Consider the following 56226-nt stretch of genomic DNA (forward strand, 5'->3'; position numbering starts at 1 on the left):
ACAACGCGTCGACGGACGACACCGGCTCCCGGATGCACGCGCTCGCCGAAGCATATCCCCAAGTGCACTACCATCGTCTCGCTTCCAATACGGGCGGAGCAGGCGGATTCTCCGAAGGCATGCGCCTGGCGACCGAAGCCGGCTATGACTGGGTATGGATCATGGATGACGACGCGGAGCCCCACCCAGGCGCACTCGAGGCACTGGCGCGACACGCCACGGATCCTTCCCAGGTCTATGGATCCGTTGCCGTCCGTGGCCACGAAACATCTTGGATCCTCACGGTCGTCGACGAAGATCCCCCGCGCGATGTCGCCCTGACGGCCGACCTCCGCGACGTGGCCCCGGTTCGGTTCCTGCCGTTCCTTGGACTGATGGTGCATCGCGAGCTGGTCCGCCGGATCGGGCTGCCGGACGCGGGCTACTTCATTGCCGCCGATGACGTCGAGTACTGCATGCGTGCGCAGCGCGCCGGCGCACAGATATTTGCCATCGGCGACAGTCGGATCGAACATCCGCGCGCCGAGGTCTACCACGCCTGGGCACTAGGCAGACGCCTTGCTTGCTTGCGACTGGCACCATGGAAACGTTATTACGACACACGAAACAGGCTACTGATCGCCCGCGAGTACTACGGTGGACGCCTTTATACTGAAACGATCCCGGGTACTGTCATGCGATGGGCGGCCTGCATGATCAATGAGAAGCACCGGGGCCGCCAAACTTGGGCGTTCCTGGCAGGTACGTTGGACGGCCTGCGCGGACGCAAAGGCGCGCGGCACAAACAATGGAACATCAATCCGTGACCCGAGATACAAAGACGATGAAGTTTCTGATCGCTGGAGCGGGTTTCGCCGGGTCTGTCGTCGCGCGCGAACTGGCTGATGCCGGCCATACCGTACATATCGTCGATCGTCGCCCGCATGTGGCTGGCAACGCTTATGACGAATACGACAGTCACGGCATCCTGGTTCATCGTTACGGACCGCACATCTTCCATACCAACGGCGCACGCATTGCGGAGTATCTGTCGCGGTTTACGGAGTGGCGCTCCTATGAGCACCGCGTCCTCGGCGTCGTTGACGGTGTCGCGTACCCATTTCCGATCAATCGCGACACGCTCAACCGGTTGTACGGCCTGGAGCTGGACGAGGCCGGTGCGGCAGCATTCTTCGAACGCGTGCGCGAACCGCGCGACCCGGTCGCCACCAGCGAAGACGTCGTCCTGAACAGCGTCGGTCGTGACCTGTACGAGAAGTTCTTCCTCAACTACACGCGCAAGCAGTGGGGAATGGATCCGTCGGAACTGAAGGCCGGCGTGGCTGCCCGCATCCCGGTCCGTACGAACAGTGACGACCGCTACTTTACCGACACCTTCCAGGCCATGCCAGCAGACGGATATACGCGAATGTTTGAGCGAATGCTCGACCATCCGTCGATCACGATTGAACTCGGCGTCGAGTTCTCGGCGGTCCGCGAGCGAGTGGCTGCCGACCATGTCGTTTACACCGGCCCCGTCGATGCCTACTTCGAGTACCGGCACGGCCGCCTCCCCTATCGCTCGCTGCGGTTCGAACACGAGTTCCTTCCGAACGTTTCACGGTTCCAGGCGGTCGGCACGGTCAACTATCCGAACGACCACGCCTATACGCGCATTACCGAATTCAAGCACCTGACGGGTCAGGAGCATGCGGGCACGTCCATCGTCCGCGAGTATCCAGAGGCGGAAGGCGACCCTTACTATCCCGTACCCAGTAACGAGAACGAAGCGCTCTTCAAGCGTTACGAAGCACTGGCGAAAGAGGAAGCAGGCGTCACCTTCGTGGGTCGCCTGGCCCAATATCGCTACTACAACATGGACCAGGTCGTTGGCGCCGCCCTAACGGCCGCCCGCTCCCTTATCGGCTGACCCGTGCGCATCGCCTTCCTTTGCAAGCGCCGTTACATGGGCAAGGACGTCGTCGACGACCGTTATGCCCGGCTCTATGAATTTCCACGACAGCTCGCGCTGTTGGGTCACGACGTCTTCGTGGAGTGTGTCGGTTACCAGGGCCAGACCGATGGTATCTGGGAACATGCCGCGGGACCGGGTCGCTTGCGTTTCCAGGCGCGCGGATTGCGCTTTCCCTGGATCACCGGGCTACTGGCCTACCCGGCGAGAGTGCTTTCCGATCTTAGGGCGTTCATGCCGGACGTAGTCGTAGGCGCGTCCGATATTCCTAATATCGTCCTTGCCGCTAATCTCGCGAATCGCCTGAAAACACCGCTCGTCGTCGACCTTTACGACAACTTCGAAGCATTCGGGCAAGCTCGGCTGCCCGGCATGGTCGGCGCGCTCCGTCGTGCAACGAAGTCAGCCGATCTGGTGACCACCACGAGCACAGCATTAGCCCGCTACGTTGCTGAGACGTATCGCCCCCACGGACGCGTCGAGCCTGTACCGAGCACTATCGACAAGACCGTCTTCCGACCGCATGACAAAGCGGCGAGCCGTGCCGAGCTGGGCCTCCCGGCCGACGCCATCCTCATTGGGACGGCCGGCGGCCTGCATCGGAGCAAGGGCATCGGCGAACTGTTCGACGCCTGGGCGCTGTTACGTGAGGACCCGCGCTTTCACCTCGTACTTGCGGGCCCCCTGGACGGCAGCATCAACCTCCCCACCGGGCCACGGGTTCACTATCTCGGTCAGCAGCCGCACAATCGCATCGCACTGTTGTTCAGCGCGCTAGATGTCGCCACGATTTGCGTCCTGGACACGCCGTTCGGCCGCTACTGCTTTCCGCAGAAAGCTTACGAGATCCTGGCGACCGGAACGACCGTTGTAGCGTCTGATGTCGGTGCGATGAGCGACCTCCTCGACGACCATCCGAGACTCCTCTACCGTCCCGGAAACCCCGCGTCGTTGGCCGCGTGTATACGGGAGCAGATCGACCGGCCCGATGTCGTGGATATCCCGATCGATGACTGGTCCGCCGTGATGGGGCGCCTGGCGCCGCTCATTTCGCGTTTGGTGAAAACAAAAACCTAGCGACGCCGGGCCCATGCGACGATGCCGTCGCCAAGGTCGAATCGATAGAACAATCGCTGTAGCCACGTAAACGGAATGAAGACGTTTCCGCCGACGACGCGCAGCACGCGATCAATGACACGCGGCTTGGCCTGTGCGCTGCGCACACTCCGTTCTTCTGCGGAAAGGCCGGCAAAATCGTCCTCCCTCCCATCGATCAGCCGATTGGAAACCCGTCGGGTCAGTTCGGTGACGGGCCAGCCGTAGTTGATCAGGTGAATGTCAGCAAAGCCACTGGCTTCTAGCAAAGCCCGCATCTCGCTCCGTTCATATCGGCGAACGTGCCCGACCATCGTATCGGAAGGTCCGAATTTACGTTGATGCGCTGGCACAGACACGAGAATGCGCCCGCCTGGGCGAAGCTTCTTTGCCCAGCCTTGAAGAACCTCGCGATCATTGTCGATGTGCTCTAGCACTTCGAACGCCAATAGGTAATCCATGGAATCGTCTTCGATCTCGTCGATTCGATCCACGATCCGCATGTGCGCGCCGCGATCGGCAAATCGGCGGCGCATTTCAAGGCGGCTGCTGTCCCCGAGGTCATGCGCAACCCCGGTAAACCCCCGCGCAAGGAAGATGGAAGACATATGACCGGTGCCGGCGCCAGCCTCGAAGAATCGGCCGCCCGGCCACGTTTTGGAAACGTCCGCAATGCAGGCTTCTCGCAGGACGAGCTTCGGTTGCTTCTTCGCCATTATCGTCGCTCAGTAAAGTCGATTTCGGTGCCATGCCCAGGCGGAGTCCACAAGATGGTCTACGTCGCTGAGAGCGGGCGACCAACCCAGTTCCTGGTAAGCACGGTCAGCCATCGCGACCAGCCGGGCGGGGTCGCCCTGCCTACGCGGCACAATCTGAAAAGGAACGACGCGCCCGGTAACCCGCTGCACGGCGTCGATGATCTCCATCACCGAGCAACCGCTGCCTGTGCCAAGGTTGAAGCTATGCGCGCCTCCGTTAACACGCAGGTATTCCGCTGCCAACAGGTGTGCACGCGCCAGATCGTTGACGTGGACATAATCGCGAATACACGTTCCGTCCGGCGTATCGTAGTCATTTCCGAACACCTGTAGCGTCGACTGGCCCTCGGCGGAGCGAAGCACGTTCGGTATCAGATGCGTCTCTGGCTCGTGAGACTCGCCAATGCCGCCGTCCGGATCCGCACCCGCGGCGTTGAAGTACCGCAAGGACACCGAGCGCAAGCCGTACGCCGTTGCCGCTTCGCCGAGCAGACGTTCGACGACAAGCTTGCTCGAACCGTAAGGATTTATAGGCGACAGTGCGGCATTCTCGCTGAGGCGCACCGAAGACGGCACTCCGTAAACGGCAGCGGTTGATGAGAAAACGATGCGTCCCACGTCGGCACGACGCATCGCATCGAGAAGCGCGATGGTGCCACCGACGTTATTCCGGTAGTAGCCAATAGGGTCGGCTACCGAATCGCGGACGATCGAGAACGCCGCGAAGTGAAAAACCACATCCGGCCGCCATGTCTGGATGGCCTGTAGCAACGCGGAGGTGTCTAGTAGGCTCGCTTCGATCAGCGGCGTATCGCCTACGGCCTCACGGTGACCCGTCACGAGATTGTCGTAAACAAGGACATCGTGACCACCCTTCCGCAAAGCCCGCACCATGTGCGAACCGATGTAGCCGGCCCCGCCGCAGACGAGCGCCTTCATGGACGGCTTCCCGCAAGGGCATCGGCCAGCAGACTCGCGTAGCGCGCGGCGATCACGTTCCAGTCAACGACAGACGCCGCTCGCACCTTAGCCGCTGCCGCAACCGCAGCGCTTCGCGAAGGATCCGCCAGACAAGCAAGGATAGTGGTTGTAAGCACCCCCGGTGCTGCGGGGTCAACTCGGTAGGGACGTGCCTCTGGGCCAAGCAGGTCATCCAGACCGGCAACCTCACCAACAACGAATGGGCATCCCATGGCCACCGCCTCCATCAAGGCGACCGGCAGCCCCTCCTGATCACCGGACGAGTCGCGCACGAATGGCGCGACAAAGAGGGCGGCGCGACGATACATCGCCGGCAGCGCGGACTGCGACATCGCTCCCGCGAACACCACATGCGATGCCATGCCCAACTGCCGGGAAAGCGCTTCCAGCGATTCCCGTTCAGGACCGAATCCCACCACGCGAAGAATGACGTCCGGCCGTGCGTGGACGATGGCGGGCATGGCTTCGATGAGATATCGCAGGCCTTTCTTAGCGACAAGGCGGCCGACAAACAGGAGCTCCGACGCAGAACGATCCGAGACGGGGCCACTTGCGAATCGCCCTTCGATGTCGACGCCCATGGGTATGACCTCCACCCGAGACACTGGCAGGCGAAGCGATCCGACCTCGTGGCGCATCGCCTCACTGACGACCGACATGGCGACTGCGTTGGCCGCTACCCAACGCTTCAACGCGCGGAACGGCGCCGGCCGGAAGCCAAACAGGTCGCCGCCGTGGGACGTGACAACATACGGCCTGCGGCCAGACGCGGCACGCGCAACCACGCCGGGGGAGATCAGCCAGTGAGCGTGGACGACATCGACAACACGGCGCCGCATGACGCGCCGGGCGGCAACGTACTGCATGAACACGAAAGATGGAACCAGCAGCCACTTCCAGCGCGACCGCCGGAGGTTGGTTGCAATGCCACCATCGTTGACGAGGGTTTGAAGACGGCGCGGCGCATACCGATATCGCATCACGTCGACGCCATCCAAACGTCCTGACGGCTCCGCGCCAGGTGCGTCCGGCACGACGGCGATGACCTGGAACCGATCGGTCAGGCGTCGGCATAGCTCGTGTACGAATGCGGGCTCGTGATCGTTTCCCCAGCGTGGATAGGTGGATGCGAGCACAAGGACCGTCGGCTTACCAGAGGCCGCGCCGTGTTCATTCGCCACTGTCACGGATCAGTCCGTGCGCCGGTACGTCAGCGCCGTAATCTGCTCGGAGATCAGGCCGATAAGAAAAACGATGACCGAAGCGCTCCACATAAGCGCACTGCCGTTGGTAAGACGTCCGTAGCTCAGGTATGTAAACGCGTAATTGGCGCAACCGAGCATAAAAAAGGCGGCGCTTACGGGCACGAAGAGTTTGAGTGGCGAATACAACGTGGCGATCTTGAAGATAATCAGCAGGAAACGCACGCCGTCCTTGATCGGCTTGATGTGGCTCTTGCCGATTCTCTGTGCCGCCTTGATCGGCTCGTAGGCAACGCCGTAGGCACTCCGAAAAAACGCCATCGTGCTCGTCGTGGGATACGAGAAGCCGTTGGGAAGCAGGTGCATGAATTCACGGAACCGGCTCGCCCTTGCGACCCGGAAGCCTGATGTGAGATCGGCCACCGTCTGACCAGTCATCCTGCTTGCGAGCCAGTTGTACACCGTATTGGCTACACCGCGCCCTACGCCCGCCTGACTCTCCCAGTCGCGCGCGCCAACCACCATGTCATACCCCTGCTCAAGGCGCGCAAGCAAGCGCGCCACATCCGCAGGATCATGCTGTCCATCTCCATCCATAAACACGAGGATATCCCCCGACGCCGCCCGTGTGCCCCGCTTGATCGCCGCCCCATTCCCCATCGAATAAGGCGAAGACAGACACACAACCCCCGCCGCCGCACACACCGCACGCGTCTCATCCGTCGACCCGTCGTCCACCACGATGATCTCCGCCCCCGGCTGGGCAGCCGTCAGGCGCGGCAACAGGTCTTTCAGTGCAGCCGCCTCGTTCTTGGCGGGCAGGATGATACTTATACGGCTCAAGAGAACTCCCCTTTGGTCGTTGAATCATAAGGGATATCCCTGCATCGAAACGAGGGCCCGACGCCGGTCGTGCGCTTGCCGGAGGGCACGCGACTTCACATCCGCGGAGGTGACCAAACCCACAATCTAGAGTAGATTCAGGCGCATATCTCGGGGAAGACGGGACCCTACATGGCTTCACAAATGCACTCCCCCATGCTGGCGGGACTTACCGGCATGGCCCGGCGCCTCGTCAACGAGGGTGTCATGGCCGAGGCCGACGTTCGCAAGGCGGTACAGGATGCCGCCGAGAAGCGATCGTCGCTGTCCGCCTGGCTGGTCGACCACCACCTGGTCGAGAGCGCCAAGCTCTCCCAGGTGGCGTCCGCCGAGTTCGGCATGCCCCTCATGGACATCGGCGCCATGGCCACGGCCAACATGCCCCTGGACCTGGTCACCGAGGCGCTGATCACCAAGCACCAGGCGCTGCCGCTGTTCAAGCGCGGCAAGCGCCTGTTCGTGGGCATCGCCGACCCGATGCAGTCCCACGCACTGGACGAGATCAAGTTCCACTCCAACCACATGGTCGAGCCCGTGCTGGTCGAGCGCGGCCAGCTGCGCCGGGTGATCGACACCGCGCTGGCGGCCATGAACAACTCGGTGCCGGCCTTCGAGGACGGCGGCCTGGACGAGCTGGCCCTGGAAGGCAGCGACGAGGAAGGCGACGTCACCACCGGCATCGATGCCAACGCCAACGACGACGCGCCCATCGTCAAGTTCGTCAACAAGGTGCTAGTCGACGCGATCAAGCGCGGCGCCTCGGACATCCATTTCGAGCCCTTCGAAGCCATCTACCGAGTGCGCCTGCGCATGGACGGCATCCTGCGCATCGTCGCCACGGCGCCCAACAAGCTGGGCAACCGCATCGCCTCCCGCCTGAAGGTCATGAGCGGCCTGGACATCGCCGAGCGCCGCGTGCCGCAGGATGGCCGCATCAAGCTCAACCTGACCAAGACCCGAGCCATCGACTTCCGCGTCAGCACGCTGCCCACGCTGTTCGGCGAGAAGATCGTGCTGCGTATCCTGGACGGCTCCTCGGCCAAGCTGGGCATCGACAAGCTGGGTTACGAGGAGGTCCAGAAAAACCTCTACCTGAACGCCATCGAGAAACCCTACGGCATGGTGCTGGTCACCGGCCCCACCGGCTCCGGCAAGACGGTCTCGCTGTACACCGCGCTGAACATCCTCAACACCGAGGGCCGCAACATCTCCACGGTGGAAGACCCGGTCGAAATCCGCGTCGAGGGCATCAACCAGGTCCAGCAGAACGTCAAGCGCGGCATGACCTTCGCCGCCGCCCTGCGCTCCTTCCTGCGCCAGGATCCGGACGTCATCATGGTCGGCGAGATCCGCGACCTGGAAACCGCGGAGATCGCGGTCAAGGCTGCGCAGACCGGCCACATGGTGTTGTCGACCCTGCACACCAACGACGCGCCGCAGACCATCGCGCGCCTTATGAACATGGGCATCGCGCCTTACAACATCATCTCGTCGGTCACCCTGATCATCGCCCAGCGCCTGGCCCGCCGGCTGCACGACTGCAAGCGGCCGATCCAGCTGCCCCCGGCGGCGTTGCTGGCCGAGGGCTTCAGCCAGGACGAAATCGACGCCGGGATCACCATCTACGAGGCCGTCGGCTGCGACAGCTGCAACGAGGGCTACAAGGGCCGCGTGGGCATCTACCAAGTCATGCCGCTGGTCGAGGATATCCAGCAGATCATCCTGGAGGGCGGCAACGCCATGCAGATCGCCGACGTGGCGAAGAAGGCCGGCATCAACGACCTGCGCGCCTCCGCGCTGCTCAAGGTCCGCAACGGCGTCACCAGCCTGGCCGAGATCAACCGTGTCACCAAGGACTGACGGTCTCGTCAGCCAACGAGACCGGTAAAGATGTGCGCCAGATGGCAGAAACCCACCCGGCGCTCCGTTCAAACTAGAATAAGAGCAGGGGCCGACCGCACGGCGGCGGCCACCTGAAGCATCCACCCGGGGGAACACCGCGTCATGGCTATCGCCACCGCCAGCAAGAATGCGCGCGCCATGGGCGCCGCGCGAGCCGCCGTAAGCGCGCTCGTCATGTACGACTGGATCGCGCTGGACAAGCGCGGCAAACGCATGAAGGGCGAGATGCAGGCGAAGAACGCCTCCCTCGTCAAGGCGGAGCTGCGCCGCCAGGGCATGAACCCCCAGCAGGTGCGCGAGCGGACCAAGCCGATGTTCGGCGGCTCGGGCAAGAAGGTGAAACCGCAGGACGTGGCCATCTTCAGCCGCCAGATCGCCACGATGATGGCCTCGGGCGTGCCCATGGTGCAGGCCTTCGACATCATCGCGCAGGGTCAGAAGAACGTCCGCTTCAAGAACATGCTGATCGACGTCAAGACCGACATCGAAGGCGGCGCGTCGCTGCACGAGGCCCTGGGCCGTTACCCGGTGCAATTCGACGAGCTCTACCGCAACCTGGTCCACGCCGGTGAATCCGCCGGTGTGCTCGATACCGTGCTGGACACGGTGGCCACCTACAAGGAGCGGATGGAGGGCATCAAGAAGAAGATCAAGAAAGCCCTCTTCTACCCGATCATGGTGCTGGTGGTGGCCCTGCTGGTGTCGATGATCCTGCTGCTGTTCGTGGTGCCGGTGTTCCAGCAGACCTTCGCCGAGGCCAAGGCCGAGTTGCCCGCGCCCACGCAGTTCGTCGTCTCGGCGTCCAAGTTCATGCAGTCGTACTGGTGGCTGGTGATCGGCGGCATCGTCGGCTCCGTCGCGGCGCTCATCTTCGCCAAGAACCGCTCGCAGAAGTTCGCTCACTTCCTGGATCGGTTCTCGCTGAAGATCCCGGTCATCGGCGATCTTCTGCACAAGTCGGCCATTGCCCGCTTCGCGCGTACGCTGGGCGTCACCTTCCACGCTGGCGTACCCCTGGTGGAGGCCCTGGACGCGGTGTCGGGCGCCACCGGCAGCGTGGTCTACGGCAACGCGGTGAAGCAGATGCGCGACGACATCGCCGTCGGCCACCAGCTGCAGCTGGCCATGCGCCAGACCAACCTGTTCCCGAACATGGTGGTGCAGATGACCGCCATCGGCGAGGAGTCCGGCTCGCTGGATTCCATGCTGTTCAAGGTGGCCGAGTTCTACGAAGAAGAAGTGAACACCGCGGTGGACACCCTCAGCAGCCTGCTCGAGCCGTTCATCATGGTGATCCTCGGCGTCCTCGTCGGTGGCATGGTCATCTCCCTGTACCTGCCGATCTTCAAGCTGGCCGGCACGGTCTGACCGCGCACCCGCCGCGCGATGCACAATAGGAACCCTTCGCCCTCGCGGGCGGAGGGTTTTTTCTTGACCACGGATATTCCATGCCCGACATGCCCCTCGCTCTCTGGATCGGCCTTGCCGGCGTCTTCGGCCTGCTGGTCGGCAGCTTTCTCAATGTGGTGATCCTGCGCGTGCCCGCACGCATGCAGGCCGAGTGGCGCCGGCAGGCGCGCGAGGTGCTGGAACTGGACACGGTGGACGAGCCGCTACCGCCCGGCGTGGTGGTGGAGTCGTCGCACTGCCCGCGCTGCAAGCATCCGCTGGCCGCGCGCGACAACATCCCGCTGCTGGGCTGGCTGCTGCTGCGCGGGCGCTGCCGATATTGCCGCGAGCCGATCTCCATCCAGTATCCCCTGGTCGAGCTGCTGGCCGGACTGGCCAGCGCCGCGGTGGTCTGGCGGTTCGGGCCGACGCCCGGCGCGGCGGCCGGCCTGGTGCTGACCTACTTCCTCATCGCCTTGTCCGGTATCGACGCACGCACCCAGTTGCTGCCGGACGAGCTGAATTACCCGCTGCTGTGGATCGGCCTGGCCCTCTGCCTGGTGCCGGCCTGGCAGCCGCTGCCCGTCGAGCCTACCTCGGCCATCCTCGCCGCCCTGCTCGGCTACCTCAGTCTGTGGAGCGTCTACTGGCTGTTCAAGCTGCTGACCGGCAAGGAAGGCATGGGCCATGGCGACTTCAAGCTATTGGCTGCGCTGGGCGCCTGGATGGGCCCGTTGTCCCTGCTGCCCATCGTCATGCTGTCGTCCCTCATCGGTGCCCTGGTGGGCGGTGCGCTGATCCTGCTGCGGCGCCATGGGCGTGAGGTGCCGATCCCCTTCGGCCCCTACATCGCGGCCGCCGGCTGGGTCTGGTTGCTGCTGGGCGACCGCTTGCTCGGGGCCTACCTGAGCGCCACGGGTCTGCGATGAGCGGCTTCGTGGTGGCACTCACCGGTGGTATCGCCTCCGGCAAGAGCGCCGTCGAGCGACGCTTCGAGGCACGCGGCATTCATGCCTACGACGCGGACGTGGCGGCTCGCGCCGTGGTGGAGCCGGGCTCGCCCGCGCTGGCCGAGGTGACGCGTGTCTTCGGTGCCGGCGCGCTCGACCGGGACGGCCGGCTGGACCGTGCGGCGATGCGCCAGCGGGTGTTTGACGATCCCTCGGCCCGAGCGGCACTGGAAGGCATCCTGCACCCGCGCATCCGTGCCTGGCTGCGGGCGGCAGCGGACGCCGACACCGGACCCTACTGCATCCTGTCCATTCCGCTGCTGGTGGAGAACCGGGCGCACTACGACTGGGTGAATCGTGTGCTGGTGGTGGATGCGTCGGAAGCGACACGCATCGCGCGGCTGGTCCGGCGTGACGGCATCGATGAGGCGCTGGCGCGGAAGATGGTTGCGGCGCAGGCGCGGCGGGAGGATCGCCTGGCGATCGCCGACGATGTGGTGGTCAATGAGGGGGATGAGTGGGCGCTGGACGCGGAGATCGAGGCGTTGGATCGGCGTTATCGCGGATGGGGGTCGCCTGCAGGGCGGGCTCCTACAGCGGCACCGTAGGAAGTGGCGATGGCAGCGTGGCGGGTAACGACACGGTAGGCCGTGGCGATGGCATCGTGGTGCACGGCGGCACGGTTGCACGCCGCGAGGGCGTCAGACCATCGCCACGGCAGCCAGGCGTTCCTGGACGAAGGCTTCGGCGGGCATAGGACGGCCGATGTGGTAGCCCTGCACCAGGTCGCAGTCCATCTCGACCAGGCGACGCAGGGTGAATTCGTCTTCCACGCCTTCCGCGATGGCTTCCAGGCCGAGGCGATGCGCTACGTCGATCATGGCCTGCACCAGCAGCTCGGTACGGCGGTCGCCGCGCATGGCGTCGACGAAGCTGCGGTCGATCTTCAGTTCGGTCGCGGGGAAATGGCGCAGGTAGGCGAACGACGCATAACCGGTGCCGAAGTCGTCGATGGCCACGCGCACGCCGCAGTCGCGCAGGCGGCGCAGCACGCGCACGCTCATGTCCATGTCGGTGAGCAGGGCCGTTTCGGTGATCTCCACGATCACCGACTGTGGCGGCACGCCCCAGATCTCGATGGCGCCCAGCACCTGCTCGGCAAAGCCCTGTTCGACGAACACACGCGGCGACAGGTTGATCGCCACGTCCATCGGACAGCCGCCCCGATGCAACGCGGCCGCATGGCGCAGCGATGCGTTGAGGCTCCATCGGGTCAACGGCACGATGAGGTCGCTGCGCTCGGCGAACGGGATGAAATCGTTCGGCCCCACGACCACCTGGGCGGCCGTGGTCCAGCGCGCCAGCGACTCCACCCGGCTGATCTCGCCCGTGCGCAGGTCGTGCAGCGGCTGGAAGGCGACTTGCAGCCGGTTGGCCTCGATATCCTCGCGCAGCTCGCCGTAGAGGATCTCGACGGGGGTCACGTCCGGTTTGTAGATGGCGAAGGCTTCGCCGATACGCAGTGCTTCGTCGTGGGCCAGTTCGGCGCGGCGGTACAGCCATTCGGCAGTGACGCCATGGTCCGGATGGATGGCCACGCCGACCACGGCGCGCCCGTGCCAGGGGCGCTCGCCGCGCAGCAGCGCCTTGTCGAACGCGGCCACGATACGCGTGGCGGCCAGCAACGCATGCGTGCGGTTACGCACCATCGGCAGCACGACGACGAAGGTGTCGTCGCCGGCGACGAACACCGTGTCCACGTGGCGCACCGCGTCCACGATGCGCTCGCGCGATGCCAGCATCACCTCGCTGCCGAAGTCGTAGCCGAAGCGAAGCTGCGCCTCGCGCATGCCTTGCAGGCGCACGATCAGCACCGCGCACGGGCCCGCATCCACCGACGACCTGTCGAGGATGGCCTGTACCGCCGGCAGGATGTGCGCCCGCTCGTTCATGCCGTGAAATATTCCCGTGGATCGATGCCGTAGGCATTGGACGGCAACGTACGCAGGATTTCCCGGCGTACCACATCCACCTGGCGCATGAGATCCACGATCAGGAAATCGTCGAGGTGGCTCTTGTCCGGCCGCGTGAGGATAGCCACGCGTGGCTGCAGACGCCGCGACTGGTTCTGCACCATCACGATCGCCACCTCACCGGTGTTGAGTTCCACCAGGGTGCCGGTGGGATACACGCCCAGGCACGCCTGGAACTGTTCGACCAGCTCGCCCTGGAACCCATGGTCGCGGCCCTTGTACAGCTCGCGCAACGCCGTGTGCTGGGACACCGCTGCCCGATAGGGCCGCGGCGTCGACATCGCGTGGTAGGTATCGATGATCGCCGCCATGCGGCCGGCCAGGGGGATCGAGGTGCCGGCCAGGCCGGACGGATAACCGGAGCCGTCGAAGCGTTCGTGGTGGGTCAGCACCATGTCGCGCACCTCGTCGTCGAGGACGCCCGAATGATCGAGGATGGCGACACCCTCGCCGACGTGCTGGCGGGCGAGATCCCATTCGTCGTCGTTGAGAGGGCCATCACGACCCAGCAGCTCTTCGGGCAACTGCGACTTGCCCACGTCCATCAGCAGGCCGCCCGCCGCCAGGCTGACGATGGCGTCGCCTTCGAAACCCATGTGGCGACCGAAGGCGGCCGCCAGGGTGCTGCATCCGATCGCGTGCTGGTAGGTATAGCCGTCCCGTCGGCGCAGGCTCTCGATCCAGAAGAAGGCATCGCCACTGCGCAGGACGCTTTCCACCATGGGGCGTACCGCGTTCTCGATGGCCTGCGGTTCCACGGGGCGGCCCTGACGGAGGTCATCCACCATCTGGATCGCGAAATCGGCCACGGTGTCGTACGCCGCCCTGGCGCGCGGCATCTCGTCGTCGAACGACGCGGTGTCGGTATAGGCATGGCGGCTGACCAGGCGCGTGCTGGTAGCCGGCCGGACGACGACAGCCGGCTTGGCCTTGGCCACCACGCTGGGCGGCCTGAGCGAACGATCCGGGCCGACGTGGCGCTGCGTGTCCACGAACACGTATTTGCAGAACCGGCTGAGCGATTCGATGTCCTCACGGGACGTGATGGGCAGGCCCTGCAACGGGAAGGGGGTGTCCGACCAGTCGCAGTCCAGGCGACTGACGTACATGCCGATCTCGAGATCGGTCACGAAGACACGTCGTTCTACCAGGTCATACGCCACGTTTTCCCTCCTTTCTCAACGGTATTCTCGACGCATGTGAGATCCCTGTCGGGTGCGTCGCCGAACGAGCGGCGGACTCTACCGTGTCACGCGCATCGGGTGCTTAACGGCGCGTCTGGCCGATTCTGTAGGTACACGAACGTGAAGGCGGACTTCACATCCTGTCAGGTTTTCGCGGGTACACCGGTCTCATGTATCAGGTCATGCCGACCGGGAGAAAAAGCCATGTCTCGTCGTTCCCTGTTGCCCGCGCTGCTCGTCGCCCTCACCGCCTGCTCGGCCGCGTCCGCACGTGACGAAGGTGTACGACTGCCGGCGCCTGCCGTGGATGCCACGCCGGCCTCGGGCGAGGCTACCGCCGTCTTCGCCGGCGGCTGTTTCTGGGGCGTGGAGGGCGTGTTCCAGCACGTGCGCGGCGTGAAAAGCGTTCGCACGGGCTATGCCGGTGGCGATGCGCAGCATGCCAACTACGACGATGTGAGCGAGGGCGATACCGGCCACGCCGAGTCGGTCAAGGTGGTCTACGACCCCACCCAGGTCACCTACGGCCAGCTGCTGCAGGTGTTCTTCTCGGTGGCGCAGGACCCCACCCTGCTGAACAGGCAGGGACCCGACAGCGGCACGCAGTACCGCTCGGCCATTTTCTACAACTCGCCGGATCAGAAGAAACTGGCCGAGGCCTACATCGCCCAGCTCACCGCGGCCAAGGCGTTCCCCAGCCGCATCGTCACGGAAGTCGCCCCACTGAAGGGCTTCTACCTGGCCGAGGCGGAGCACCAGGACTACATGCGCCTGAACCCGGATGCCATGTACATCGCGATCAACGACCGCCCCAAGGTGCTGGCCCTGCAGCGGATCTACCCGGAGCGGTACGTGACCTCGTGGGCCAACGGGCGCTGATTACAGCATCGGCAGGTTGAGGCCCTGCTCCCGGGCACAATCGATGGCGTCGGCATAACCCGCGTCGGCGTGACGCATGACGCCGGTGCCGGGGTCGTTCCAGAGCACGCGGGCCAGCCGGCGGTCGGCGGCTTCACTGCCGTCGGCCACGATGACTACGCCGCTGTGCTGGCTGTAACCCATGCCGACGCCGCCACCGTGGTGCAGGCTGACCCACGTGGCGCCGCCGGCGACGTTGAGCATGGCATTGAGCAGCGGCCAGTCGCTCACCGCATCGCTGCCGTCGCGCATGGCCTCGGTCTCGCGGTTGGGGCTGGCGACCGATCCGGAATCCAGGTGGTCGCGTCCGATGACCACGGGCGCCTTCAGTTCGCCATGGCGGACCATCTCGTTGAAGGCCAGCGCCAGGCGATGCCGCTGGCCCAGGCCGACCCAGCAGATGCGGGCGGGCAGGCCCTGGAAACTGATCCGCTCGCGCGCCATGTCCAGCCAGCGATGCAGGTGCGGATCGTCGGGGATCAGCTCCTTGACCTTGGCGTCGGTCTTGTAGATGTCTTCCGGGTCGCCGGACAGGGCCACCCAGCGGAACGGGCCGATGCCGCGGCAGAACAGCGGACGCACGAACGCTGGCACGAAACCAGGGAAGGCGAACGCGTCGGTGAGCCCTTCATCCTTGGCCATCTGGCGGATGTTGTTGCCGTAGTCGAAGGTCGGTACGCCCTGCCGGTGGAAGGCGAGCATGGCCTCGACGTGCACGCGCATGGACGCCTTGGCCGCCGCGGCGGTACCGGCCGGGTCCGTGCGTCGACGCTCGAGCCATTGTTCCACCGTCCAGCCGGACGGCAGGTAACCGTTGACCGGATCGTGTGCACTGGTCTGGTCGGTCACGGCATCCGGACGCACGCCACGGCGAACCATCTCGGGCAGCACGTCGGCGGCGTTGCCCAGCAGGGCCACCGACACGGCGCGCCCCTCTTTCGCGTAGCGATCCAGCCGCGCCAGCGCATCGTCCAGGTCGGTGGCCTGTTCGTCGACGTAGCGCGTCTTCAGGCGGAAATCGATGCGGCTCTGCTGGCATTCGATGGAGAGCGAGGACGCACCGGCCAGCGACGCGGCCAGCGGCTGCGCGCCACCCATACCGCCCAGGCCGGCGGTGAGTATCCAGCGACCGGTCAGTGAGCCGCCGTAGTGCTGGCGACCCATTTCCACGAAGGTCTCGTAGGTGCCCTGCACGATGCCCTGCGAGCCGATGTAGATCCACGAACCGGCCGTCATCTGGCCGTACATCATCAGGCCCTTGCGATCCAGCTCGTTGAAGTGCTCCCAGTTCGCCCACGCCGGCACGAGATTGGAATTGGCGATGAGCACGCGCGGCGCATCCGGGTGGGAAGGAAACACACCGACCGGCTTGCCCGACTGCACCAGCAGCGTTTCGTCATCACCCAGTTCACGCAGGCTGCGCAGGATGGCGTCGAAGCATTCCCAGTTCCGGGCCGCGCGGCCGATGCCGCCGTAGACCACCAGCTCGGCGGGGTTTTCCGCCACCTCGGGGTCGAGGTTGTTCTGCAGCATGCGATACGCGGCTTCGGTGAGCCAGCTGCGGCAGGTCAGGTCGGTGCCGCGCGGGGCGCGCACGGTGCGGGTGGTGTCGATGCGCGTGGCAGCCGTCATCGGGAAACTCCGGAATGCGGGGAATCCCGATTATGGGCGTGCCACGCCATTGCCCGCCAGCGGCGACGCAGCAATCACCGGCCCGTCGGGTCGGCGCGGCTTGCAGCGGATCAGCGGCCGGCGGAACCCGTGCGTGCCGGCGCGGTACTGCCGCGATTGAGCGAGTCGTTCTGGTACTGGCGGTCCGCCGCGTCCTGGCGAGCGCGATTGAGCTGGTCCTGGCTGCGCTGCGCATTGTCGATCTGATTGCGCATCGCGGGGTCGGTGGTGTTGTTACGCTGGATGGTGCTGTTGTTCTGCTGCAGCTGCTGGCGTACCGCGTTCTGGTTCTGCGCGTTCTGCAACTGCTGGCGATCCACCTGGCGCTGCCACTGCTCGGTATGCGAGGGCGTGGCGATCACCGCCTGCGGGCGCGGCGGCGGCGCAGCGGCGGGCTTCACCGGCTGGGTCTGGGCGAGTGCCGCGACCGGAATCGCAAGAAAAAGCATCGACAGCACGAGATTGCGTGATGAATTGGTCATGAGACTCCGCCATCATGGGGGGATTGTTCGATAGTGAGCCTACGTTTTTCCCCATGAACGCCACGTTTTCCCGCTGCGCCGCGATCTTCACGCTGATCGCCACACTTGTCCTCGCCAGTTGCGTCACCCACCCTGCCGCGTCCGACCGCCCCGCCGTGCTGCTGGTGTCGATCGATGCCTTCCGCCCCGATTACCTGGAGCGCGGCGTCACGCCCAACCTGCTGGCCCTGGCCGGCGATGGCGCGCGTGCGACCTACATGCTGCCCTCGTTTCCCTCGCTGACCTTCCCCAACCACTACACGCTGGTCACCGGCCGCGTGCCGGACCACCACGGCATCGTCAACAACACCATGGTCGATCCGGTGCTGGGCAAGTTCAGCCTGGGTAACCATGCTGCGACCAGCGACGGCCGCTGGTGGTCGGATGCCGAACCGATCTGGGTCACGGCGCAGAAGGATGGCCTGCACACGGCCACCATGTTCTGGCCGGGCACCGAGGCCGCCATCCACGGCGTGCGTCCCGACCACTGGATTCCCTTCGACGATTCGCTGACCTCGCGGGCCCGCGTCGACAAGCTGCTGTCGTGGATCGACGAGCCGGGCCCGAAGCCGGCTTTCGACACCCTTTATTTCGACGCCGTGGACCACGCCGGCCACGCGTTCGGCCCCGACTCGCCGGAGGTGAACGCTGCCCTGCGCGAGGTGGACGATGCCCTCGGCTACCTGGTGGCCGAACTGCGCCGCCGCGGGCTGTACGACCGGACCAACCTGGTCGTGGTGTCCGACCACGGCATGGCCGACGTACCGGTGGGCAATATCGTCTTCGCCGACGAGGAAACCGATCTGGACGCCCTGGACCCGGTGGCCTTCGGCGTGGTTTCCGCCTTCAACCCGAAGCCGGGGGTGGACGCATCGGCCGCCGAGGCCCGCCTGCTCGGCCCGCATGCGCACATGCGCTGCTACCGCAAGCAGGACCTGCCCCCGCGGCTGAACTACGGCAGGCACCCCCGTGTTCCCGCCCTGATCTGCATGGCGGACACGGGCTGGGCGATCATCTCGCACGAGGCGCTGGCAAAGCGCACGGTGCCGATGTCCCGCGGCGAGCACGGCTACGACAACCTGGCGCCGACCATGCGCGCGCTGTTCGTGGCGCGCGGCCCGTCGATCCGCCGCGGCGTCACGCTGGCGCCGTTCCCCAACGTCGATGTCTATCCCTTGCTGGCCTACCTGCTCGGCATCGACCCGCTGCCGAACGACGGCCACCTGGACGACCTGCGCGCCGCCCTCGTCGCCCCGCCCCACTGAGGCGCGCCGGGGCCGGCAATCCCGTAGAATCCGGCCATGCGCCAGATCTATACCTCACCCCGCCCCGAGAACATCGACCGGATCGTCGCCTTGCTCACCGAGCACGCGATCGAGACGACTGTCACCAACCGCTCGACCTGGAACCGCCCGACCTACCAGCGCTTCAGCTACTCGCAGCGGCAGTCCGACCGGGACAGCTGGCCGCAGGTGTGGGTGAAGAGCGCCGACGACTTCCCCCAGGCCCGCACCCTGCTCAAGGAGATGGGCATCGAGCCGGTCATCCGCTTCCAGGAAGAGTTGCAGATGCACCGCGATCCGGACCGTCGTCCGGTGGCCCAGCGCACGGCCTCCCGCGTGCGCCTGATGGTGCTGGCCGTGGTCGTGGGCGTCATGTTGATCGTGATCCTCAAGGCCACGCAGGTCCTCTGAGTGCACGACACCGTCGATCATCGCGCCGCGCACGTGCTGTTGCGCGAAGCGACCCGTGACGACCACGAGGACACCGAGGCATCGGACGGCATGCGCCGGCTGATGGACGGGATGCTTAGCGAAGCGGGATACGCCGCGTTGCTGCGTGCGCAGTTGGGCCTGTTCGAGGCCTGGGAGGCGGAGCGGGGGGCGTGGTTGCGGGGTGCTGCGGCCGGGGCCGGATGGGCGTATGTGTCGCGGGCGGGGTTGCTGCGGGAGGATCTGGGGATGGGGCGTGGCGAGCCGGGGCGTGATGGCGATCTGGCTATCGCCCACATCGTGGGCTCCTACACAGGCGAGGATTCGCAGGCCGGCCGCCCCCCTGTAGGAGCCCACGATGTGGGCGATCCACCCCACGAGGTACCGCAAGCTGGCCGTGCCCCCGTAGGAGCCCACGATGTGGGCGATCCCCCCCGCGAGGTACCGCAAGCTGGCCGCGCCCCCGTAGGAGCCCACGATGTGGGCGATCCAACCCACGACACCCCCACCGCCTGGGGCGAACTCTACGTCGTCGAAGGCTCCGCCCTCGGCGGCCGCCTCATCGCACGCCGCCTGCGCGAGCTCTACCCGGATCGCGAACACCGCTTCTACGCCGTGGGCGAAGACGCCCCGTCCGCATGGCGCCGTTTCCAGCACCTCCTCGACACCCACCTGCCCGACGATGCCTCCTGCCGTGCCGCCGTCGATGGCGCACGAGGGATGTTCGCCCGTTTTCGCCGGACGCTGAAGGAACCCACCGATGTCTGACCTTCCCGACCTCACCGCCTGCGATCGCGAGCCCATCCATATTCCGGGATCCGTCCAGCCCCACGGCATGCTGATCGTCGTCGATGCGGCGACGCAGACGATCCTCCAGGTCAGCGAGAACGTGACCCCCTTGCTCGGTGTCGACCTCGCCGCCGCGCTGGGTGCCCCGCTGGACACGTTGCTCGGCCTCCCCTCGGACCTGTTCGTCGACGACGAGCGCCCGGCGCATACGCCCTGGGTCGCGGTGACCTTCCCGCACGACGCCGGTCGCGGTGGCTGGCATGCCAGCGTCCATGCCTACGACACCCGCTGGATGATCGAACTGGAGCCACGCGAAAGCGCCTTCGACGAGGACCCGCTGCGGATCGCGTTCGACTTCGCGCACAAGCTGGAACTCGACGGCAACGTGCAGCGCGCGGCGTCCCGCGTCGCCCGCACCATCCGTGGCGCGCTGGGTTACGACCGGGTCATGGTCTACCGCTTCGACCACGACTGGCACGGCGAGGTGATCGCCGAGGCCCGCGACGACGACCTGGAGGCCTACCTCGGGCTCCACTACCCCGCCACCGATATTCCCGTGCAGGCGCGCGCGCTCTACCTGCGCAACCGCGTCCGCCAGATCAGCGACTGCCGCTACGTTCCCTCGCCCATCCTGCCGGCCTTCGACCCGCAGACCGGAGCCCCCACGGACCTGAGCGACGTCTCGCTGCGCAGCGTGTCGCCGGTGCACCTGGAATACCTGGGCAACATGGGCGTCACCGCCACCCTGGTCGCCTCGATCATCACCAACGGCCGGCTCTGGGGCCTGGTGTCGTGCCACCACTACCGGCCGTTCTTCGCCGACCATCGCATGCGTGAAGTGGCCGATGCCGTTGCCCGGACGTTCGCCATGCGCGTGGCGGCCATCGAGGAAATGGACAAGGTGGAGGTGGAGAGCACGCTGCTGACCGTGCGCGAGAAACTGATCACCGCGTTCAACGAAAGCGACCGCATCGATCCCGACCTGCTGGCCACGCTGGCGCCGGAGCTGCTGGAAGTGGTCGATGCCGACGGCGTGGCCATCTTCTCGGGCAACCACGTCATCCGCCACGGCCATCTGCCCGCCGAGGACGCCCTGCTGCGCATTCGCGACGTGGTGGCCACCTCCGACACCCCGACCGGAGCCGATGGCATCACGGGCGTGCTCAACACCGACGAGATCGGCAGGCACTATCCCGAACTGGCCGAGGCCGAGTTCGCCAGCCTGGCCGCGGGCATCATCTTCATGCCGCTGCAGGCGGATTCGCACAACGTGCTGATCTGGACGCGCGCGGAGCAGGTACGCAACGTGCGTTGGGCCGGCAACCCGGCCCTGACCAAGCTCGAGGTCATCCCCGGCGCGCGCCTGTCGCCCCGACAGAGCTTCTCGTCGTGGCAGGAGACCGTACGCGGCCGCTCGCGGCCGTGGTCGCGCCAGCACCTGGATTCCGCGCGCGGCCTGCGCGTGCTCATCGAGATGATGGAGCGCAAGCATTACCAACAAAGCTTCGCGCTGATGCGCGCCTCGCTGGCGCGTCTTCCCGATGCCATCGCGATCACCGACGCCAGCCACGCGGACTGGCGCGAGTGCCAGATCGTCTTCGTCAACGACGCCTTCGTCCGCGCCACCGGCCATCGCGCCGAGAGCGTGGCGGGTCTGATCATCGGCAACCTCCTGGTCGGCGACCTGGCGCTGCTCGCGCGGCGTACGGGTACGGTGGACGCCGGCGAAGCCGCCCGGATCGCCGTTTCGATGCGCAAGGCCGACGGCGGGGTACTGCACGGTCGACTCGAACTGGAACCGGTGCTGGATGCCGCCGGCGTGATCACCCACTGGATGTCGGTCTACCACCCGGCCTGAGCGCCGCCGACATCCCCAAATAGACGCGATAAGATCGGTCCATGACCGATCGCGTCCGCCTGTTCCAGACCTTGCCGCACGCCTGCGGCTATTTCGCCGAGCGGACGGCACAGAACCTGGTGATCGATCCGGGGGCGCCCCATCTCGACCGGCTCTACGGCCAGGCCCTGGCGAAGGGCTTCCGCCGGGCCGGCAGCCACCTCTACCTGCCGCAGTGCGCTACCTGCCAGGCTTGCGTGCCTTGCCGTATCGACGTGGAACACTTCACGCCGGATCGCACCCAGCGGCGATGCCTGAAGCGCAACGCCGATATCGACGTGAGTGAGGCGATGCCCGGGTTCACCGCCGAACGCCACGCGCTCTACGAACGCTACCTGCGCACGCGGCATGCCGGCGGCGGCATGGACACGGCCGACGAAGAGGATTTCCAGCGTTTCCTGGCCGCGCCGTGGAGTCCCACCATGTTCCTCGAGATGCGCCGTGAGGGCCGCCTGCTCGGCGTCGCGGTGACCGATATCGCCCTTACCGGCGTCTCGGCGGTCTACACGTTCTTCGAACCCGACGAGGCGGCACGCAGCCTGGGCACCTTCGGCATCCTCCAGCAGGCCGCCCTCGCCCGGCGTCGCGGCATTCCCTATGTCTACCTGGGTTTCTGGATCGCGGGGCACCCGAAGATGGACTACAAGCGTCGCTTCCACCCCCTGGAAATCCGGCAACAGGGTCGCTGGATCGCGATGCCCTGACGGCGGCGTTGGCCGAGGGCGTCCGGAACGGTGACAATCGGGGCCTGTCACGCTCCGGAGTCGTCATGGGCCCCCGCCGCATCGTCTGCCTCACCGAGGAACCCACCGAGACCCTGTACCGGCTCGGCGAGCAGGATCGCATCGTGGGCATCAGCGGCTTCACGGTGCGGCCGCCGGAAGCACGCCGCGACAAGCCCAAGGTCAGCGCCTTCACCAGCGCGAAGATCGACCGCATCCTCGCGCTGCAGCCGGACCTGGCCGTGGGCTTTTCCGACATCCAGGCGGATATCGCCCAGGCCCTGATCAAGGCCGGGGTCGAGGTATGGATTTCCAATCACCGCAGCGTGGAAGGCATCCTCGACTACATCCGCCGTCTCGGCGCCCTGGTCGGTGCGGCCGCTCGTGCGAACCAGCTGGCGGATGAGCTGGCACGCGGACTGGACGACGTGCGCGAGGCCTCCGCGCGCTTGCCCTGCCGTCCGCGCGTGTATTTCGAGGAGTGGGACGATCCCTGCATCTCCGGCATCCGCTGGGTCTCGGAACTGGTCGCGATCGCAGGCGGCGACGACGTGCTGCCCCATCGGGCCATCCAGTCGCTGGCCCGCGACCGGATCGTCGGCGATCCGGCGGAAATCATCGCCACCGCGCCGCAGATCATCATCGGCTCGTGGTGCGGCAAGCGCTTCCGGCCCGAACAGGTGGCTGCCCGCGCCGGCTGGGAAGGCGTGCCGGCCATCCGCGACGGCGAACTTCACGAGGTGAAATCCCCGCTGATCCTGCAACCGGGCCCGGCCGCGCTCACCGACGGCCTGGCCGCCCTGCGCCGCATCATCCATGGCTGGAGCGTGCGGCATGGCTGAGGCGCGTGCCGGCCGCGACGAGGATGCCGGCCGCGGCGCGATGTGGCTGGGTGGCGTGTTCGTTGGCTGCATGGCGGCGCAGTTGCTGTCGTACGCGCTGTGGAGCCGGCAAGGCGGCACGCACATCGTCTGGTTTCCGGGCGCGGTACTGCTCGGCGCCTTGCTGGCCACGCCGCCGCGTCGCTGGCCGTGGCTGGTGACGTCCGCGTTCGCAGGGCTGCTGGTCGTCTGCGTGGGTCTGTTCCGCCTGCCCCTGGGAGATACGATGGCCGTGCTGGGCGCCGCGCTGGCCCCTACGCCTGCCGCCGCCTGGGCACTGCGCCACGTGCATGGCGATACACCGCTGCTGCAGGACATCGGCAAGCTGCTGGTCCGCGGTGCCATCGCCGTCGTCGCCCTGCCGATCGGCTCCGCCCTGCTGATCGGGCTGGTCGCACCGCATACCGCGTTTACCGGATCCGTGCTGGGCGACGGGACCAACCTCGCGCTGGCCCATGCCCTGGGCTACGTGCTCTACCTGCCCGCGTGGACCAGCCTGCGCAGCCCCGATGCTTCCGTACGGCACGCCGGGCGCGTGCCGCCGGTATTCGTGGCCGCCATGGCTTGCGCCATCGCCCTGCTGGGCGTGGCCTGGTACGCCGTGGGTGCGCGTCCCGGGCTGTTACCGCTCCTGTGCCTGGCCCCCGCACCCATCCTCGTCGCCGCCTGCCTGCGCGCGCAGATGGCCGGCAGCTCGGCCGCGATGTTCGTGATCGTGGTGATGGCCGCGCAACTGAGCGTCGGCGGCCATGGTCCCTTCGTCGCCGCCAGCCTGCAGGACACCACGCTCGCGGTGCAGTTGTGGACGCTGGGGGCCACGCTGTGCGCGATCGCGGTGAGCGCCCTCGTGGAACAACGCCAGGCGGGCCAACGCGCGCTGGACAACGCGCGCAACGACATGCGCGAGCTGGCCGGGCGGCTGATCGCGACGCAGGAGCAGGAGCGTGCCCGCCTGGCGCGCGACCTGCACGACGACATCAACCAGCGCCTGGCCGCCGCCTCCATCGACCTGAGCGCGCTGCGCCGCCGCGTTCCCGCTGCACAGGCCGGCGAGGTCGGCCACGTGCAGGCACAGGTCATGGCGCTGGCGGAAGACCTGCGGCTCATGTCGCACCAGTTGCATCCCGGCTGGCTCAGCCATGCCGGCCTGCAGGAGGCCCTGCAGGCGCTGTGTACGTCGACCGGTCGATCGGGGCCGCCGCGCATCGACCTGTCCGTGCCGCCGGACGCCGCCACGCTGCCCGGCGAGGTCGCCCTGTGCGTCTACCGCATCGCCCAGGAGGGGCTGCGCAATGCGCTGGACCACGCCGGGGCATCGCAGGTGACCATCGCCGTGGCGATCGGCGCCGACCATGCCGCGCTGCACATCGCCGACGATGGACGCGGTTTCGATCCCGAGCGGTTGCCGGTCCACGCGTCCGGCATCGGCCTTATCAGCATGAACGAGCGGGCCAGGTTGCTCGGAGGTCGTTTCGATCTCCGCAGCGCGCCCGGTAAAGGAGTCCAGCTATGCGTCCATCTGCCCCTGGCAAGCCCGTGAACGTGCAGGCCCGTCCACGCCTCATCTTCGCCGACGACCATCGCATGGTCGCCGAGGGCATCGTCCGCTTGCTGGAACCCGACTACGACATCGTGGCGGTGGCAGAGGATGGCGGCGCGCTGCTTGAGGCCGTCCGTCGCGAGGTGCCCGACCTGGTGCTTTCGGATATCAACATGCCCCGCGGCAACGGCCTGGAAGTGCTCAAGGCATTGCGCGAACGTGGCGACACCACGCCGTTCGTGATCCTCACGATGCATGCCGAGCCGTCGCTTGCCAACATCGCGATGAAGGCGGGCGCGAACGGCTACGTGCTGAAGATGTCGGCGGGCGAGGAACTGCTGCTGGCCCTGCGCCGTGTGCGTGAGGGCGACACCTATGTCACGCCGTCGCTCGGCGTGCATGCGACAGCCCGCCTGCCGAACGAGATGCGCGAGCTGACCCCGAAACAGCGCGAGGTGCTACGCATGGTGGGCCAGGGGTTGCGCTCGCGCGAGATCGCCGAGCGGATGGGCCTGTCGGCACGCACGGTCGAGGCGCACAAATACATGATCATGCAGATCCTGGGCGTGCACAGCACGCTGGAACTGGTGCGCCGCTCGGAAGACCTGGGGCTGTTGCTCTAGCCCCGTTCGGCGCGCGGATTCAGGGGTAGAGCATCCGGCTGGACCAGGCCGTGCCGCCATCGGTGTGCACGAAGCGCTCGTGCAGGCGGTAGCGCGCGCCGTACCAGAACTCCACGCGATCCGGCTGCATCAGGTAGCCACCCCAGTGTGGCGGACGCGGCACATCGCGGCCTTCGAACTCGGCCTCGTAGTGCGCCACGCGTTCTTCGAACGTGGCGCGGTCGGGCAGCGTCTCGCTTTGCCTGGACGCCCAGGCGCCGATGCGGCTGCCACGCGGGCGGCTGGCGAAATAGGCATCCGACTCCGCGTCATCCAGGAACTGCACGCGGCCTTCGAAGCGCACCTGCACGCCTTCGCGGATCTGCTTCCAGTGGAAGCACAGCGCGACCTGCGGGTGCTCGGCCATTTCACGGCCCTTGGCGCTTTCGCGGTTCGTGTGGAAACGCAGGCCGTGCGCATCGATGCCCTTGAGCAACACGATGCGCGAGTGCACGCGCCCGCTGGCGTCGGCGGTGGCGAGGTTCATCGCCGTGGGCTCGCGATCGCCGCTGGCCTTGGCCTCGTCGAGCAGGCCATGGAAGGTATCGAGGATATCGGGTGTGAGCATCGTGGCTGGGTTTCGGGCCAGGGGATCGTTCGATGCTAGCACGCCGGTCCGCGCCCTTCCGGGGCGTATCGTCGCGGTCAGCCGGCAAGCAGCGCGGCATAGCCGGCACGTGCGTCCGGCCACCGGCAGCGGAAGCCGGACGCGCGTAGCAAAGCATTGGACAATCGCTTGTTGCCGATGCCGGCTGGCCCGGGTCCTTCCGCCGGCACGGGCACGCCGAGCAATCCGGCCAGGTGGTCATACAGCACGTCGATCGGCAGCGGCGTATCGTCCACGCCGACGTACACGGGCGCGGGGTCGGGCAGCGACAGCACCAGCGCCAGCACGGACGCCGCGTCGTCCACATGGATGCGGTTGGCATACACACCCTGGCCACGCGGTACGCGGGCCTGGCCTTCGCGCAACCGCTCGAACAATTGCGTGCGCCCCGGCCCGTACAAACCGGCCAGACGCAGGCTCACGCCGCCCACCCCTCGCGACGCCAGCCACTGCTCGGCGTCGCGCATGATGCGACCGCTGAACGCCCCGGGCGCGACGGGCGTGGTTTCATCCACCCAGTCGCCACCGTGTTCCCCATAGACGGCCGAGGACGACACGAACACCGTGCGCCGCGGCGGAACCGGCAACGCATCGACCATATGGCGCAGGCCGTCGACGTAGAGGGCCCGATAGGCGTCCTCATCGCGGGCATCGGGCGCGGCGGCGTAGATCAGCGCGTCCACCGCCGGCATGTCGCGCAGGGTGGCTGGCTGCGTCAGGTCGCCCCGCAACCAGCGGATACCGTCGGCTTCAGCGGCCTCGCCCCGGCGCAGGGCGAACACCTGATGCCCGTCGGCGAGCAGTTGCCTGGCCACGCGACGGCCCACGTCGCCCGCGCCGGCGACCAGCACGCTCTCGTACCTCTCGGGGTGGCTTGTTGCTAGCATGCTTGCGATGAATCCTTCGCCCAACCTGTTCCTGGTCGGCCCCACGGGGGCCGGCAAGACCACGATCGGACAGCGCCTCGCGGCGCATTACGGCCTGCCGTTCGTCGATCTGGATGTCCAGATCGAAGCGCGGCTCGGCACGACCCTTGTCAGCCTCTTCGAACGCGAAGGCGAGGCGGCGTTTCGTGCGCTGGAATCCGCGCACCTGGACGAGTCTAGCCGCGCCGACGGCGTCGTGCTCGCCACCGGCGCCGGCGCCGTGCTGGACGCCGGCAATCGTGATCGGCTGATGTCGCGCGGCACCGTGTTGCTGCTGTCGGTCGACGTCGCCGAGCAGTTCGATCGCCTCGCGCACGATACCGCCCGCCCGATGATCGCCGGCACCGACCGCCGCGGGCGACTGGAAGCCCTCGCAGCCGAACGCAACGCCCTGTACGAAGAGGTCGCCGACCTCATCTTCCACGGGCGCCACGAGCACGTGGACGCCGCCGTGCCGCGCGCCGTCGCCCTCCTCGACCGTCACTGGAGACGCCCCTGATGGAAACCGTCGACGTCGACCTTGCCGGTCGCAGCTACCCTGTATGGATCGGCCCCGGTCTGCTCGCGGACAGCGAGCGCTGGCGATCGATGATCCGCGGGCGCCACGTGCTGGTGGTCAGCAACACCACCGTGGCTCCGCTGTATCTCGATGCGCTGGCGCAGGGCCTGGACGGCCTGCGCTGGGCGTCCTACCTGCTCGACGACGGCGAGACGCACAAGACCTTCGCCAACATCGGCCGCATCCTCGAGGCACTGGGCGAGTTGGGCGCCACGCGTGACGCCTGCATCATCGCCCTGGGCGGCGGCGTGGTCGGCGACATGGCGGGCTTCGCGGCGGCCTGCTGGATGCGCGGCATCGACTTCATCCAGGTGCCGACCACCCTGCTGGCCATGGTCGATTCCTCCGTCGGCGGCAAGACCGGGGTGAACCTGCCCACCGGCAAGAACCTGGCCGGTGCGTTCCACCAGCCGCGCGCGGTGGTGGCGGACACCTATCTGCTCGACACCCTGCCCCAGCGTGAATTCCAGGCTGGACTGGCGGAAGTCGTCAAGGGCGCGGCCATCGGTGATCCCGCGTTCTTCGCCTGGCTGGAAGACCACGCCGACACCCTGGCCACGCGCGAGACCCGTCCCCTGATCGAGGCCATCGCCCGCAAATGCCGGTACAAGGCCGGCGTAGTGGCGCGCGATGAAACCGAACAGGGCGAACGGGCACTGCTGAACCTGGGGCACACCTTCGGGCATGCCCTGGAGACCGCCGGCAACTACAGCGAGATCCTGCACGGCGAGGGCGTGGCCGTCGGCATGGTGCTGGCGGCTCGCCTGTCCGAGCGGCTGGGCATGGCCACTGCCGACGACACGCAACGCCTGGTCACCCTGCTGCACCGCCTGGGCCTGCCCACCGAGCGCTCGCCACGGCATGCACCCACGCGATTGCTGGACCTCATGCGGCTGGACAAGAAGAACACAGCGGGCACGTTGCGCCTGATCCTCTGGCGCGGCATCGGCCGCGCGGAGATCGTGTCCGGCGTCGCCGAAGACGACGTGCTCGCGGTGCTGGGCTGACACGCCTACAATGATCGGCCCTGCGCCAGCCCGGATCGTTCGATGCGGATCTACATGCAAACCCTGCCCGAGGTCGCGACGGAAGCGCCCCGCTACGTCCAGATCACCCTGGAGCAGGACCTGTTCGGCGGCTGGACCCTCTACCGCGAGAGCGGCGTCCAGGGCGGCAAGGCCTCCCTCAAGCGCGAAGTGCATATCGCGCGCGATTCGGCGTTGGCGGCTTTCGAGAAAGCCCGCGACGCCCAACTGAAAAAAGGCTTCAAAGTCATGTTCAGCCAAGGCCAGGAGTCGGCGCATGGTCGCTGACACGCCGCGCAACGATCGTTTCCTCCGCGCATTGCGCCGCGAGCCCGTCGACACCACACCCGTCTGGGTGATGCGCCAGGCCGGCCGCTATCTACCGGAATACCGGGCCACCCGCGCCCGCGCAGGCAGCTTCATGGGGCTGGCCACCAACCCCGAGTATGCGTGCGAGGTCACGTTGCAGCCGCTGGCGCGTTTCGACCTCGACGCGGCCATCCTGTTCTCCGACATCCTCACCATTCCCGATGCCATGGGCCTGGGCCTGTCGTTCGAGCAGGGCGAGGGCCCGCGTTTCGCGCGCCCGGTGCGCGATGCCGCCGCGATCGATCGCCTCGCGGTGCCGGACATGGACAAGGAACTGCGCTATGTCATGGACGCGGTGCGCCTGATCCGCCAGGAACTGGGCGGCCGCGTGCCGCTGATCGGTTTCTCCGGCAGCCCCTGGACATTGGCCTGCTACATGGTCGAGGGCGAGGGCTCGCGCGACTTCGCACGGGTCAAGGCACTGGCGTGGAACGACCCGGCGCTGGCGCACCGCCTGCTGGATACCATCGCGCGCTCGGTCTCGGCCTACCTCATCGCCCAGGCGCACGCGGGTGCCCAGGCACTGATGATCTTCGACACGTGGGGCGGCATGCTCGGCCCCGCACCGTTCCGCGAGTTCTCGCTGCGCTACATGGCGGAGGTGGTGGATGCGCTGAAGGCGGACCCGGTCAGCCGCGAGCTGCCGGTGATCCTCTTCTCCAAGGGTTCCAACGGGCAACTGGAAGCGCTGGCCGACACCGGCTGCGACGGCCTCGGCGTGGACTGGACGATCGACATCGGCGAAGCGCGCCGGCGCGTGGGTGACCGTGTGGCCCTGCAGGGCAACCTCGACCCGGCCGTGCTGCGTGCCTCACCCGAGATCGTGGCACGTGAGGCGCGCGCCGTGCTCGACAGCTTCGGCAACCACCCCGGCCATGTGTTCAACCTGGGTCACGGCATCACGCCGGAAGTCGACCCGGACAACGTCAAGGTGCTGGTCGACACCGTGCACGCCCACGGCCGCACCCTCCGCACGCCGTAAAAGCGGGCGATACGTTACCGTGTAGGAGCCCACGATGTGGGCGATCCGGGCGATCCGGGCACCCGGACCGCATGTCATGCGAAACCATCGCGGACATCGTCCGCTCCTACATGGCCCGATGGCGGGTCAGAACCGGTTGGGGCCCGCGATGTGGCACTTGCCGCCTTCCGCTTTCGCGGCGGTGGCGCCGGCCTGGTCGTCGGCCTGCATGCGCATTTCGTACACCGTCTGCCAGTTGCGGGCGCAGAGGCTGCCCGACTTCGGGCCCATGTCGAACGACTGCTTCGCGAGCTGCTCGGCGCGCGGGAAGTCCTGCATGCGCACGGCCACTTCGGCGCGGTCCTGGATCAGCTCGGGCGCCTGCGGCGCCAGTTTCAACGCCTGGGCGAGCTTGGCGTCGGCATCCGGATACCTGCCGGCGCGCTCGTCGGCCGCGGCGGCCTGCTGCAGGCCCTGCACGCCGGGATCGCGCAACGGCGCGACCTCGATGGCCGACTTCTCGCGCTCTCCGGCGGCGCGGATCTGCGCCACGATGTCGTAGACGGGTTTGCTGGGCCGCGTGGCCTGCGGCGGCGCCGGCTGGCTGCAGGCGGCGACGAGGGTGGCGGCGGCGATGGCGCAGAAACGAAGGCGATGCATGGCGTCAATCCGTAGGATTACTGGGAACGGGCGGTGCGGGCTGCTGGGCTCCGTCGCCACCGCCGAACATACCCTTGAATCGCTGCCAGAAACAGCCCTCTTCCGCTTCGGGCACGTAACCGGACACGAACGGGAACTGTCGCGTGCCTTCGCACGAGGGGTCGGTGCGCTTGCCCGTCTGGGGATTCACGTAAGCCATCTCCAGGCCTTCGCCCGGCGCGGCCGAGCGCGGACGTGTGGGCAGCTTGCGGAACAGCTCCTGCCACACGCGCATGCTTCCCGTGGCGCCGTACAGGCCCGTGGGCTTGTTGTCGTCGCGACCCATCCAGACCACGGCCAGGCGATCGCCGGTGAAGCCGGCAAACCAGCTGTCGCGCTGGCTGTCGCTGGTACCCGTTTTGCCGGCCGCATGCAGCCAGGACAGGCTGGAGTTGCCGATGGCCGCGGCGGTGCCGCCGTTGACCACCTGCTGCATGGCCCAGGTGGTCAGCCGCGCGGCGGTCTGGTACTCACCGTCGCCACCCTTCACTTCGTAACGCTTGATCGCCTGGCCCTTGTTGTCCATGACGCCACGCACGGCCACCAGCGGCAACGCGTGGCCATCGGCGGCGATGTACTCGTACAACTGCGCCACCTGCAGCGGCGACAGGTCGATCGCGCCCAGCAGCAGCGACGGACTGGGATTGACGCCCTCCAGGCCGAACGACTCCAGGAAGCCCTTGATCCGCGGTACGCCCACCTGCATGCCGAGGTTCACCGTGGCGAGGTTCCACGAGTGCACCAGCGCGTCCAGCATCGGCACCTGTCCATGCACTTCGTGGTCGTCGTTCTGCGGCGTCCACGGCGTGCCGTCGGGCTGGCGCATGTTGATCGGTGAATCGTCCACGATCGAGGCCAGCGACCACTTCGACGGCTGCGCCAGCGCCACCAGGTACACCAGCGGCTTGACCAGCGAACCGATGGAGCGGCGGGCATCCAGCGCACGGTTGAAACCCTGCTCCCCGGGATCGCGCGAGCCGACCACGGCCAGCACGCTGCCGTTGGTGGTGTCGGTGACCACGGCCGCGGCCTGCGCGGCGGCACCGCGTTTGCCCAGCGATTTCATCGTCGTGATGATCGCCTGCTCGGTATAGAGCTGCGCGGCAGGGTCCAGCGTGGTGAAGATGCTGAGGCTGCCGTCGCGCAGCGCGGCTTCGTCGAAGTCGGCGGTGATCTGCGAGCGAACCAGCTGCATGAACGCGGGGAAACGGTTATGCGGAAGCTGCGCGTTCGGCGCGATACCCAGCGGGGTGGCCTGTGCGGCCTTCGTCTGCGCGTCGTCGAGCAGGCCGGTGTCGTGGAACTGCTGCAGCACGAGGTTGCGGCGGGACAGCGCGCGATCCGGATAACGACGCGGATCGTAATAGCTGGGGCCCTTGACCAGGCCGATCAGCAGGGCGATTTCCTGCGGGCGCAGGTCTTCCAGGCGGCGGCCGAAGAAGAACTCGCCGCCGGCGGCAAAGCCGTGCACGGCCTGGTTGCCCTGCTGACCGAGGAACACCTCGTTGACGTATGCCTCGAGGATGCGGCCCTTCGAATAATGCGCTTCCATCAGCAGCGAGAGGATCGCCTCGTTGACCTTGCGCAGCATGGTCTGGTTGCGATCCAGGAACAGGTTGCGCACCAGCTGCTGGGTCAGGGTGGAACCGCCCTGCACCGTGTGGCCCGCGCGCAGGTTGGCGAACGAGGCGCGCGCGATGGCCGAGAAATCCAGCCCGATGTGGTTCTTGAAGTCGCGGTCTTCCACCGCCTGCAGGCCCTGCACGAGCAGCGGCGGCACGTTTTCCAGGCGCACGATGCGGCGCTCTTCCTGCTGCGCGCCGTACAGCGTGGCGATGCGTGCGGGGTCGAGGTGGATCGAGGCGATGGGCTTGTTGTTGGTGTCATCCACCACCGAGGCCACCTGGCCGTCGGCCAGGGCCACGCGGATGCGATGCGGCAGCTCGCCGCCGTCCGGCCCGAAGTACCCGTGCGAGGCAATGACGAAGCGTGAGCCGTTCTTCGAATAGCTGCCCTGCACCTTGCCGGCACCCTCGGCCGTGTAGCCCGCGAAGGTGAGTTCCAGCTCCAGCGCGGCGGGGGTCAGCGCCCTGCCCGTTTCCAGCGGCAGCGGTCGCGCATAGACGCGGGTGGGCACCGCGAACACGAGGTCGTTGAAGCGATCCTGCAGCCGGGCATTGAGGATCAGCGTGTAGGGCAGCAGGAAGCCGAACAGCAGCCCCATGACCAGCCAGAAAGGGATACGCAGCCACGGCCAGGCCGTGCGCAGGAGGGAGCCAAGACGGTTCAGGAAAGCCAACGCGGAAGAGTCCTGCGGAAGGGGGCGGGGACCGATGATAGGGGCAGTTCACCGGCAGTCATCTGAACGGAAGCGGGCAAAGCGAGGGCAAGCAAGGTCAGCGCACCGGCCGCCAGGTCGCCGCGACAGGGCGAAAAGCCCGCGGATGCACGTCGAGCAGCGCTTCCAGGTCGCCATTGTCCGCGATCAGGTCGGCATCCAGCCGGGCGACAGGGCCGCGAATCGCAGGCGAAAGGGCCGCCGCCACGTCGAGTACCACACGCGGCACGGGCACCGGCAACACCAGTCCCCCGGCACTGCGCTGCGTGCGCCGGAACATCTCCGCCGCGGTGATGCGCTCGCCACCGCCAATGGGCAGCGTGCGCCCGCGGGCAGCGGCGGTACCCAGGGCCGCAACGACCGCCGCCGCGATGTCGTCGGCATGCACGGGCTGGCGCTGGCCACGCCCGGGGGGCAGCGGAAACACGTGACGCCGGCGTGCCGATGCCACGATCGGGGTCAGGCTCTTGTCCATGCCCGCGCCGTAGATCAGCGTGGGCCGGAACACCGTCCAGGGCATGCCCCGCGACGCGCAGGTGGCGATCAGGGTGGTCTCGGCATCGCGCAGGCGCCGCGATACCTCGCGCTCCTCGGGCACTGCGGATTCGCGCTTGGTCTCCGCGCTCATCGACGAGGTGGCGATCACGTGCGGCACGCCCGGCAGGCGCATCTCGGCCAGCCAGGCGGCCAGCAGGTCGATCGGCCCTAGCGAGACCACGGCACGCAGCGGCGGCAGGTCGGGCATTCGATCGGGCAACTGGCCACGCACCCAGCGCGCGTCGCCCGGTAGGGGCTGCCGGCTCACCGCCTGCCAGGCGTAGCCGGCGGCCTCGAGCCGGGGAAGCAGGAAGTGTCCGATCTGACCGGAGCCGCCCAGTACCAGTACCGTCATCGCGCTCAGCGTCCCGTCGCAATGCGCTCGTAGGCGCTTTGCAGGCGAGGATCGTCGGGCACGTAGCGGCGCGCGTGGTCCAGGGCCTGGAACGCGCCCTGGCGATCGCCGGCGCTGGAGCGCTGCAACGCGTTGTCGATCAGCGCACTGCCCAGGCGATGGCGCATCTCGCCCTGCGAGGCATCGCCGGGGGCGAGATCGGACATCGTGGCGTAGAGGTCTTCGGCGCGCTTGACGTTGCCGCTAGCCACGGCCTGCTGCATCTGCTTCTCGACCTGCGCGGGCAGGCCCTGCAAGCCCGCGCGTGCCGTGGGATCGTTGCCGTCGATGGAGAGGGCGTTGCGATAGAGGTCGTAGGCGCTGTCGCCGGGCGGGTCCATGATGTCGCCGCGCGATGTGGCGGCCTGTGCACGACGTACCAGCGCGGCGACCCGCGCTTTCTGCTCCGGGCTGACGGCGAGGGACGCCTCGGACGTGTCGTCGTCACCGGCGGCGGCCGCGGGCGCGCCCTGAGCTGCCCGGGCAGTCGGCACGGCAGCATGCGGTGCGCCGGTGTCGCCTCCGCCCAGACGAGCGCGGGCTGCGGCCAACTCGGCCGACTTCGGCGCCAGCTTGGTCGCCTGCTCGAGGAGTTTCGCCGCCTGGGCATCGTCCTCGCTGTCCAGCGCCGCATTGGCCTGCACGATCAGCGCCTGTGCCACCTGGCCCAGACCGGCCTTGGCGGCCGCGTTGTCCGGGTCGACGGCAAGCACCGCCTTGAACCGGGCCAGTGCGGTGTCGTCGCCGTCGCCGGTGAAACGCCCGGCGCGCATGGCGTCGTTGCCTTGCTGGATCAAGGCCGCGGTGGCCTGGTCGTCCTGCTTGCGGGTTTCCGCCAGCGACGCCCGCAGCGACGGCAGGTCGCTGTAGCCCGGGACGAGGATGGCGATGCGATCGACCAGGGCATTGGCCTTGGGCCGGTCGTTGGCGGCGATGGCCTGGCGCGCTTGCGCCGCGAGGGCATCGCCGACCTTGTCCAGGCCGCGCGCCGCCACCGTGTTGTTGCGGTCGGCATCGAGCACGCGGCGATAAAGGGCACCGGCGCCCTCGTCGCCGTCCAGCTGCCCGGCGGCGAAGGCCGCCTGCGCGCGGTCGACCAGCGACGCGGTGCGCCCCTGGGGATTGCGCGCCTGCGACAGTTGTTGCGTCAGTCGTTCCACGTCGCTGCCGCCACCCAGCAGTTCGCGGGCGACATCCAGTGCCGCCTCGGCTTCGTCGAGGTTGCCGGCGGCGAGGGCCGCATCCGCGCGCGCCACCTCCGCCATGCCGACGCGGCGAAGCCCGTCTCTGGCCTGGTCGCTGTCCGGTTGCTGGTCGCGGGCCTTCTCGAACAGTTCGCGAGCGCTGTCGCCCGCGGTACCGTCGAGTTTGCCGGCAGCCAGCGCACGGTTGGCCTGACCGAGGATGTCGTTGAGTTCCGTGGCGGGCATCAGCGTGCGCAGGCGATCCTGCTGTAGCCACAGGCCGGTGACGCCACCGATGAGCACCAGCACCAGCACCGGGATCAGCCAGCCGCGCTTGCGCGGGCGCTTCGGCGGCGGCGCCGTCGGGCCGGGGCGGCGGCGTGGCGTATCCACCACGATATGCGGCAGCCCGTCGTCGACGGGCGGCGCGGGACGGTCGAGGTCGTCCAGCCGCCCGAGGGTCGGCTCGGTGCGACCGCGACGTTCGTGATCGTGGTTGTCTTTGCGTCCGCTCATGGGCGTGGGTCTTACCGGGAAGCGCAGCAGCTTAACATTCGGGCGTGAACGGCCGTTGTCGGGCCCGTGGGCTCAGAGCTCGACGCGGATGCGGCCGGCAGCACGCTTGGCCTTGGCGAGGGCTTCCTCCACGGTGGCGGCACGCGCCAGCGTGACCGCCATGCGGCGACGACCCCGCACCTCGGGCTTGCCGAAGATACGCAGCATGGTGCCTGGCTCCGCCAGTGCCTCGGCCACGCCATGGTAGGTGGGCGCCTGCCCTTCCCCCTCCACCAGCACGGCGCACGACGCGGCGGGCGAGAACGCGTGGATCTCCGGCACGGGCAGGCCGAGGATGGCCCGCGCATGCAACGCGAACTCGGAAAGATCCTGCGAGATCAGCGTGACCAGGCCGGTATCGTGTGGGCGCGGGCTCACTTCGGAGAAGATCACCTCGTCGCCGCGGACGAAGAACTCCACGCCGAACACGCCCCAGCCGCCCAGCGCCGCGGTGATCGTATCCGCCTGGCGCTCGGCGGAGGCGCGGGCCGCGTCGCTCATCGCCTGCGGCTGCCACGACTCGCGGTAGTCGCCGTCTTCCTGGCGATGGCCGATGGGTGGGCAGAACGACACGCCGTCTCGATGGCGCACGGTAAGCAGGGTGATTTCGTAATCGAAGTCGATGAAACCTTCGACGATGACCCGCCCCCGCCCGGCGCGACCGCCGGCCTGGGCGTACTCCCAGGCCGCATCCGCATCCGCCGGCGTGCGCAGCACGCTCTGGCCCTTGCCCGACGAACTCATCACCGGCTTGGCGACGCAGGGCGTGCCGAGCGCGGCCACCGCGTCGACGAACGCCTCGTGCGTATCGACGAAACGATACGGCGAGGTCGGCAGGCCGAGCTCTTCGGCGGCCAGGCGACGGATACCCTCGCGATCCATCGTCAGCCAGGCGGCCTTCGCGGTAGGAATGACCCGCAGGCCTTCTTTTTCCATCGCCACCAGCGTGGGCGTGTGGATCGCCTCGATCTCGGGCACGACGAGGTCCGGCTTCTCCTGTTCGATGAGCGCACGCAGCGCATCGGCGTCCAGCATGTCGATGACATGGCTGCGATGGGCCACCTGCATCGCCGGTGCATTGGCGTAGCGATCCACCGCCACCACCTCGACGGCGAAGCGCTGCAGCTCGATCGCCACCTCCTTGCCCAGTTCGCCGGAACCCAACAGGAGCACCTTGAGTGCATTGGAAGCGTGCGGCGTGCCGAAGGTCGTCATGCGGGAATCCTGGTGAACGTAGGCGTGCATTCTACCGAACGCGCCGCACTACCGAACGCGGCGCAGCGACAGCCCCACGGCGATCCAGCCGACGATAAATGCCACGCCACCCAGCGGGGTGATCGCGCCGGTCCAGCGCGGTGCTCCCAGCGCCAGCGCATAGAGGCTGCCGGAGAACAACACGATGCCGACGGCGAACAGGGCGATGGCGACCGTGCGCGCCCGGCCCGGTGCCAGGCCGACGACGGCCACGAACAGGGCCAGGGCGTGCCAGAAATGGTATTGCACCGCCGTGTGCCAGACCTGCAGGCCGGCCTCGTCCACGATGCCGCGCAGCGCATGGGCACCGAACGCGCCCAGCGCCACGGCGCTGGCGCCGGCCAGGCCGACCAGGAGGGCATAGGTACCGCTGACAGGTTGTCGCATTCGCAAGGTTCCGCGGTCGGGTGCGCCTGATCGCCGGCGCGGGTGGCGTATCCTGCGCAGGATATCCCGCGGAGTGTCGCATGAAGCCGTTCCTTCCCCGCCGGGTCGTGCTGACCCTCCTCGCCTTACTCGCCGTGGTCGCCCTCGGTGGTTGTCAGCGCGAGCCGCAGCCCGAGTGGCGCTTGAACGACGTAGCCGGCCACCTGCCGGATCTCGACTTCAAGCTGACCGACGACAACGGCAAGGCGGTCACCGGTGCCGACTACCGCGGCAAGGTCACGCTGATGTATTTCGGCTACACCCACTGCCCCGATGTCTGCCCGCTGACGCTCACCCAGTTGCACGTGGTGTTGGGCCGCCTGGGCCCCGCCGCCGACAAGGTGCGCATCCTTTTCGTCAGCGTCGACCCCGCGCGGGACACGCCGCAGATCATGCACGACTACGTCAACGCCTTCGACAAGCGCGCGGTCGGCCTGGTCGGCTCGGGCGCGGATGTGGAAGCGCTGGCCAAGCGCTATCGCTCGGCCTTCACCCGCGAGCCGGACAAGGGCGACGGCGCCTACGACGTCAGCCACAGTTCGGCCATCTATGTCTTCGACGCCGCGGGCAAGGCGCGCCTGCTTGCCACGCCGTCGTCCTCGCAGGACGACATGGTCCACGACCTGACCCTGCTCACCTCCCTGGAGCCGCACGCATGACGTTTCGCTCGCTCGCCGCCTCGTTGTTCCTGCTTGTCGCCAGCACCGCCGGCGCCACCGATACGCCGGCGGTGGAAGCCAGCGCGGGTTGGATACGCGTACTACCGGGCAGCCTGCCGGCCGGTGCCTATGTCACCTTCCGCAACCACTCCACCAGCGCGCTGAAGATCGTCGGCGCGGAAAGCGCCGACTACGCGGAGGCGATGATCCACCGCAGCAGCACCGAGGGTGGCATGGGCCGCATGGAGATGGTGGACAGCGTGGACCTGCCGCCCGAAGGCACAGTGTCCTTCACGCCCGGCGGTTACCACGTGATGCTGGAGAAAGCGACGCACGCCGTGAAGCCGGGCGACCGGCTCACCATCACCTTCGAACTGTCGGACGGCAAGAAACTGCCGGCGACGTTCGTCGCGCGGCCAGCCAACGCGACCGGCCCGACGGACTGACCGGCTGACGGCGAGGTCAGCCGCCCTTGGCGATGGCCTCGCCCAGCTTCTCGCCCGTCACCGGCCCGATGAACGTCTTGGCCACATGGCCGTCGGGCGCGATCAGGTACGTGGTGGGCAGGCCCTTGGGCGCGTCGAAATCCTTCGGCGGCGCCGTGACGTCCACCTGCGCGATGGGGTACGACACGGGATGCTTGTCGACGAAGGCCTTGATCTCCTTCGCGTCGGTGTCCTCGAACGCCAGGCCGATGGCGGCGACATCCTTGCGGCTTTTCACGAAGGCCGAAATATCCGGCATTTCCTTGATGCACGGCACGCACCACGTGGCCCAGTAGTTGACGATCACCCACTTGCCCCGCTGCGCGGCAAGATCGAAGGGCTTGCCGTCGAGCGTGACGACCTTCAGTTGCGGGCTGGCGGCCGTGGCGGCCACGACGACCGTGGGCGACACGGCGAGGGCCAGGGCGGCGAACGCAAGGGTGCGCAGGATCATGCGGGGGAATCCTCGATGGAAGCGGGTGCAGGGGTCGGCGGAAACAGGTGGTCCAGGCGCGCGCCCAGGGTGGCGTCGAGCGCTGCCGCCAGGTGGTCCAGCAGCGCCAGCAGGTCGGGTGGCAGCGTAATGCCCATGCGCTCGACCTGCTCGCGCGGATGCAGCGGCAACCGGTATTGCGTGCAGCGATAGACGCGAACCAGTTCGGTCGTATCCAGGCTGCGGCTGAGCAACCAGCCACCGGCCTCGCCGCGCTGGATCATGTCCGCGCGCTGCAGGTCCTCGAAATAGCTGGCGATCGCGTTGGACGGCAGGTAGGGCTCACGCACGCGGATGGTGGCCGGATCGATGCTGTCGCCGCAGCGCTGTGCCTCGACGAAGTGCTGGAGCACCACCAGCAGGCCGATGAACTCCGCACCGTCGGGAAGCGCCTCGGTGGGCAGCACGTACTCGAAGGCGGAGATGGACGCGGCGATGGAGGCACCCAGGATCACGATGATCCACGACAAGTAGATCCACAGCAGGAAGATGGGGATCGCCGCCAGCGCGCCGTAGATTTCCTCGTAGTTGGGCGAGTTGCGAATGAACTGGGCAAAGCCCCAACGGGCGAACTCGAACAGGATGGCGCCCAGCAAGGCGCCGATGGCCGCATGCCGCCACGACACGCGCCGGTTGGGCACCATGGTGTACATCAGCACCAGCGTCACGAAGGTGATGACGAAGGGCAGCAGGCTGATCAGGCGGAACTGCGAGGCGATCTGGTCGGCGGCCGCGTGCAGCATCGGAAACGCAGTGATGTACGACGACAGCGCCAGCCCGCCGACGACGAGGATCGGCCCCAGTGTCAGCGCCGCCCAGTAAAGCAGCAGGCGCGACGTCCAGCCGCGCGGCTTGCGCACGCGCCAGATGCGGTTGAGGCGATCCTCAATGCTGATCATCATCGACACGGCGCTGAACAGCATGACCAGCACGGAGATGCCGGTGAGCTGGCTGGCCTTGTCGGCGAAGGCCATCATGTATTCCTGGATTTTCATGCCGGTGGCTGGCACGAAATTCTGGAACGCATAGGCAGCCAGCGCGCCCCGCCATTCGGCGAACACGGGAAAGGCCGACAGGATGGCGAACACGGCGACCGTCAGGGGCACCAGCGAGACCAGGGTGGTGTACGACAGCGCGCCCGCGGTTTCGAAGCATTTGTCGTCGACGAAGCGCAGCCAGGTGAACCGGGTGAAGCTCAGGGCGCGGTCGCGGTCGAAGCGAAACGGCATGGGGGTCCTTGGATCCTTGTCCCGATGGTTTGGGATCGTGAACAGTTCTGCGAGACTAGTGCCTTCGCAAAGGCACTCAATCCATGTCCCACGACGTCCTCGTACTCTACTACAGCCGTAGCGGGCACACGGCCCAGCTCGCCCGACTCGTCGCCCGAGGCATCGAGGAAGTGCCCGGCATGCGTGCGCGCCTGCGCCAGGTGCCACCGGTCGCGCCGGTGACCGAAACGGCGATGCCGCCCGAGCCGGACGAGGGCGCCCCCTACGTCACCCGCGCCGACCTGGTCGAGTGCGTGGCCCTGGCGATGGGCAGCCCTACCCGCTTCGGCAACATGGCTGCGCCGTTGAAACACTTCCTCGACACCACGGGCGCGGAGTGGGCCTCCGGTGCCCTGGCAGGCAAGCCCGCCGCCGTCTTCACCGCGTCCAGCACGATGCACGGCGGTCAGGAATCCACGCTGCTCACGATGATGGTGCCCCTGCTCCACCACGGCATGCTGATGGTCGGCATTCCCTACACCGAGCCGGCCCTCACCAGCACCACCACCGGTGGCACCCCGTACGGCGCCAGCCATGTCGCCGGCCCTCGCGGCGAGAACGCGATCAGCGAGCACGAGCGCGACCTGTCCCGCGCCCTGGGCAAGCGGCTGGCCGACATCGCCCGCCGGCTCGGCACGCCCGCATGACAAAGCACGCCGCCGGGTGGCCCGCGGCACTGAGCGGCAGCCAGAAGACCGGACTGGCGGCCTGGGCGGCGCTGCTCGCCATCCAGGTGCTCTGGTACACGCTGTATCCCCCCGTCTCGATTCCCACGTGGGTGGCTTTCGCGCTCACGGTGCCGCCGCTGCTGCTGCCGCTGTTGTCGCTGCCCAGGGTGACCCGGGCCCTGCTGTGGGTCGGCATCCTGGCCCTGTTCTATTTCTGCCACGGCGTGGCGGAGGCCTGGAGTTCCATGGGCGACCGCTGGCTGGCCGCCCTGGAAATCGTCGTCACCCTGCTGCTGATCGGCACGCTGGGCGTGGGCGTGCGCCGGCGGGGCTGACAACGCCATCCTCGAGGGCGGCTGGTCGACCGGCATGTTGCGCAGCACATCGACGCGCACGCGCGGTCCGGGCAGTCTGGGGCCTTCGCTCCGTTATCGAGAGACATCACCATGGCATTCGTGCAGGACGCCCCCCGGCTGGCCCAGCCCTATCGCCACGATCGCGTGCTGCGTGCCTGGCTCGCCCAACGCCTGCCACCGGACCGCGCCGCCGCCCTGGAAGGCGATCTTGACGCCCTCGGCGACTACGCGGTCATGGCATGGGAGCGACGGCAACGCACACCGCGCACGGAACCGGTGCTCACCTCATGGGACGCCTGGGGCAACCGTGTCGACCGCATCGCGCTGACGCCGGCGTGGGACGAGGGCCCGACGATGACCACGCGGCATGCGGTGCTCGCCGCCGGCCATGAGCCATCGCCCTGGGCTCGCGCGGAAGCGTTCGCCCGTGTTTACCTCTACCACGTCGCCAGCGAGTTCTATTGCTGCCCGCTGGCGATGACCGACGGCGCCGCGACGGCGATCCGCGGTTCCGGCAACGCTGCGCTGGCGGCACGCGCCCTGCCGCACTTCCTCAGCCGCGACCCGTCCACCTTCTGGCTGTCCGGCCAGTGGATGACCGAGACGCCCGGTGGCTCGGACGTGGGCCGGTCGGAGACCACCGCGCGCCAGGACGCGGACGGGCAGTGGCGGTTGTACGGCCGAAAGTGGTTCAGCTCGGCGGTGGTGGGCGAGGCCGCGCTGGCCCTGGCGCGCCCGGAAGGCGCCGGCACCGGAACCGCGGCGCTCGGGCTGTTCTACGTCGAAACCCGCGACGAGCACGGCGCATGGCGCGGGATCACCATCGACCGGCTGAAGAAAAAGCTGGGCACCCATGAATTGCCCACCGCCGAGATCCACCTCGACGGCCTTCCCGCAACACCGGTGGGACCGGTCGAGCATGGCGTGCGCCAGATTGCGCCGATGCTCAATGTCACGCGTACCTGGAACGCGGTGTGCGCCGTGGCCAGCATGGCGCGCGCGGTGGCGCTCGCCCGTGATTACGCCACCCGGCGGCATGCATTTGGCCGGCGCCTCATCGACCACCCGCTGCATGCGCGCACGCTGGCCGACATGCAGGCCGAGTACGAGGCCGCTTTCGCGCTCACCTTCCACGTGGCCGAACTACTCGGACACGTCGAGCACGACGAGGCCGGGCCGGCGGAGGTCGCCCTGCTGCGACTGCTGACGCCCTTGGCCAAGCTATGGACCGCCAAGGTCGCCATCCGCGTGGTGTCCGAAGCCCTGGAGTGTTTCGGCGGCGCCGGCTACATCGAGGACACCGGCCTGCCGCAGCTGCTGCGCGATGCGCAGGTCTATGCCATCTGGGAAGGCACCACCAACGTGCTGTCGCTGGACATGCTGCGTGCACTGGGTGGCGTCGGCATCGCCCCGCTGCGCACTGCCGTGGCCGGGCTTGCACCCGAGGGCGACGCCACGCGGCGGGCCATCGATCGCGCCCTGGATGCGACCGAGGCGCTGCTCGCGGAGGTCGGCTCCGACCGCTCGTCGCTGGAAGCCTCGGCCCGTGGCATCGCGTTCACGCTCGCGCGCTGCATGGCCGCCGCACTGCTGGCGCGATCGGCGGCTGCCGCGGACGGCGATACACGACCGGCAGCGGCCTGCCGTCGGTTCGTGGCCCGCGGACTGGACCGTCTGTCGTTGCCCGAGAACGACGACGACGCGCTGCTGGCCACGGCGCCCGACCCTGGCTGACGGCAAGGCCGACCCTGAAGGCGGGGCCGGCAGCATGTAAGATGGGCGCCCGTTTCACCCCGCTTCGCAGGTCAACCATGCAGCAACTCACCATCGTCACCACCGGCGGCACGATCGACAAGGTCTACTTCGACGACAAGTCGGATTACCAGATCGGCTCACCGCAGATCGGCGACATCCTGCACCAGCTCGGCGTCGCCTTCCGTTTCGAGGTGATTCCGATCCTGCGCAAGGACAGCCTGCACGTGACCGACGAAGACCGCGCCCTCATGCGCAGCACCATCGAGGCCCAGCCCCATCGCCACGTGCTGGTGACTCACGGCACGGACACCATGGTGGAAACCGCGCACGTGCTGGCCGGCATCCCGGGTAAGGTCATCGTACTGACCGGCGCCCTGAACCCGGCGCGGTTCCAGGGTTCGGACGCCGTCTTCAACATCGGTTGTGCGGTAGGCGCGGTGCAGTCGCTGGCCGATGGTGTGTACATCGCCATGAACGGCCGCGTGTGGGATCCGAAGACCGTCCGCAAGAATCGCGACGCCAACCGCTTCGAAGCGGTGTGATCGCCCGCGCCGGTCAACCACCGGCGCGATCCTCGACAACGGCATCCACCGTCGCCCCCGCATCCATCAGGCCGGCGCCACAGCCCTTCGGGCACGGGCCCGGCAGCGGTCGTGCGTTGTCCACCAGCTGGCGGGTAATGGTATCCACCGCGATGGAAGGGTCGGCCGAACGCATCAGGGCGACCAGGGCGGATACCTGCGGCGCCGCCATCGAGGTGCCGGCGTAGTAGGCCAGCATCGGCCGCTCGCGACCCTGCTTGCCGGCATCGACGGTGGAGAGGATATCGTCGACACCGAAGGCTCCCAGCGTGCCACCCGGCGCGGACAGCGTGACGCCGTCGCCGTGGTTGGAGTAGCGGGCCATCGACCCGTCACGCGCCAGCGCACCTACGCTGACTACCCCGGCGCAGTTGGAAGGCGACACCGCCGAAGCACGAATGCCGTCGTTGCCGGCCGCCGCGACCACCGCCGTACCACGCGAGCGCGCCCCCGCGATCGCTTCCGCCAGCGCTCGTCCACACGCCCCGGCCGTGCGCAAACTGAGGTTGATCACGTCGACCGCCCGGGTGATCGGCGGCACACCCGCCAGTTCGCCGCCGCTGGCCCACGCGATGGCATCCACTACATCGGAGAGCCGCCCACCGCATTTCGCCATGACGCGCACGGGCACGACCTTCGCCTCCGGTGCCACGCCGAGCACGCCGCGGCCATCCGGCGAGCGCGCCACTATCAGGCCGCTGACATGCGTACCGTGCCACGACGACGCCGACGGCTTTTCGGACTTGCACTCACCGGCCTCGTGCCAGTCGCCTTCATCGGTGGGATCGGCATCGCGCCCGTCGCCGTCACGCGCCGCCGCCGCGTCGCTGACGAAGTCGTAGCCGGGCAGCAGCTGGCCATCCAGTTGCGGATGCGCCGTGACGCCGGTATCGAGCACGGCCACCACGGCACCCGCGCCGCGGGTGTAGCGCCACGCCACCTCCGCGTCGATGCCGACGCGCGGGTCGTGCATGTACCACTGCCGGTGCCACAGCGAGGTCAGCCCGCGCGCAGGCGTCACGATCCGATCCTCCTCGACATCGACCACGCCCGGCAACGCAGCCAGGCGCGCCGCATCGCCGTCGCTCACCTCGAACACGTCACCCCCCGAGCCGAGCGACCGCACATGGCGTATGCCACCAGCACGCGCCGCGACGACACGGGAAGGCGATGGCGATATCGACATAGTTCGCACCGCAGTAGCCGCCGACCGCTGACTGTCGAAGTGCACGATGAACTGCGTTGGCGCCGTGTCCACGGCAAGGGACGCAAGCGGATAGATGGCCGCCGCGACGAAGACGAGGGATGAGCGGTAGGGAAAGCGCATGTCGATGTCCTACGAATCGCGGCATGGCCGCGGGTAAGACAACGTAGGTCGATACATCCGTCGCAAACATGCGTTGCCGCCCTTGCGCTTTCGTAGGTGATGCGACCAGCAACTGCGGGACAGGATCGCCGTCGTTGCCGCTACGGCGAGGAGGCGTGGGGGGGGGGGCCCGCGGGGGGGGGGGGGGGGGGGGGGGGGGGGCGGCGGGGGGGGGGGGGGGGGGGCCCCGGCGCCGGCGGGGGGCGGGCCCCCCCCCCCCCCCCCCCCCCCGGGGGCCCCCCCCCCCACGCCTCACTGACGACTGAGGTTGCGTGCCGGGAAAGCTACGCTCGCAGCATCACCCGGAGCGGCTACCCCATAACTTGCGTATCCATTAGACCGGGGCAAGCTCATCTCCCGATGGGGCCCGTATCGTACGAGGTCGCCAACGCCTTGCTCTCCATCCACTCCGCCTCTGTCGTCGCAGAGGTGCTGGGTGGTCACGCTCTGAGCGAGTTCGGCCACTTGTGGCCGCTGCCCGAGCGCAGAGTGTGACCACCCAGCACCTCATCGCCGCGCTCTACGAGCTACGACGGCTTGCGCTTCGGCTTTGGCTTCAGGGGGGTCCCGACCATGCACGAAGAAACAAAAAAAGCCCGAACGTCTCCGCCCGGGCTTTTTTTCCACACTGATCAGACCGTACTTACGGCGTCCACGTCGCCTTCAGCGAAATGCCGGAAAACGTCGAGTAACCGCGAACCTTCACGTAGTACGTGCCCGCCTGGGGCGCGGCGAAGGTGCAGGTCTCGTTGTTGCCCGACACGTAAGGACGGCAGTTGTAGCTGGACGTGGTCGGCGCGGAACCGAACTTCACGTACAGGTCCGCATCGCCGGAGCCGCCGCTGGTCACGATGCTGAGGTTGGACGCACCCGCGGCCACCACCACCGTGTAGCTCAGTTCCGTACCCGCGCTACCGGCCAGGCCGGTCTTGGCCACGCCGTTCTGCAGGGCGGTGCCACCGGTGTTGCCACCGCCGCCCGTCGAGCAGGTCACGCCCACGCCGTTGAAGGCCGTGGCGACATCGGCTGCGGTATAGCCCAGGTCCGTTGCCGCGCTGGCGACACCGCACGCGCCGCTATTGAACGTCGAGCTGGCCGTCCAGTAGAGCGCGTTGGCACGGGCGAACACCTTGAACGCCTTGACCGTGCCCCAGCCGCTGGTCTTGGCCAGCAGGCAGAACGCCTTGTTGTACACGCCCGAGGAGTAATGCACGTCGAGGCCGCTGGTGTATTGGGACGCGTTGTCGATGGACCCACCATCCTGCGACGGCGTGCACATGTAACGCAGCGCGTTGCCGATGCCGGCGCTGGTCTTGACGATGTCCGCGCCGACCAGGAAGTCGTTCGAGCCACGGTCGTAGAACTCCGCGGCTTCACCGGCGATGTCCGAGTACGCCTCGTTCATGCCGCCCGACTGGCCGCTGTACGCGAGGTTGGAGTGCTGCTCGGTATAGCCATGGCTGATCTCGTGCGAGGTCACGTCCAGGGCCACCAGCGGATAGAACGTGCTGGCGCCGTCGCCGAAGGTCATCGAGCTGCCGTCCCAGAACGCGTTCTCGTACGCGTTGCCGTAGTGCACTTTCATGATCAGCACCTGGTTCAGCGGCGCCGCGCCGGTGTACGAGGTGTACATGTCGTGCACCACGCCACCGAAATGGTGGGCGTCGTTGATCGGGCCATAGGCACCGTTCACCGCGTCACCGCTGGAGCCCGCGCTGCAGGTGAAGCTCCACAGCGTGCCGCTGCCGGAGGTCGCCTTCTTCATGTTGTACGACTTCACGTAGGCGTTCTGCGCCGTACAGGTCGTTCCCGACTGGGTCACGCGCAGGGCCGGCTTGCCACCGGCACCCCAGGTGTACTGCCCGGTCTTCTGGTTGCCGCCCGGGCCCGTGGCGTCGATCTCGGCATAGGTCAGGCCTTCCCACTGCTGGATGATCTCGCCGGTGTTGGCGTCGATCAGCGCGGTGGGACGGGTGGGATGCTCGCCGCCGGAGAAGAACGAGGTGAGGTAGACCAGCCGCGCGGGCGCGCCGTCGCCCGGGTAGATGTACAGGTCGGCCTTGGCGTTTTCCGGCTGGACACTGGCCACGCCGGCCAGCGACGGGGCCTGCTTGCTGAGCAGTGCGACGGCACGCGTGCCGTCGATGCGGGGCGCGACCGACGCGATGTCGACCTGAAGGTCGGACGTGACCTCGCCGTTGGCGACCAGGGCATTGCCCTGCCCGTCCTGCTCCACCGCGATGCTGCGGCCGTAGACCGGCACGCCCTTGAAGGTCTGCTGCATGCGGACGGTCTGCGTGCCCTTCACCGTCGGCAATGCCGCCTTGGCGACGAACCCGTTGTCGGCGGACAACCCTAGCCGGGCGGCCAGCTGGTTGGCCGGCACCGCACCCAGGCTCTGGGCGCGAAGCGCCTGTTCCGTGGCGGCCGAAGCGACCGAGGTGGCGGCGATCCCGAGGGATGCCACCAGGAGTTTCAAGCGAACATGACTTGCCATTACGTTCCTCCTCCAGGAATGGGCCGCACGAGGCCGTTGCAGCCGTGAGGACCACATTCCGAACGATATGAATACGCGCCGCAGCGCGCTGCCCGTTTTATCTCGCGACTTCCGGTCCCCCAACCGGAAGTCCTTGCCAACCTAGCGCAAGATTTAGCGATCGACTACCTAGGGATTTCCCTAGGGCGCTGGCGGAAGCGGGCGGGGAGGAGAAGGTCAGAGCATGCCGGTTTCGAGCTTGGCCGCATCCGACATCATCGAATGGTTCCACGGCGGGTCGAACACCAGGTCCACGTCGGCCTCGACGATGGTGGGAATCAGTTCCAGCTTGGTCCGTACGTCGTCGACCAGGATGTCGCCCATGCCGCAACCGGGAGCGGTCAGCGTCATCTTCACGTACGCACGCCGGGCGCCCTCGTCGCCGGACTCCAGGCTGACGTCGTAGACCAGCCCGAGTTCGACCACGTTGATGGGAATTTCCGGGTCGAAGCAGGTGCGCAACTGCTGCCACACCAGTTTCTCCACGTCCTCGTCGGTCGCGCCGTCTTCCAGCTCGATCGGACGCGGCGGCTCCTTGCCCAGCGCGTCGGCGTCGCCGCCCGCGATGCGGAAGAGATTGCCTTCGACATAGACGGTGAAGCTGCCGCCCAGGGCCTGGGTGATGTAGCCGATCTGCCCGGCCGGAAGCGTCACCGTCTCGCCCTGCGGCACCATGACCGCCTGGCAGTCGCGCTCGAGGGTGAAGGGTTCGCTGCTGAGGCTGAAACCGCTCATTGCTGTCCTGTAAAGGCCGCGCCGCGGCCGCAAAGTCGTCGATTATGCGCCGCCGCGCGAGGCGAAGGTAGGCATCCACCGGGATAGGTCGGGGCGCCGGAGGCAGGGCTCAAGAGCGGGCGCCGGCTTGCCCCGCTATGATGGCTTCCTTTTGCCCTACCCGGATGCCATGCGCGACACGACCCCCATCCATGCAGGCTGAGCGCCCGGGTATCGCCGGATTCCTCTTCGGCGTGCTCTGCGCGGCCATGTTCGGCCTGGCCGCCGGCGCGGTGTGGATGCTGCCCTCCATGATGTTCGGCCGGGCACTGCCGGCCCTGGTCCTGCCCGTGGGCTGGGTTCTGGGCGTGGTGGTACGACGCTGGCTGCATGTTCGTGGCCCGGCCGGCGCCCTCCTGGCTGCGGGCGCCACCCTGCTGGCGGCGGCGTACACGGCCTGCCTGGTCGCCGCCGCGACCATCTCCGGCATGATGGGCATCGGCTTCGGCCAGGCCATCGCGGATGCGGGTCCGGGCATGTTGCTGGCCCTGGGCCGCCTTGCCCAGGGGCCGGGGCAACTGGCGCTCTACCTGGCCGGCGCACTGCTGGCCGCGCTGACCGCCTGGCCGCTGCAACGCCGGATCGAACGGCGCCGCCGGCTTTCATAGGCGGTAAATCCACCGACGGCGACTATCCCGCGGTGGACGACCGTCAACCGGCGGTCGATGACCGCGTTTACCGGAGTGAATCTGGCGGTATGGAGCACGAGGATGCGAACAAAGACGACGCGGAGAAGCCCGTGAACGCTTCGCTCGCCCTCGACGGCGCCTCGCTGGCGGATGTGCGCGAGGTGCCGGCCAGCATGGATGCGTTCCTCGCCGGCATCGAGCGTCGCGCCTGGCGCATGGCGGAGATTCATCTGGGCAACCGCGACGATGCCATGGACGCGGTGCAGGACGCGATGCTGCGCCTGGTCCGCCATTATTCGGCCAAGCCCGCCGGCGAGTGGACACCCCTGTTCTGGGGCATCCTGCGCCGCCGGATCGTCGACCTGCAGCGACGCCGAAAGGTGCGCTCGATCGTCGTCGGCTGGATCGGTGGCGGCCGGGACGACGATGGCGACGAACTGCCCCAGTGGGAACCGGCGGACGACGCCCCGGATCCCTCGGCCCGGCTGCAGGACACGCAGGCCTACGGCGACATCGTGACCGCGGTGCGAGGGCTGCCGCGCCGCCAGCGTGAAGCGTTCACGCTGCGCATCCTGGAAGGCCTGGACGTGGCCGAGACGGCGGCGGCGATGGGCTGCTCGGACGGCAGCGTGAAAACCCACCTTTCGCGCGCGATGCATGCGCTGCGCGACCAACTGGAGGCTTGGCGATGAGCCAGCACGATCGATCCCTCGAACGTCGCGCACGGGAACTCTACCTGCGCGCCAGCCGCGACGTGGACCCGTCCACGGCGGGCCGGCTGCGCGCGGCGCGCCGGACGGCGCTGGCCGATCCGCACCCCTCGGTGGCGCGTCGCCTGCTACTGCCCGCCGGCGCCTTCGCCGTGGTGGCGCTGGCCTCGCTGATGATCTGGCAGCCGCAGCCACGCGTCGCGCCGGCCGACAGCGCAGCCGCCATGTCGTCGCGCGACGCGGCACCCAACGACCTGCCGCCGGATGCCGACATCGCCGACCCCGCGCTGTACAAGGACATGCAGTTCTACAGCTGGCTCGCTTATAACGACGCCCCCTCGTCTTCGTCCCGCAAGTGACCGCCATGCGCCGCCTTCCGCTCCTGCTCGCCCTATGCTTCGCCGGCGCCGCACCTTTTGCGGCCACCGCGCAGGACACGCCCCCGCCGGGCGATACGGCGCCGCTGCCCCCGCCGCGCCCGTGGAGCGCGCTGTCCGCGGACGAAAAGGACATCCTTGCCCCGCTGGCCCGCGACTGGGATACCTTTCCGCCGCAGCGCCAGTCGCGGATGCTGGAGAAAGCCCAACGCTGGCGCGGCCTGCCGGCCGATCGTCGCGCCGAGATCCGCGATCGTATCGAGCGCTGGCAGCACATGACCCCGGAAGAGCGTGCCGAGGCTCGCAAGAACCAGCAGAAATTCCAGGACCTGTCGCCGGAGCAGCGCGCACGCCTGCATGACGCCTTCGAGCGCTTCAACAACCTGGGTCCCGACCAGCGCCGCGCGCTGATCGACAAGTGGCGCAATCTCACACCCGAGCAGCGCCGCGACGCGGTGGACCGGATCGGCCCGAACGACATCGTGCCGCCGCCCCCGCCCCACGGTGGCCCAGGCGGTCCCGATGGCCCGGACGGCCATCGCCCGCCTCCGCCGCCGGGTAACTGAGACGGCGGCGACGCAGCCTGTCGCGGCAGGCGAGACCACGCTCCGTTAAACTGGCGCCATGACCGACCCTACCCTGGCTAGCCTCAACGACCGCCGCTCGGTGCCCTCGCGCCAGCTCGGCGAACCCGCCCCCGACGACGCCACGCTGCGCCGCCTCCTCGAGGCCGCCATCCGCGTGCCGGATCACGGCAAGCTCGAGCCCTTCCGCATCCGCGTGCTGCGCGGCGAGGACAAGCTCGCCTTCGGCCGCAAGCTGGCGAAGCTGGCCCTGGACGCCAACCCCGACCTTTCCGACGCGAAGCAGGAAAAGGAACGGCGCCGCTATGAATACGCGCCGCTGGTGCTCGTGGTTTCCGCCCGTATCGACACCGAGAGCAAGGTGCCCGAACTGGAGCAGGACCTCACCGCCGGCTGCGTCGCCTACAACATCCTTCTCGGTGCCCAGGCCCTGGGCTTCGGTGCGCAATGGCTGTCCGGCTGGGCGGCGTACGATCGCGCCGTGGCCAAGCTGCTGGGCATGAAGAAGAACGAGCACATCGTCGGCTTCATTCACGTCGGCACGCCCACGATGGACGCCCCCGAGCGCGATCGCCCGTCGTACGACGACATCGTGAGCGTGTGGTCGCCGTGAGTTCCGATTCGCTCGTCCACCTGGTCGACGGCAGCCTGTACGTCTTCCGTGCGTGGCATTCCATGCCGGACGAGTTCCACGACCACGAGGGCGAATCGGTCAACGCGGTGCACGGCTTCACCCGTTTCCTCTGCGAACTGCTCGAACGCAGCCGCGCGGAACACATCGCCGTGGCCTTCGACGCGTCGCTGACCACCTCGTTCCGCAACGCGATCTACCCCGCGTACAAGGCCAACCGCGACCTGCCGCCACCGCAGCTGGTGCGCCAGTTCGGGCTGTGCCGCGAGGTCTCCGCCGCGTTGGGCCTCACCGTGCTGAACGACCACCAGTACGAGGCCGACGACCTGATCGGCAGTGCGCTGTGGGGCCTGCGTTCGCACGGCTTCCGCGGCGTCATCGTGTCGGCCGACAAGGATTTCGGCCAACTGTTGGGCGAACACGACGAGCAATGGGACTTCGCCAAGAACCTGCGCTGGGGTCCCACCGGCGTGTTCGACAAGCTGGGCGTGCATCCGCACCAGGTGGCCGATTACCTCGCGCTGTGCGGCGACGCCGTGGACAACATCCCCGGCGTGCCCGGCATCGGCGCGAAAACCGCCGCCGCCCTGCTCGCCCATTTCGGCAGCCTCGACGCCATCCTCGATCGCGTCGACGAGGTGCCCTACCTGCGCTTCCGCGGCGCGGCCGCCTGCGCCGTGCGCCTGCGCGAGCACGCCGACCAGGCCCTGCTGTGCCGCCGGCTGACCCGCATCGCCCTGGATATCGCCGTGGCGGAGACGGCCGATGCGCTGAGCCGGCGCCGGGGCGAGGCCGATACCCTCGACGAACTCTGCGAGCGCCTGCGCTTCGGGCCGCTGACGCGTTCGCGCCTGCGTGCGCTGATCTAGCCCCATCGCCTGATCCCGCTCCATCGCTAACGTCACGTGGTCCGATATACCCTTGGCCGGATAGTCACCTGCCCATCCAAGGAGCCCGCCATGCCGACCAGCCCGCTGCCCCACGCCTCGCCCGTTCCCGCCGACGCCAGCGAGCCGGAAGAGGTCCTGCACAAGGCGAAGTGGCTGACCCTGAAGCGGCGCGGACGCTGGGAATACGCAGAACGGAACAACCCGGGCGGCGCCGTGATCATTCTCGCGGTCACGCCGGACGACAAGGTCGTGTTCGTCGAGCAGTACCGCGTGTCGATCCTGAAGAACACCATCGAGATGCCGGCCGGCCTGGTTGGCGACCTGGCCGGCGCCGAGGACGAGGACGTGCTGTTGGCCGCCCGCCGTGAACTCGAAGAAGAAACCGGCTATGCCTGCGGCCGCATCGAGTTCGTCCACGACGGCCCGTCGTCGGCAGGCATGAGCACCGAGATGATCGCCTTCGCCCGCGCCTGGGACCTGGAGCGCGTCGGCAAGGGCGGCGGCGACGAGACGGAAAACATCATCGTGCACGAAGTGCCGCGCGCCGAGGCCGGCAAGTGGCTGTTCGACCGCGCGAAGGAGGGCTTCTCCATCGACGCCAAGCTGTTCGCGGGCCTCTGGTTCATCGAGCATCCGGAAGCCCACATGCGCTGAGGCCGGCACGCCGGGAGGGTCGGCCCGGCGTAAAGCCGCCAGCCGCCCCGTGGCGCCGTTTCCGGGGCCGCGGGGGAAAGTCAATTCTTGTCCCAACCCCCTGTCCCGGTTAGCCTTCCCTCTGCATCACCCGGCGCCGCCCATGTCCGTCCGTTTCGCCCACCTGCACCTGCACAGCGAATATTCGCTGGTCGACTCGACCATCCGCATCAAGCAGCTGGTCGCGGCCTGCGTACGCACGGGCATGCCCGCCGTCGCGCTGACGGACGAGAACAACATGTTCGGGCTGGTGAAGTTCTACAAGCAGTGCATGGCCGCCGGCGTCAAGCCGATCGCCGGCTGCGACGTGTGGATAGCCAGCCCCGACGATCCGCGGCCCTGGCGGCTCACCCTCATCTGCCAGGATCGCGACGGCTACCTCAACCTGTCCCGGCTGGTCTCCCGCGCCTGGCGCGAAGGCCAGGGCACGGGCCGCGCCCTGGTCGATGCGGCGTGGATGCACCCGGAAAGCGTCCGTGGCCTGATCGCTATCGCCGGCCGCGAGAGCGATGTCGCGCGCGTGGCGCTGACCGCCGGCCTGCCCGCCGCCACACTGCGCCTGGCGTTCCTGCAACGTCTGTTTCCCGACCGCCTCTACCTCGAGCTGACCCGCACGGGTCGCGAGAACGAAGAGAACTGGGTGCGCGCCGCCATGAAGCTGGCCGGCGACCACGAACTGCCGGTGCTCGCCAGCAACGACGTGCGCTTCCTGGAGCGCGAGGGTTTCGATTCGCACGAAGCGCGCACCTGCATCAACCAGGGCCGCGTGCTGGCCGATCCGAAACGGCCCAAGGACTACAGCGAAGAGCAATACTTCAAGTCGCCCGACGACATGGAGGCCTTGTTCGCCGACATCCCCGAAGCGCTCGAGAACACCATCGAGCTGGTCAAGCGCTGCAACCTGGTCCTGGAATTCGGCACGTACTACCTGCCCGACTTTCCCGTGCCCGAGGGCCATACGCTCGACACCTTCATCCGCGCGCAGGCGCAGAAAGGGCTGGACGAGCGACTCGAGCAGCACCCGCTGGCGGCCGGCAAGACGCGCGAGGACTACCAGGCGCGACTGGACCGCGAAGTCGACGTCATCATCGGCATGGGCTTCCCCGGCTACTTCCTGATCGTGGCCGACTTCATCGGCTGGGCAAAGGACAACGGCATTCCCGTAGGCCCCGGTCGCGGTTCCGGTGCGGGCTCGCTGGTAGCCTGGGTGCTGAAGATCACCGACCTGGACCCGCTCCAGTTCGAGCTGCTGTTCGAGCGTTTCCTCAACCCCGAACGCGTGTCGATGCCCGACTTCGACATCGACTTCTGCATGGATCGCCGCGACGAGGTGATCGACTACGTCTCGCGCAAGTACGGCCGCGACCACGTCAGCCAGATCATCACCTACGGCTCGATGGCGGCCAAGGCCGTGCTGCGCGATTCCGGCCGCGTGCTGGGCATGGGTTACGGCCAGGTGGATCGCCTGGCCAAGCTGATCCCCAACCGCCCGCTCGACCTCACCCTGGGCGATGCGCTGGGCCGCACGGAAAAATCGAAGAAAGAGCCCGACCGCATCGTCAGGGAGTTCTGCGATGTCTACGAGCAGGAAGAAGAACCGCGCCAGCTGATCGACCTGGCACTCAGCCTCGAAGGCCTCACCCGTAACGCCGGCAAGCATGCCGGTGGCGTGGTGATCGCACCCACGCCGCTGACCGATTTCGCCCCGCTGTATTGCGAAGCCAGCGGCGAAGGCGTCGTCACGCAGTACGACAAGGACGACGTGGAAGCGGTGGGCCTGGTCAAGTTCGACTTCCTCGGCCTGCGCACGCTCACCATCATCGACTGGGCCGTGAAGGCCATCAACAAGCGCCGGGCGAAGGAAGGCACCGAGCCGCTGGTGATCGAGTCGCTGCCGCTGGACGATCCGAAGGTCTACGACCTGCTGAAGAAGGCGCAGACGGTCGCGGTGTTCCAGCTCGAGTCGCGTGGCATGCAGGGCATGCTCAAGGACGCGCAGGCCGACCGTTTCGAGGACATCATCGCGCTGGTGGCGCTGTACCGCCCCGGCCCGATGGATCTCATCCCCAGCTTCTGCGCGCGCAAGCACGGTCGCGAATCGGTGGATTACCCCGATCCGCGTGTCGAGCCGATCCTGAAAGAGACCTACGGCATCATGGTCTACCAGGAGCAGGTGATGCAGATGGCGCAGATCGTCGGCGGTTACACGCTTGGCGGCGCCGACCTGCTGCGTCGCGCCATGGGCAAGAAAAAAGCCGAGGAGATGGTCAAGCACCGCGCGACGTTCCGCGACGGTGCGGCCAAGGACGGGATCGAGGGCCACAAGGCCGACGCGATCTTCGACCTCATGGAAAAATTCGCGGGCTACGGCTTCAACAAGTCGCATGCCGCCGCCTATGCGCTGGTCTCCTACCAGACCGCCTGGCTGAAGGCGCACTACCCGGCCGAGTTCATGGCCGCGACCATCTCCTCGGACATGGACAACACCGAGAAGGCGGTGACCTTCCTCGACGAGACGCGCGCCATCGGCATCCAGGTGCTGCCGCCCGACGTCAACGCCTCCGACTGGATGTTCGAGGCCGTCGAACCCCGCGTGGTCCGTTACGGCCTGGGCGCCATCAAGGGCGTGGGCCAGGGCATCTGCGAGGAGATCGTCGCCGAGCGCCGGGCGAAGGGGCCGTTCCGCGGCCTGGTCGATTTCTGCCAGCGGGTTGGCTCCAACAAGCTCAACAAGCGCACGATGGAAGCCCTGGTGCAGTCCGGCGCGCTGGATGCCCTGGGCGAGAACCGCGCCACCCTGGTCAAGCACATTCCCGAGGCCATGCGCGCCGCCGACCAGGAAGCGAAGAACCGCGCCTCCGGCCAGGTCGACATCTTCGGCAACGCCTTCGGCGCGGCCGAGGCGCCCAGCATCATCGAGCTGTCCGGCTCGGTGCCGGAGTGGCCGCTGGAACAGCTGCTGCAGGGCGAGCACGACACCCTCGGCCATTACCTCTCGGGCCACCCCACCGACCCGTGGAAGGCGGAGCTGGCCCAACTGGGCAGCTGCCCCATCGGCGAGATTCCCCAGCGCTACCAGCCACCCAAACCGCGACGCAACGACGACGACGAGAACGCCAATCGCTTCCGCCGCGGGCCGGATACGCCCTGGGTGGTCGCCGGCATGGTGGTCGGCATGCGCAAGCGCGGCGAGAGCGACGCCTTCGTGCAGATCGAAGACGCCACCGGCATGCTGGAGACCAGCTTCTTCCGCGAGGTGTTCACCGATGCAGCCTCGCTGCTGACCCGCGGCAGCAT

The 56226-nt window shown here is 67.7% G+C and carries 55 protein-coding genes (2 of these 55 cut by a window edge); 34 read left to right on the top strand and 21 right to left on the bottom strand.

Annotated features, from left to right (window positions below):
* The 3 genes in view from ACVKN3_RS10415 to ACVKN3_RS10425 are tightly spaced (at most 3 nt apart) and all read left to right on the top strand, a layout consistent with a single transcriptional unit that may run on beyond the window.
* Positions 1 to 806 carry the 3' portion of a glycosyltransferase family 2 protein gene (locus ACVKN3_RS10415; RefSeq protein WP_354515183.1) on the top strand. The gene continues 109 nt to the left of window position 1, outside the view, so the window shows 806 of its 915 coding nt (coding positions 110–915); its start codon lies beyond the left edge, outside the window; the stop codon is at positions 804 to 806.
* Positions 788 to 1909: a UDP-galactopyranose mutase gene (gene glf, locus ACVKN3_RS10420; RefSeq protein ID WP_456991707.1), complete on the top strand. Its 1122-nt coding sequence runs from the start codon at positions 788 to 790 to the stop codon at positions 1907 to 1909. Before ACVKN3_RS10415 ends, glf begins: the two co-directional genes overlap by 19 nt.
* Before the next feature lie 3 nt (positions 1910 to 1912).
* Positions 1913 to 3028 (top strand): glycosyltransferase family 4 protein, encoded by a 1116-nt coding sequence (locus ACVKN3_RS10425; RefSeq protein ID WP_354515187.1) that lies wholly within the window; start codon positions 1913 to 1915, stop codon positions 3026 to 3028.
* Here the strand turns inward: ACVKN3_RS10425 and ACVKN3_RS10430 are convergent.
* From ACVKN3_RS10430 to ACVKN3_RS10445, 4 genes are read right to left on the bottom strand one after another with little or no spacing between them, the layout of a single operon-like run.
* Positions 3025 to 3762 (bottom strand): class I SAM-dependent methyltransferase, encoded by a 738-nt coding sequence (locus ACVKN3_RS10430; RefSeq protein ID WP_354515189.1) that lies wholly within the window; start codon positions 3760 to 3762, stop codon positions 3025 to 3027. The two genes, ACVKN3_RS10425 and ACVKN3_RS10430, sit on opposite strands and share 4 nt — an antisense overlap.
* A gap of 9 nt (positions 3763 to 3771) precedes the next feature.
* The gene (gene galE, locus ACVKN3_RS10435; RefSeq protein WP_354515191.1) at positions 3772 to 4743 is read right to left on the bottom strand and encodes a UDP-glucose 4-epimerase GalE; all 972 of its coding nucleotides are present in this window, start codon (positions 4741 to 4743) and stop codon (positions 3772 to 3774) included.
* Positions 4740 to 5972, bottom strand: a complete 1233-nt coding sequence (locus ACVKN3_RS10440) for a glycosyltransferase (protein WP_354515193.1) — start codon at positions 5970 to 5972, stop codon at positions 4740 to 4742. The genes galE and ACVKN3_RS10440 overlap by 4 nt, the downstream gene beginning before the upstream one ends.
* Before the next feature lie 3 nt (positions 5973 to 5975).
* Complete coding sequence (locus ACVKN3_RS10445) at positions 5976 to 6830, bottom strand: glycosyltransferase family 2 protein (RefSeq protein ID WP_354515195.1); 855 nt, start codon at positions 6828 to 6830, stop codon at positions 5976 to 5978.
* A gap of 171 nt (positions 6831 to 7001) precedes the next feature.
* Here ACVKN3_RS10445 and pilB point away from each other — a divergent pair, with 171 nt between their 5' ends.
* The 4 genes from pilB to coaE all read left to right on the top strand — a co-directional run bounded on the left by pilB (position 7002) and on the right by coaE (position 11718).
* The gene (gene pilB / locus ACVKN3_RS10450; protein WP_354515197.1) at positions 7002 to 8729 is read left to right on the top strand and encodes a type IV-A pilus assembly ATPase PilB; all 1728 of its coding nucleotides are present in this window, start codon (positions 7002 to 7004) and stop codon (positions 8727 to 8729) included.
* 144 nt (positions 8730 to 8873) lie between these two features.
* Positions 8874 to 10139 (top strand): type II secretion system F family protein, encoded by a 1266-nt coding sequence (locus ACVKN3_RS10455; RefSeq protein WP_354515199.1) that lies wholly within the window; start codon positions 8874 to 8876, stop codon positions 10137 to 10139.
* An 80-nt stretch (positions 10140 to 10219) separates the two neighbouring features.
* Positions 10220 to 11089 (top strand): prepilin peptidase, encoded by an 870-nt coding sequence (locus ACVKN3_RS10460; protein WP_354515201.1) that lies wholly within the window; start codon positions 10220 to 10222, stop codon positions 11087 to 11089.
* Entirely contained in the window at positions 11086 to 11718 is a 633-nt protein-coding gene (gene coaE, locus ACVKN3_RS10465; RefSeq protein ID WP_354515203.1) for a dephospho-CoA kinase, read from the top strand. The genes ACVKN3_RS10460 and coaE overlap by 4 nt, the downstream gene beginning before the upstream one ends.
* A gap of 93 nt (positions 11719 to 11811) precedes the next feature.
* On the opposite strand, the gene ACVKN3_RS10470 is transcribed toward coaE, so the two are convergent.
* Together ACVKN3_RS10470 and ACVKN3_RS10475 are read right to left on the bottom strand one after the other, a co-directional pair.
* Positions 11812 to 13062 (bottom strand): putative bifunctional diguanylate cyclase/phosphodiesterase, encoded by a 1251-nt coding sequence (locus ACVKN3_RS10470; RefSeq protein WP_354515205.1) that lies wholly within the window; start codon positions 13060 to 13062, stop codon positions 11812 to 11814.
* Positions 13059 to 14273, bottom strand: coding sequence for an HD-GYP domain-containing protein (locus tag ACVKN3_RS10475; protein ID WP_354515207.1), 1215 nt, complete (start codon positions 14271 to 14273; stop codon positions 13059 to 13061). The genes ACVKN3_RS10470 and ACVKN3_RS10475 overlap by 4 nt, the downstream gene beginning before the upstream one ends.
* 258 nt (positions 14274 to 14531) lie before the next feature.
* Here ACVKN3_RS10475 and msrA point away from each other — a divergent pair, with 258 nt between their 5' ends.
* A complete protein-coding gene (msrA, locus tag ACVKN3_RS10480) occupies positions 14532 to 15206 on the top strand; it encodes a peptide-methionine (S)-S-oxide reductase MsrA (protein ID WP_285404473.1) in 675 nt (224 codons plus the stop codon).
* Here msrA and hutU read toward each other — a convergent pair whose 3' ends face one another.
* Both hutU and ACVKN3_RS10490 read right to left on the bottom strand, forming a co-directional pair.
* A complete protein-coding gene (gene hutU / locus ACVKN3_RS10485; RefSeq protein WP_354515209.1) occupies positions 15207 to 16877 on the bottom strand; it encodes a urocanate hydratase in 1671 nt (556 codons plus the stop codon).
* Between the two features lie 110 nt (positions 16878 to 16987).
* Positions 16988 to 17398, bottom strand: coding sequence for a hypothetical protein (locus tag ACVKN3_RS10490; protein WP_285404469.1), 411 nt, complete (start codon positions 17396 to 17398; stop codon positions 16988 to 16990).
* Positions 17399 to 17451: 53 nt separating this feature from the next.
* Here ACVKN3_RS10490 and ACVKN3_RS10495 point away from each other — a divergent pair, with 53 nt between their 5' ends.
* The 8 genes from ACVKN3_RS10495 to ACVKN3_RS10530 all read left to right on the top strand — a co-directional run bounded on the left by ACVKN3_RS10495 (position 17452) and on the right by ACVKN3_RS10530 (position 25601).
* Positions 17452 to 18702: an alkaline phosphatase family protein gene (locus tag ACVKN3_RS10495; RefSeq protein WP_354515211.1), complete on the top strand. Its 1251-nt coding sequence runs from the start codon at positions 17452 to 17454 to the stop codon at positions 18700 to 18702.
* Between the two features lie 36 nt (positions 18703 to 18738).
* Positions 18739 to 19131 (top strand): putative signal transducing protein, encoded by a 393-nt coding sequence (locus ACVKN3_RS10500; protein ID WP_036140358.1) that lies wholly within the window; start codon positions 18739 to 18741, stop codon positions 19129 to 19131.
* A complete protein-coding gene (locus tag ACVKN3_RS10505) occupies positions 19132 to 19917 on the top strand; it encodes a biliverdin-producing heme oxygenase (RefSeq protein ID WP_354515214.1) in 786 nt (261 codons plus the stop codon). It abuts the gene before it with no gap.
* Entirely contained in the window at positions 19910 to 21796 is a 1887-nt protein-coding gene (locus ACVKN3_RS10510) for a GAF domain-containing protein (protein ID WP_354515216.1), read from the top strand. Before ACVKN3_RS10505 ends, ACVKN3_RS10510 begins: the two co-directional genes overlap by 8 nt.
* Before the next feature lie 41 nt (positions 21797 to 21837).
* On the top strand, positions 21838 to 22539 hold the full coding sequence (locus ACVKN3_RS10515) for an arginyltransferase (protein ID WP_354515218.1): 702 nt from the start codon (positions 21838 to 21840) through the stop codon (positions 22537 to 22539).
* 65 nt (positions 22540 to 22604) lie between these two features.
* Positions 22605 to 23399, top strand: a complete 795-nt coding sequence (locus ACVKN3_RS10520; RefSeq protein WP_285404458.1) for a cobalamin-binding protein — start codon at positions 22605 to 22607, stop codon at positions 23397 to 23399.
* Positions 23392 to 24978: a sensor histidine kinase gene (locus ACVKN3_RS10525; RefSeq protein ID WP_354515220.1), complete on the top strand. Its 1587-nt coding sequence runs from the start codon at positions 23392 to 23394 to the stop codon at positions 24976 to 24978. The genes ACVKN3_RS10520 and ACVKN3_RS10525 overlap by 8 nt, the downstream gene beginning before the upstream one ends.
* Positions 24948 to 25601, top strand: a complete 654-nt coding sequence (locus ACVKN3_RS10530) for a response regulator (RefSeq protein WP_285404454.1) — start codon at positions 24948 to 24950, stop codon at positions 25599 to 25601. The genes ACVKN3_RS10525 and ACVKN3_RS10530 overlap by 31 nt, the downstream gene beginning before the upstream one ends.
* Before the next feature lie 19 nt (positions 25602 to 25620).
* Here the strand turns inward: ACVKN3_RS10530 and pdxH are convergent, their stop codons facing one another.
* Both pdxH and ACVKN3_RS10540 read right to left on the bottom strand, forming a co-directional pair.
* Positions 25621 to 26208 carry a pyridoxamine 5'-phosphate oxidase gene (gene pdxH / locus ACVKN3_RS10535; protein WP_285404452.1) on the bottom strand — a complete coding sequence of 196 codons (588 nt, stop codon included), beginning with the start codon at positions 26206 to 26208 and terminating at the stop codon, positions 25621 to 25623.
* Positions 26209 to 26285: 77 nt separating this feature from the next.
* Complete coding sequence (locus ACVKN3_RS10540; RefSeq protein ID WP_354515222.1) at positions 26286 to 27134, bottom strand: SDR family oxidoreductase; 849 nt, start codon at positions 27132 to 27134, stop codon at positions 26286 to 26288.
* A 7-nt stretch (positions 27135 to 27141) separates the two neighbouring features.
* Here ACVKN3_RS10540 and ACVKN3_RS10545 point away from each other — a divergent pair, with 7 nt between their 5' ends.
* Genes ACVKN3_RS10545 through hemE form a run of 4 tightly spaced genes read left to right on the top strand, consistent with a single transcriptional unit; the run spans position 27142 to position 30108 of the window.
* The gene (locus ACVKN3_RS10545) at positions 27142 to 27672 is read left to right on the top strand and encodes a shikimate kinase (protein WP_285404447.1); all 531 of its coding nucleotides are present in this window, start codon (positions 27142 to 27144) and stop codon (positions 27670 to 27672) included.
* Entirely contained in the window at positions 27672 to 28739 is a 1068-nt protein-coding gene (gene aroB / locus ACVKN3_RS10550; protein ID WP_285404445.1) for a 3-dehydroquinate synthase, read from the top strand. The genes ACVKN3_RS10545 and aroB overlap by 1 nt, the downstream gene beginning before the upstream one ends.
* A 42-nt stretch (positions 28740 to 28781) precedes the next feature.
* Entirely contained in the window at positions 28782 to 29045 is a 264-nt protein-coding gene (locus ACVKN3_RS10555) for a WGR domain-containing protein (protein WP_285404443.1), read from the top strand.
* On the top strand, positions 29035 to 30108 hold the full coding sequence (gene hemE, locus ACVKN3_RS10560) for a uroporphyrinogen decarboxylase (RefSeq protein WP_354515225.1): 1074 nt from the start codon (positions 29035 to 29037) through the stop codon (positions 30106 to 30108). Before ACVKN3_RS10555 ends, hemE begins: the two co-directional genes overlap by 11 nt.
* Before the next feature lie 126 nt (positions 30109 to 30234).
* Here the strand turns inward: hemE and ACVKN3_RS10565 are convergent, their stop codons facing one another.
* The 6 genes from ACVKN3_RS10565 to ACVKN3_RS10590 form a co-directional block, all read right to left on the bottom strand.
* Complete coding sequence (locus tag ACVKN3_RS10565) at positions 30235 to 30747, bottom strand: tetratricopeptide repeat protein (protein WP_036140336.1); 513 nt, start codon at positions 30745 to 30747, stop codon at positions 30235 to 30237.
* A gap of 4 nt (positions 30748 to 30751) precedes the next feature.
* Positions 30752 to 33085, bottom strand: coding sequence for a penicillin-binding protein 1B (mrcB, locus tag ACVKN3_RS10570; protein WP_285404438.1), 2334 nt, complete (start codon positions 33083 to 33085; stop codon positions 30752 to 30754).
* A gap of 97 nt (positions 33086 to 33182) precedes the next feature.
* Positions 33183 to 34016 (bottom strand): SDR family oxidoreductase, encoded by an 834-nt coding sequence (locus ACVKN3_RS10575; RefSeq protein WP_354515227.1) that lies wholly within the window; start codon positions 34014 to 34016, stop codon positions 33183 to 33185.
* A 5-nt stretch (positions 34017 to 34021) separates the two neighbouring features.
* Positions 34022 to 35755 (bottom strand): hypothetical protein, encoded by a 1734-nt coding sequence (locus tag ACVKN3_RS10580; protein WP_354515229.1) that lies wholly within the window; start codon positions 35753 to 35755, stop codon positions 34022 to 34024.
* Between the two features lie 72 nt (positions 35756 to 35827).
* A complete protein-coding gene (gene purT, locus ACVKN3_RS10585; RefSeq protein ID WP_285404431.1) occupies positions 35828 to 37009 on the bottom strand; it encodes a formate-dependent phosphoribosylglycinamide formyltransferase in 1182 nt (393 codons plus the stop codon).
* A 48-nt stretch (positions 37010 to 37057) separates the two neighbouring features.
* Positions 37058 to 37435, bottom strand: a complete 378-nt coding sequence (locus ACVKN3_RS10590; protein ID WP_354515230.1) for a DUF423 domain-containing protein — start codon at positions 37433 to 37435, stop codon at positions 37058 to 37060.
* 80 nt (positions 37436 to 37515) lie between these two features.
* Between ACVKN3_RS10590 and ACVKN3_RS10595 the strand changes: the two genes are divergently transcribed.
* Together ACVKN3_RS10595 and ACVKN3_RS10600 are read left to right on the top strand one after the other, a co-directional pair.
* Positions 37516 to 38133, top strand: coding sequence for an SCO family protein (locus ACVKN3_RS10595; protein ID WP_354515231.1), 618 nt, complete (start codon positions 37516 to 37518; stop codon positions 38131 to 38133).
* Positions 38130 to 38579: a copper chaperone PCu(A)C gene (locus ACVKN3_RS10600; RefSeq protein ID WP_354515233.1), complete on the top strand. Its 450-nt coding sequence runs from the start codon at positions 38130 to 38132 to the stop codon at positions 38577 to 38579. The genes ACVKN3_RS10595 and ACVKN3_RS10600 overlap by 4 nt, the downstream gene beginning before the upstream one ends.
* Positions 38580 to 38595: 16 nt before the next feature.
* Here ACVKN3_RS10600 and ACVKN3_RS10605 read toward each other — a convergent pair whose 3' ends face one another.
* Together ACVKN3_RS10605 and ACVKN3_RS10610 are read right to left on the bottom strand one after the other, a co-directional pair.
* On the bottom strand, positions 38596 to 39072 hold the full coding sequence (locus ACVKN3_RS10605; RefSeq protein ID WP_051938655.1) for a TlpA family protein disulfide reductase: 477 nt from the start codon (positions 39070 to 39072) through the stop codon (positions 38596 to 38598).
* Positions 39069 to 40340, bottom strand: coding sequence for a YihY family inner membrane protein (locus ACVKN3_RS10610; protein WP_354515235.1), 1272 nt, complete (start codon positions 40338 to 40340; stop codon positions 39069 to 39071). Before ACVKN3_RS10610 ends, ACVKN3_RS10605 begins: the two co-directional genes overlap by 4 nt.
* A gap of 83 nt (positions 40341 to 40423) precedes the next feature.
* Here ACVKN3_RS10610 and wrbA point away from each other — a divergent pair, with 83 nt between their 5' ends.
* The 4 genes from wrbA to ACVKN3_RS10630 all read left to right on the top strand — a co-directional run bounded on the left by wrbA (position 40424) and on the right by ACVKN3_RS10630 (position 43700).
* Positions 40424 to 41026, top strand: a complete 603-nt coding sequence (gene wrbA, locus ACVKN3_RS10615) for an NAD(P)H:quinone oxidoreductase (RefSeq protein WP_036140321.1) — start codon at positions 40424 to 40426, stop codon at positions 41024 to 41026.
* Positions 41023 to 41382, top strand: coding sequence for a DUF2069 domain-containing protein (locus ACVKN3_RS10620; protein ID WP_354515238.1), 360 nt, complete (start codon positions 41023 to 41025; stop codon positions 41380 to 41382). Before wrbA ends, ACVKN3_RS10620 begins: the two co-directional genes overlap by 4 nt.
* A 111-nt stretch (positions 41383 to 41493) precedes the next feature.
* On the top strand, positions 41494 to 43137 hold the full coding sequence (locus ACVKN3_RS10625; RefSeq protein WP_354515240.1) for an acyl-CoA dehydrogenase family protein: 1644 nt from the start codon (positions 41494 to 41496) through the stop codon (positions 43135 to 43137).
* A gap of 77 nt (positions 43138 to 43214) precedes the next feature.
* Positions 43215 to 43700 carry an asparaginase domain-containing protein gene (locus ACVKN3_RS10630; protein WP_036140315.1) on the top strand — a complete coding sequence of 162 codons (486 nt, stop codon included), beginning with the start codon at positions 43215 to 43217 and terminating at the stop codon, positions 43698 to 43700.
* 13 nt (positions 43701 to 43713) lie between these two features.
* Here the strand turns inward: ACVKN3_RS10630 and ACVKN3_RS10635 are convergent, their stop codons facing one another.
* The 3 genes from ACVKN3_RS10635 to sufT all read right to left on the bottom strand — a co-directional run bounded on the left by ACVKN3_RS10635 (position 43714) and on the right by sufT (position 48376).
* Positions 43714 to 45066, bottom strand: coding sequence for a S8 family serine peptidase (locus ACVKN3_RS10635; protein WP_285404418.1), 1353 nt, complete (start codon positions 45064 to 45066; stop codon positions 43714 to 43716).
* 682 nt (positions 45067 to 45748) lie between these two features.
* The gene (locus ACVKN3_RS10640) at positions 45749 to 47602 is read right to left on the bottom strand and encodes a M4 family metallopeptidase (RefSeq protein WP_354517325.1); all 1854 of its coding nucleotides are present in this window, start codon (positions 47600 to 47602) and stop codon (positions 45749 to 45751) included.
* A gap of 216 nt (positions 47603 to 47818) precedes the next feature.
* Positions 47819 to 48376, bottom strand: coding sequence for a putative Fe-S cluster assembly protein SufT (sufT, locus tag ACVKN3_RS10645; protein WP_354517327.1), 558 nt, complete (start codon positions 48374 to 48376; stop codon positions 47819 to 47821).
* A gap of 191 nt (positions 48377 to 48567) precedes the next feature.
* Here sufT and ACVKN3_RS10650 point away from each other — a divergent pair, with 191 nt between their 5' ends.
* The 8 genes from ACVKN3_RS10650 to dnaE form a co-directional block, all read left to right on the top strand.
* Positions 48568 to 49023 (top strand): hypothetical protein, encoded by a 456-nt coding sequence (locus tag ACVKN3_RS10650; protein ID WP_354517329.1) that lies wholly within the window; start codon positions 48568 to 48570, stop codon positions 49021 to 49023.
* A gap of 194 nt (positions 49024 to 49217) precedes the next feature.
* On the top strand, positions 49218 to 49736 hold the full coding sequence (locus ACVKN3_RS10655; protein WP_456991762.1) for an RNA polymerase sigma factor: 519 nt from the start codon (positions 49218 to 49220) through the stop codon (positions 49734 to 49736).
* Positions 49733 to 50113, top strand: a complete 381-nt coding sequence (locus tag ACVKN3_RS10660) for a hypothetical protein (protein ID WP_354517332.1) — start codon at positions 49733 to 49735, stop codon at positions 50111 to 50113. Before ACVKN3_RS10655 ends, ACVKN3_RS10660 begins: the two co-directional genes overlap by 4 nt.
* A gap of 5 nt (positions 50114 to 50118) precedes the next feature.
* Positions 50119 to 50697 (top strand): DUF3106 domain-containing protein, encoded by a 579-nt coding sequence (locus ACVKN3_RS10665; RefSeq protein WP_285404407.1) that lies wholly within the window; start codon positions 50119 to 50121, stop codon positions 50695 to 50697.
* Positions 50698 to 50755: 58 nt separating this feature from the next.
* Complete coding sequence (locus ACVKN3_RS10670; protein ID WP_285404406.1) at positions 50756 to 51328, top strand: nitroreductase family protein; 573 nt, start codon at positions 50756 to 50758, stop codon at positions 51326 to 51328.
* Entirely contained in the window at positions 51325 to 52215 is an 891-nt protein-coding gene (locus ACVKN3_RS10675; protein ID WP_285404404.1) for a 5'-3' exonuclease, read from the top strand. The genes ACVKN3_RS10670 and ACVKN3_RS10675 overlap by 4 nt, the downstream gene beginning before the upstream one ends.
* Before the next feature lie 90 nt (positions 52216 to 52305).
* On the top strand, positions 52306 to 52890 hold the full coding sequence (locus ACVKN3_RS10680; RefSeq protein ID WP_285404402.1) for an NUDIX hydrolase: 585 nt from the start codon (positions 52306 to 52308) through the stop codon (positions 52888 to 52890).
* Positions 52891 to 53032: 142 nt separating this feature from the next.
* A protein-coding gene (gene dnaE, locus ACVKN3_RS10685) for a DNA polymerase III subunit alpha (RefSeq protein ID WP_354517335.1) crosses the window boundary here: on the top strand, positions 53033 to 56226 show its 5' portion. It continues 352 nt past the right edge of the window; 3194 of the gene's 3546 nt are visible here — the first part of the coding sequence; the start codon lies at positions 53033 to 53035; its stop codon lies beyond the right edge, outside the window.

It is taken from the genome of Luteibacter sp. PvP120 (assembly GCF_054055715.1).

Coding starts and splice junctions, on each gene's coding strand:
- glf (WP_456991707.1), top strand. CDS start 788: ATGGAACATCAATCCGTGACCCGAGATACAAAGACGATGAAGTTTCTG.
- ACVKN3_RS10430 (WP_354515189.1), bottom strand. CDS start 3,762: ATGGCGAAGAAGCAACCGAAGCTCGTCCTGCGAGAAGCCTGCATTGCG.
- galE (WP_354515191.1), bottom strand. CDS start 4,743: ATGAAGGCGCTCGTCTGCGGCGGGGCCGGCTACATCGGTTCGCACATG.
- pilB (WP_354515197.1), top strand. CDS start 7,002: ATGGCTTCACAAATGCACTCCCCCATGCTGGCGGGACTTACCGGCATG.
- ACVKN3_RS10455 (WP_354515199.1), top strand. CDS start 8,874: ATGGCTATCGCCACCGCCAGCAAGAATGCGCGCGCCATGGGCGCCGCG.
- ACVKN3_RS10460 (WP_354515201.1), top strand. CDS start 10,220: ATGCCCGACATGCCCCTCGCTCTCTGGATCGGCCTTGCCGGCGTCTTC.
- coaE (WP_354515203.1), top strand. CDS start 11,086: ATGAGCGGCTTCGTGGTGGCACTCACCGGTGGTATCGCCTCCGGCAAG.
- ACVKN3_RS10470 (WP_354515205.1), bottom strand. CDS start 13,062: ATGAACGAGCGGGCGCACATCCTGCCGGCGGTACAGGCCATCCTCGAC.
- msrA (WP_285404473.1), top strand. CDS start 14,532: ATGTCTCGTCGTTCCCTGTTGCCCGCGCTGCTCGTCGCCCTCACCGCC.
- hutU (WP_354515209.1), bottom strand. CDS start 16,877: ATGACGGCTGCCACGCGCATCGACACCACCCGCACCGTGCGCGCCCCG.
- ACVKN3_RS10490 (WP_285404469.1), bottom strand. CDS start 17,398: ATGACCAATTCATCACGCAATCTCGTGCTGTCGATGCTTTTTCTTGCG.
- ACVKN3_RS10495 (WP_354515211.1), top strand. CDS start 17,452: ATGAACGCCACGTTTTCCCGCTGCGCCGCGATCTTCACGCTGATCGCC.
- ACVKN3_RS10500 (WP_036140358.1), top strand. CDS start 18,739: ATGCGCCAGATCTATACCTCACCCCGCCCCGAGAACATCGACCGGATC.
- ACVKN3_RS10510 (WP_354515216.1), top strand. CDS start 19,910: ATGTCTGACCTTCCCGACCTCACCGCCTGCGATCGCGAGCCCATCCAT.
- ACVKN3_RS10515 (WP_354515218.1), top strand. CDS start 21,838: ATGACCGATCGCGTCCGCCTGTTCCAGACCTTGCCGCACGCCTGCGGC.
- ACVKN3_RS10520 (WP_285404458.1), top strand. CDS start 22,605: ATGGGCCCCCGCCGCATCGTCTGCCTCACCGAGGAACCCACCGAGACC.
- ACVKN3_RS10525 (WP_354515220.1), top strand. CDS start 23,392: ATGGCTGAGGCGCGTGCCGGCCGCGACGAGGATGCCGGCCGCGGCGCG.
- ACVKN3_RS10530 (WP_285404454.1), top strand. CDS start 24,948: ATGCGTCCATCTGCCCCTGGCAAGCCCGTGAACGTGCAGGCCCGTCCA.
- pdxH (WP_285404452.1), bottom strand. CDS start 26,208: ATGCTCACACCCGATATCCTCGATACCTTCCATGGCCTGCTCGACGAG.
- ACVKN3_RS10540 (WP_354515222.1), bottom strand. CDS start 27,134: ATGCTAGCAACAAGCCACCCCGAGAGGTACGAGAGCGTGCTGGTCGCC.
- ACVKN3_RS10545 (WP_285404447.1), top strand. CDS start 27,142: ATGAATCCTTCGCCCAACCTGTTCCTGGTCGGCCCCACGGGGGCCGGC.
- aroB (WP_285404445.1), top strand. CDS start 27,672: ATGGAAACCGTCGACGTCGACCTTGCCGGTCGCAGCTACCCTGTATGG.
- ACVKN3_RS10555 (WP_285404443.1), top strand. CDS start 28,782: ATGCGGATCTACATGCAAACCCTGCCCGAGGTCGCGACGGAAGCGCCC.
- hemE (WP_354515225.1), top strand. CDS start 29,035: ATGGTCGCTGACACGCCGCGCAACGATCGTTTCCTCCGCGCATTGCGC.
- ACVKN3_RS10565 (WP_036140336.1), bottom strand. CDS start 30,747: ATGCATCGCCTTCGTTTCTGCGCCATCGCCGCCGCCACCCTCGTCGCC.
- ACVKN3_RS10575 (WP_354515227.1), bottom strand. CDS start 34,016: ATGACGGTACTGGTACTGGGCGGCTCCGGTCAGATCGGACACTTCCTG.
- ACVKN3_RS10580 (WP_354515229.1), bottom strand. CDS start 35,755: ATGAGCGGACGCAAAGACAACCACGATCACGAACGTCGCGGTCGCACC.
- purT (WP_285404431.1), bottom strand. CDS start 37,009: ATGACGACCTTCGGCACGCCGCACGCTTCCAATGCACTCAAGGTGCTC.
- ACVKN3_RS10590 (WP_354515230.1), bottom strand. CDS start 37,435: ATGCGACAACCTGTCAGCGGTACCTATGCCCTCCTGGTCGGCCTGGCC.
- ACVKN3_RS10595 (WP_354515231.1), top strand. CDS start 37,516: ATGAAGCCGTTCCTTCCCCGCCGGGTCGTGCTGACCCTCCTCGCCTTA.
- ACVKN3_RS10600 (WP_354515233.1), top strand. CDS start 38,130: ATGACGTTTCGCTCGCTCGCCGCCTCGTTGTTCCTGCTTGTCGCCAGC.
- ACVKN3_RS10605 (WP_051938655.1), bottom strand. CDS start 39,072: ATGATCCTGCGCACCCTTGCGTTCGCCGCCCTGGCCCTCGCCGTGTCG.
- ACVKN3_RS10610 (WP_354515235.1), bottom strand. CDS start 40,340: ATGCCGTTTCGCTTCGACCGCGACCGCGCCCTGAGCTTCACCCGGTTC.
- wrbA (WP_036140321.1), top strand. CDS start 40,424: ATGTCCCACGACGTCCTCGTACTCTACTACAGCCGTAGCGGGCACACG.
- ACVKN3_RS10620 (WP_354515238.1), top strand. CDS start 41,023: ATGACAAAGCACGCCGCCGGGTGGCCCGCGGCACTGAGCGGCAGCCAG.
- ACVKN3_RS10625 (WP_354515240.1), top strand. CDS start 41,494: ATGGCATTCGTGCAGGACGCCCCCCGGCTGGCCCAGCCCTATCGCCAC.
- ACVKN3_RS10630 (WP_036140315.1), top strand. CDS start 43,215: ATGCAGCAACTCACCATCGTCACCACCGGCGGCACGATCGACAAGGTC.
- ACVKN3_RS10635 (WP_285404418.1), bottom strand. CDS start 45,066: ATGCGCTTTCCCTACCGCTCATCCCTCGTCTTCGTCGCGGCGGCCATC.
- ACVKN3_RS10640 (WP_354517325.1), bottom strand. CDS start 47,602: ATGGCAAGTCATGTTCGCTTGAAACTCCTGGTGGCATCCCTCGGGATC.
- sufT (WP_354517327.1), bottom strand. CDS start 48,376: ATGAGCGGTTTCAGCCTCAGCAGCGAACCCTTCACCCTCGAGCGCGAC.
- ACVKN3_RS10650 (WP_354517329.1), top strand. CDS start 48,568: ATGCAGGCTGAGCGCCCGGGTATCGCCGGATTCCTCTTCGGCGTGCTC.
- ACVKN3_RS10655 (WP_456991762.1), top strand. CDS start 49,218: ATGGATGCGTTCCTCGCCGGCATCGAGCGTCGCGCCTGGCGCATGGCG.
- ACVKN3_RS10660 (WP_354517332.1), top strand. CDS start 49,733: ATGAGCCAGCACGATCGATCCCTCGAACGTCGCGCACGGGAACTCTAC.
- ACVKN3_RS10665 (WP_285404407.1), top strand. CDS start 50,119: ATGCGCCGCCTTCCGCTCCTGCTCGCCCTATGCTTCGCCGGCGCCGCA.
- ACVKN3_RS10670 (WP_285404406.1), top strand. CDS start 50,756: ATGACCGACCCTACCCTGGCTAGCCTCAACGACCGCCGCTCGGTGCCC.
- ACVKN3_RS10680 (WP_285404402.1), top strand. CDS start 52,306: ATGCCGACCAGCCCGCTGCCCCACGCCTCGCCCGTTCCCGCCGACGCC.